The sequence below is a fragment of the Jeotgalibacillus campisalis genome, from assembly GCF_000829515.1.
Classification (GTDB): domain Bacteria; phylum Bacillota; class Bacilli; order Bacillales; family Jeotgalibacillaceae; genus Jeotgalibacillus; species Jeotgalibacillus campisalis.
Window position 1 is genome coordinate 173,014 of record NZ_JXRR01000022.1, and the last position, 57,671, is coordinate 230,684.

The window sequence follows — 57,671 nt, forward strand, 5'->3', positions numbered from 1 at the left end:
CCTCCCATATACATGTTCACAAGGCATGAGGAGATCAATCTCGGCGGAGGACTGTGCGATCCTCTTAACATAGTCCACATTGCATGGCCTTTCATCAATCGGCATATAAGCAATTTTCATGTAAAAGCTCCTTATTAACTTTTATTTTACTGAACTGAAAGTTGTAAGAGATTCTTTTCCACTTTGAATCTCTCTAGCTATAATATCCAGCAAATAATATACAGAGACTTCATTAATTGAATGGCTATTTTCATCTAAATCATCAATTCCAGGAATCAGCAAATGAATGTCAGCCGCGTGTGATAACGGAGAATCCTGCTGACTTGAAATTCCGACTGTAAATGCCCCTGCCTGTTTTGCCTGAGCCATATGTTTAACCGTTTCTGATGCATAACCAGAAGTATTAAGCCCAATTACAACGGTTTTGTGATTAACTATCGAAGAAGAGGCATTCATTTGAAAAGAAGTGGTACAAGCGTCTGCTACCTTCCCCATCTTCATCCATTTGTATTTTAACTGTTGAGCGACGATCGACATTTCGTCTTCGCCATAGAAAAATAGTTGGCGGGCTTCAATCAAATTTGTTTTCAGCTCGATAATTTCAGGTGTCTGATCAAATGAGTCAAACTTTTTTAGCATGGCAGCATATGTCTGTTTTACTTCGGTTAAGCTGGTTGTCTCTCCCTGATCATATCTTCTAGTACTGACTGTTGCCTCTTTTGCAAGCAGACGCAATTTGTTATATGAACCGAACTCAAGCTTTTGACAGAACCGGGTAATTGTCGCCTCTGAAACGTTAATTTGACGTGACATTTCAGAAATGGTTTTGTTTGGCACACTTTCAAGATTCAGCGTAATGTATCTTGCTATCATTTGCTCCCGTTTCGTTAATTTGTGCTGATTTGACTCGATCATCGCCGTAATGCTCTTTAGCGGCTTCATGGATTCCTGAAGCAAAAAGTGTCTTACAGCCCCAATCATTCCAGCATTATTTAAATTATGAGCAATTTCGATTTTGGTCTTATCTAAAATGGATGGAATCATCTCTTTTTTTAGTTCTTTCATGATTAAAGGGTACAGATAGTCTTTTTGAGCCGTAATCCCTCCGCCGATGATAATCATTTCAGGGTTCATCATATAAGCGATCGTAGCGATCCCTTTGCATAAATGAACAATGAGCTGCTCAATTTCTTTAATCGCAATTCCATCGCCGTTTTTAGCCAATTCAAAAATGGCTTTTCCATTGAGATCTGTTTCCTTTAATCCTTTTTGCAGGGCGACATTACGAACCAGGATTCTTGTAGATGCGAGATCTTCGAACCGTCCGCCTTCAATGGGAATATAACCAATTTCTCCACCGCTGAAATTATGACCGGTATGAAGTTTATTGTCTAAAATATAGCTTCCGCCGATCCCAGTCCCGATAGTCAGACAAAAAACGCTCTTCGCATTTTTCCCCGTTCCAATCCAGGATTCAGCAAGACCTGCACAATTTACATCATTTTCCACTTCGACAGGGAGGTTAAAAAATGACTCGAATTCTTCTTTTAACCGTGTGCCCGTATAGTCTGGTATATGGTCTGAAGCAAACAGAATCTCTCCCTTATCTGAATGAACTTGACCGGCTGTTGATATACAAATACCATCTACCTTATATTGATCGACTAACGGCTTTCCGTGCTGCTTAATTTTCTCAAGGATGACTGGCCCCCCAAGATATGCTTCTGTTTCAATTTCAAATTTCTCAATGATGGTGCCGTCTTCCGTTAAAACACCAAATTTTATGAGTGTTCCACCTATATCAAATGCTAAAAATTTTCTCATTTGCATCACCTTCATTTCTTAGGCACTTATTCACCATACTCGAATCGTTTTAATTTGTTTGGGAGTAAAGGAGATGGACAACCTCTTTGCCGCCTCAAGCTCAACTGCAACATTTCCGTTAAAGTTCACTTCTACTATATTAGATGGTTGAAAGCCAAAACAAATTTCTGTTGTCCGGCTGTCCTCACCAGGGTTAAATAACCGAATATCAAACGAGGCGGACTCTTTTTTCATAAAAGAACTGAACACAATACCCGGGTCAGTAAGGCTAAATAGAAGATCCCCGCTCTTTTGTACATACGATTGCTGACTTAATACCTTATGGCGAAGCTTTTTAGGATGGTTAACTGAGTGGTGCTTCTTCCCAAGAATCAAGCCGTACTCAAATTCGTACGAACCAATACATTGCGCCCCAGGCGTTTCAAAGCCAGGGCCTGCTCCGTTGCCCCTCGTACGTAAATCGCGTCTCGACAGCCAGCCGACACTTCTGATCAATGTCAGAAACGCCGTAACATTCCCCTCATACTCATCCACTTCATACTCCTGCAAGCCACGGTGTGCGAGCTGATGTTCACCTGTGATCACAGTGGAGGTGGTAGGGTATTGATTCATGATTGATTCCTCATTGTGTTTAGCATCATGCTCTATTTCCTTTAACCTTTTGCGTTTAATTAAATCAAATGGAGTATCCCCAAAGCTGATTTCTCCCGGTTCAACTTCAAATCCTATTCGAAGCTTCTGATCCTTTGCCTTGTTATGCACGGTCGTTTTAAAATAAATGAACCGTACATCAGAATAAAGTGTCACTTTTGTTTTTAGAATCGTTGTAACCATATCTTCACTGGCCCCTGTTCGATTTTGATTTAAAGAAGCAGGGCTCGTTAATTCATAGTGAAGAATCGCTGACTCAAAAGTGTTTGCTTTAGTAAGATTTGTTACCTCCACCAGTTTGCTCTCAGAATAACAGTCATGAACGGGCGGAGAATAATTGTACGTATCTCCTGCGTCTAATGTGGAAAGAAACAAATGCTGCCTGTTATATGTTTTACCCGTTTCTTTGTCTAAAATATTCAGTCCGTCTTTTTCCCATTCAATTTTATAAAACTCATTTTCTATAAAGGATGAAGTTGTTTTATTTATTTCCGGAACTTCGTTTTTCAAGCGAACGATGTTTAAAGCCTTCGTTTCCACTCCGTTAAATGGAACCAGCATGATAACATCGTATACAGCGTATTCTCCGTAATGGGGTTCTGCAAGAATATGCCGCATAAATTCTTCTCGCTGATCTCTTTTAAGGATATCGAACCTAATCTTTTCTTTTTGATGGAAAAGTTTAATTGTCCCAAGGTCCTGCTCCACCGGTATATAAATTCTTGCCTCAACCGGGTAGGTACCCGCAAATGGTGTATTATTGATAAGATATAAAAAATCATTCTCAACTGAACTATTTAAATAGTCAAAAGGATAATCATCCTGCAATATATCCTTAGAGAACTGATCAATCGCACTCAGAACTTTTTGGCTCCGAGTCTCCATTTCTTCATGTACCTCATCCACACTGCATCCGCAAATACTGTCATGAGGATGATTCTTCAGGATCATTTTCCATATATATTCCATAAACTCTTCAGAGTGGCTTTTTCCCTTAGACCAAACATTCAGTGCTTCCATTTTATAAAGCGCCTGATCTTCACATAGCTGATTTTGATTTTTTAAATAAGAACGTGTCGAGTACACGCCAGGTAAAATAAATATTTTGGAAGGGTCACGCTGTTCACCTTGGAGTTCAGTTTCCGGAATTTTTCTGTGAAAAGCTGACGTAAAATCAGCCATTTTCACTTGCTCAAAAGAAATTCCTTCCACGTTGTCATTCAATTGCTGCACACGGTTTTGCATATCGGGTGCCGGGAAGGTATGGTCCGCTCCATTTAAAATAAGTGCCTGATCAAACAATAAATAAGGCTTCGTTTGCGTTAAGTAATCTTTTGTTTTTTCGATAAAGTCGTCGCTTTTTAAGTACGTCTGATAATAGCCTTCCATGAGCGGGAGAACAAACGCATAAACTTCACTGCCATCTGCTCCCTTCCACTTATTTTCGAAGCGGTCTGAAACAGCCCCCCTCCAAAGCAGGGCCCATTCAATTCCATGTCCCCTAAGCAGTTGGGGCATTTGACTGTTATGACCAAATGTGTCAGGAAGATAGCCTATATTGGACTCAGAACCTAATGCATGGGATTGCTTACGTCCAATTTCAAGATTCTTAATGATCGATTCTCCTGAAACTAAAAATTCATCTGCCAATAAATACCACGGACCCACTTCTATTTTTCCTTTTTTTACAAAAGATGCAAGAATTGAAAACTCTTCGCTCGTGACGATTTCTTTATAATCCTCCAGCACAATTGTCTGCCCGTCCATGAAAAATGAATCCATCTGTCCTTCTTCCAGAAGCCTTTGAACATATCTCAGTCCATTTCTTAGCTTAAATCGAAACACTTCGAACGTTTCATACCACTCCCTGTCCCAGTGGGTATGATTGATGATATACGCTTTTTTTACTCCATCCATGTCTGGCCCTCCCTGATCCATAACTGCTTTCTCAGCACCGCTCCATCGATGTAATTCAAATCAATGGAATGCTTGACTGAATAAGCACAGGCAATTCCGGCAACTTGCGCCATATCACGGACGGTTGGCTGGATTCGAAGGGAGGCCTGCATGAGAAATGTACTTGAAATATGTCTTCCTACTACGATTAAATTTGCCGCTTCATGAGTGATAAGTGAACGGTAGGGGATTTCATAGTATTCTCCTTTTGTCAGAGGTTCCGGTTTGATCGTTTGTCCTTTAACACTGTGAACATCAATATACCAGTCACCACGCGCTATGCCGTCTTTAAATCGGGCACGATTAAGATAATCCTGCTCCGTTAATATGTATTTCCCTACGATTCGATAGGATTCTCTAATCCCCAGCTGAGCTGCTTCTTTGATTAGAAAAGCATGCTGAAAGCCAGGTATTGCACTTGGCAGGAACTTGACCAGCCGTTGAATCATCTCGCGTCCTTTCGTCACCGCCTTAGATCTAAGCATTGGATCAGTCGTATGAAATATTGCTGGGATATGCGGGCAATTAAATGACATGACATCTCTTTTGCCGGGCTGAGTAAAAGCTTGAAAATATTTAAGATCCTCTTCCTTCAAAAGCCCATCCGTAAGTCCTTTTTGAAAATAAGGCTCCAGGACATGACCTTTCCCTGGCACCATGGCTATTTCAAAGAAATCCTGGTTTTCAATTTTACAGAACACATCACCCTGTGCCTTCATAAAGCTTCTCAGTTTAGGGATATTTATGCCCCCCATTTCAAAGCGGAAACTGATTTGCTGGTTTTGGCCTTCCTCATTTCCGCTTTCAACCGGCACACCGGCTGTTCTTGACAGGAGCGCATCTGCTGTTGCGTCCACAAAGGTTTTTGCTTTAATAGCATAAAGGCCGTTGCTTGTATTCACCACAATATGGCTGATCTTCCCGTTTTCTTTAAAACAGTCCACATAGTTTGCGTCATACAAAATATGACCTCCGCGCTCCACGATCAATTCTTCAAGCACGTAACTCAATGTTTCCGTATTAAACCAGCTACAGGAGGTCGTGCCGTCGTTTGTTTGCACATTTTCTTTATGAAGTCGATCAATAATCAGGTCATTTATGCGTTGACCCTTTACATGCGTCGGCATCATGGGAGAAACGAGAGCATTCGTTTGAGTGCCGCCAAGAGAAATCGTTTTCTCTATAATGACCGTGTTAATTTTTTCTTCCAGCGCGGACAAAGCTGCAACAGCACCAGCCGTTCCGCCTCCCACTACTGCACAATCCACTTCATAAAGAACCGGAATCTCCCGATTAAAAAACAAGATTGTTTCCACTCACATCACCTCCTCATACATTTATCCTTTTACCGCTCCATCTGTCGCACCGGAAATAAAATACTTTTGCAGCCAGATAAAAATCAGTAACGTTGGAATAGTGGTTAAAATAGAAGCCGCACTAATCAGCTTTAAGTTTGCTCCGTCAAAATTCTGTGAAAGCTGTGCAAGTCCTATTGATAGTGTGTACATGCTGCTTTCCGTTGAATTAAGCAGCGGCCATAAATAATCACCCCATGTTCCCATAAAAGTAAAGATGGCTAACGTAACGAGCGTTGGCTTTACAAGGGGAATCGCGACTAAATACCAGACCTTAAATTTGCTCGCACCATCAAGATAAGCGGATTCTTCGAGCTCTTTTGGAATTCTCAAAAACGCCTGGCGCATTAAATAGATTCCAAATGCCGTTGAGACCTGCATAACAACAAGTCCTATATGGGAATTGCGCAGACCTAATTCACCTGCCAGCTGAAACAGCGGTGCCATATAGAGCTGAAAGGGGACCATCATGGTCGAAATAATTAACGCCAGGACCACGCTTCTACCTCTAAAGTCCATTCGTGCAAGAGGATAAGCAGCCAAACTGCAAAATATAAGATTAAGAGGAATAGCAATTCCCGTTACGATCACTGTGTTCAAGAAATATAAACCGAAATCAGCTTTTGCAAATGAATCAATAAAGTTTGCCAGAGTAGGATCCGTAGGAAACAATACAGTATAGATGCCTTCATTTGCTGATTTCAGCGAGATTAGTAATGTAATGAAAAATGGTCCGACTGTGATGACCGTTATAAAAAGCAAAAGCGCGTATAACCAGATAAGTTGACTTCTTTTTTTTGACTTCATTTAATTCGATCCTTTCTGCCTAGGCTCTAAGATCATTTTCCCTTTTGCTTGTCAGCTTCATTTGAAGCAGTGAAGCTCCTATGGCCATAATAAGCAGAACTAGTCCGGCTGCCGAGGCGGTGCTGACATCTAAGCTCATAAAGTTGTCAAAAATGTACATAACAAGTGTAGTCGTAGCTCCAGCTGGTCCTCCGCCAGTAGTAAGTGCGATCTCTTCAAATACTTTCATTCCCGCAATAATTGTCATAACCGAAACCAGTGTGACTGAAGGCATTAACATAGGGAAGGTAATGCGTGTAAACATTTGAAAGACAGAAGCGCCGTCAATACTTGCAGATTCATAGACATCTTTTGGAATCGACTGCAGACCTGCCAGATAGATAATCATATAATAGCCCAGACCTTTCCACACCGTGATCATAGAAACAGCCACGAGTGCAGTAGAAGACTGTACAAGTAAATTGGTAGGAGAATCAAAAATTCCAAGCCACACCAAAACCTGAGATATCATGCTATTTTGAGAGTAAAGCATTTTCCACATTAACGCGCCGACAACCATAGGCGTCACAACTGGCAGATAATACAGTACACGAAAAGTGGAAACACCTCTTATTTTCTGATTAACCAAAACGGCCAGAATCATTGGCAGCAAGACATTTAACGGAAGAACGATCAGTAAAAACAGCAGCGTATTCACAAACGCTTTCCAAAAGGTTGAATCAGTAAAGATTTCTCTAAAATTCGCCAAACCAACGTATTCCCCAGTATCCGCAATGATCTTATAATCCAGGACACTCCAGTGGAAGGCTTCGATAATCGGGTAAGCGAGAAACGTCCCTAAAATGACGATGGATGGGAGCAAAAATAGCCAAGGTGTAAAAAAGGAAGCTCTCCATTTTTTTCTTTTTGGTACAGGCTTTGACCGTGCGATAGGCTCTGTTACAATGGGCTGTCTAGCCATCTTGCTCCCCCTTTCAAAAAATAGAGACTAGCTTTTTAGAAAAGAGGCTAGTCTCAGTTATAAATCAATGTACGTTAAAAGGTTACTTCTTCACCTGAGTCTTCAAACGCACGATTCCACTCTTCTGCGAGTTGCTTGACCGCTTCTTCTGGGGTTAACGAACCTTGAAGGTTTTGAACAAAAATATTTTTCGTTGATTCTCTAAGATCTGAGCTATTTTCAGTTGGCGGAATCAGTACTTCTGCACGTGAAAGTGATTCAGAGGCCTGAAGCATGCCCAACGCTTTTGGAGAGTCGCCTGGATTTTGAAAATAATCATCCTCAAGTGATTCAGTTGTAGCCGGCAATACCGTTCCCGCTGTTTTCGCAAATTCCAGCTGATTTTCAGCATTTGTCAAGAATTCAGCCAAAGCAACCGCTGCATCTTCATTTTGTGTTTTAGCAGGGATAGCAAAATTCATTACGGCTACATTCACAGGCGCTTCATTACTTTCAAGAGGCTGCCCTGCTTTAGAGGCTTCATATACATCAGGTGAACCTGACTCGATCGGTCCAAGGAAAGTCACGCCGCCTTCAAGAAAGGAAGTATTCCCCGCCATGTATAGCTCCTGGCCAGTTGCAAGAGAGCCTTCTGCTGTTTCTTGTGGAATAAGTCCTTCTTCATACATTTTTTGTGTCAGTTCAAAGAATTCCACTATAGCTTCATTGTCTTCGAATACCGCTTTTCCATTTTCAACAATTGGCTCACCATCTGCCAAAGAGACCATCTTCTCCATAACGGTGTTGCCGTCATTGATAACAGGATAATAAGATGGCTTCCCTGTCGCTTCCGTCACTGCTTTTGCTGTATCATAAATTCCCTGAGTGTCAGTTGGAAGTTCAGAAACGCCTGCTTCATCAAAGTGCTCACTGTTATACCAGGAAACGGTTGTAGTTAAATACCATGGCAAAGCGTACAACTCATCCTCATACATGCCGGAATTAAAAGGCCCTTCTACATAGGAAGATTTTGTTTCATCACTGACCAAGTCATTAAGACCTAGCAGTCCCCCTTGCGCTGCAATGTTGGACATATAATGAGGATTCAGGTTTACAACATCCGGCACATCATCACCTGTAAGTGAAGTAAGCACCTTTTGTTCCATTTCATTTTGCGGAATATCCTCAATCTTTACATCAAGGTCCGGATGCATTTCTTCAAACTCTGCTTCAAGATCAGCGAAATATGTATCAAATGGTTCTCCCGCCAGCGAAGCAGTCCATAATGTTACTTCTCCTGAAAGCTCTCCCGAATCACCGCCGCCAGATTCTTCACTGTTGTCATCTCCACACCCCGCAAGACTTACAGATAATGCAGCAAAACATACTCCCGTGATCCATTTGCTTGAACGTTTTCCCATTTTCTTTTCCCCCTTTGAGATCTATGAAAGCGATTACTTTGACCTTATAATACAGTGTGTTTGAATGTATTTCAATGACTTTTTAAAATTATTTTTACTTTTCTATATTTTATGAAAATTAATTTCATTTTAGTGCAAGCAACTTTTCACACACCGTTTCAGTGAAAAATCCTCCGCATCCATTCTGATTTCCCTTCCACCTCTATATGATGAATAGAATGAAAACACGGGGGCTAAAGTGGAGGGAATGACATGAAATGGATAAAGGAAGGCAGCTGGATGAACTGGACGCTTGGGCTCTTTGCAGTTTTAATTTTGGCGGGGACTGTCGGGCTGGTCATGGTGTACTTTTCAATTTACTCAGCCACTAAGGACATGCATGTACCTCTCGAGCGGGAGGGATCAACGAAGCGTGAAGAGGTCGTCCAAACAGAGGAAAAGGATCCGTTTTCTGTTTTAATTCTCGGAATTGATGAGCGAAAAGAAGATGCCGGCCGTTCCGATACGATGATTGTACTGACTGTCAATCCAAGCACGGAGAGCACAAAGCTTTTAAGCATTCCAAGAGACACCTATGTGGAAATAGCGGGCTATGGCAAGAAGGATAAAATTAATCATGCCTATGCGTACGGCGGAGTGGAATTGGCGATGGAAAGCGTGGAAGAGCTGCTTGATATTCCACTTGATTACTATATTAAAGTAAATATGGAGGGCTTTGAGGATGTCATAGACGTCCTTGGCGGCGTGGTTGTCTCCAATCCATTTTCATTTGAAGCTGGCGGCTTTCGTTTTCCTGAAGGCGAGCTGATTTTAAATGGAAAGCAGGCGCTCTCCTTTAGCCGGATGCGCCAGGATGATCCAGATGGAGATTTCGGAAGACAGGAACGGCAGCGGAATATTATTGAAGCGGTAATCAGTGAAGGCACAACCGTTTCAACGTTTTTAAACTACGGCGATCTTTTAGAATCGCTTGGCGAAAACATTAAAACCAATCTGACCTTTGATCAGCTGATGGATATTCAAAACGACTACCGCCAAGCAGCAGATAATGTTGATCATCTTCAGTTTGATGAAGGAACGAATGAATACATAGGAGGCGTGTATTATTATGTCATTCCTGACGATGACATTGCCGCCGTACAAAAAATCCTTCAAAGCGAACTGGAGCTCTAAACAGGCATTGGGAAAATCCTCTGCCTGTTTCTTTAATGAGTAAAGCGGTCACAAATCATGCTTAGTTTCCTCCCTCATCCGGCTTTTTTCATCTCCACTTCAAACACTTTCTTATTTTCCGGATGAAGCATCATCCTAATAAGCCCGAGTACTGCAATTAAACAGACGAAGGCTAATCCGATGATGGTCAGACGCAAGGAAAAGAGATCAGCAGCCACCCCTGCGCCTAACACAAAAAGAATCTGAAATAGACTTACGGCAACTCCGTATAAACTGGTGACCCTGCCCATAATGGAAATGGGCACCATATGCTGATACCAGGTTGTGTAGCCGGTGTTTGCAAAAGCATGAAAGAATCCGAGCAAAATAAAGCCCGCAGCAATCATTGCAAAGGAATGGCTGAATGCATAGATCAGATAACCGGCAGAAACCAGCAGAAATCCGCCTCCAAGTAGCTGCTTTACAGATAGTTTTTCAGATAAAGATGAAACAGCAACAGCCCCTAAAACTGCGCCAATACCGGTAATACTGATGAGCAAACTGTAATCCACTTCACTTAAACCGACCACTTGCCGGGCAAATACTACTTCCTGTGCATCCATTGCGAAAGTTGAAATCAAAATAAACAAATTGAAGATGAGCACATAAAGAAAGAGACGCTGTTTCCTGCCAAACTTCATCACCACAGTAAAATCCTCCGCAATTGCTTTCATTGATAATGGATTTAGGCCTGCTGTTTTTTCTTCATCCACATTCGGAAGCCAGCGTAAAATGAGTGCTGAAAGTCCGAATGTAGCGGCATTGAACCAGATTACCATTTCAATCGAGCTCACTAAAAATAACAACCCTGCAATTGCCGGCCCTATAACGAAGGCTCCTGATGAGGTTAATGAATAAAACGAATTAAATCGTTTTCTTTTTTCTTCCGGGACAAGCATGGTAATATAGGTTAATGAAGCAGGAGAAAAAAAGGATTTTGCCATGCTGATGAGCCAGAGTAATCCATAAATGGCCCAAACAGAAGGCATGAATGGAATCAGTGCAACCAGTACGCCTCGTATCACATCTGTCCAAATCATTAACCTTCTCTTATTCGCCCGATCAATTAAACTGCCTGCCCATAACCTTGTAAAAATAGCTGCCGCTGGACCTGCTATCCACAATCCTGCCACTGCTGCAGCAGAATTGGTCATTTCAAACACGAGTAAATTAATGGCAACCAAATAAACAAAATCCCCAACCGTCGACAAACCCGTTGCTGCTAAAAGCATGGCTGGAAACCGCCAGCCGCTCCAATTTCTTTTTCTCATACTAAATCGCCCCTCTGCCCAATCTGCAGCCATCATTCTTCAACTTCAAGCTTCTTGTTATATAAATCCTATAATTTTTTTCCAAATAAAAGCAATAGTTTTTAGAATAATCTCGCGATTTCGATCAAAATGGTTTTAAAATAGTTCACATTTAGAAAAACTAAGAACATGAGTTTTTGATCATATTACCTAAAGTCTTATTTGATATCCCTTTTTCGGTTTATTAGATCTTCAGCTTTAAACAATAAAATTCAAAGTACATTTTCTTTTTACTCCTTTTCTATTTATACTGTAAGTACTACTGCTAAAGGTGTTGTGAGAATGAATAAAAAGGAAAAAGAAATTCTGCGGCTAATCACAGAAAATCCGTATATTTCTCAAAATGATTTAGCTGATAAACTTGGTCTTTCCCGGTCAGCTGTTGCCGTTTATATTTCAAATATGATGAAAAAAGGCATTATTCTTGGAAAAGCCTACATCATAAAAGATTCACAACGAATTGTTTGTGTAGGCGGAGCCACTGTAGATCGCAAGGCTGTGCCAAAGCATAAAATAAAATTCGGCACCTCAAACCCTGTTTATTATCACCGATTTCCTGGTGGTGTGGCGCGTAATGTGGCAGAAAACCTGGGCAGACTGAATTGTAATACTTCTCTTATCACTTGTGTAGGGGACGATGAACAGGGCAGCTGGCTGCTTGACCATACAAAAACAGCGGGGGTTGATGTTAGTCAAAGTCTGAGACTAAACAACTACAATACAGGGTCTTATACGATCATTTCAGATAAAAATGGCATGCTGCTTCTTGGACTGGATGATTTAAATTTATATGAATATTTAACAGTTGATTTGCTTGAAAAAAGATGGAATTATATGTCTTCTGCTGATATGATTTTTCTTGATTTTAACTTTCCAATTGAAATCAGTGAGCAGATTATTCATAAAGCAAGAATGGAAGGAATACGATTGTGTGCAACAGTAGTATCCTCTACTCGTACAGAATTGGTGCCTTCTTCCCTTAATGGAGTTTACTTGCTTTGCACTAATGACATCGAAGCCTCCTCTCTTTTGGGCTATGATGTTAACGAGAAAGACATGATTCAGGACGCGTGTCGTAAGCTTCAGCAAAGAGGTGCTGAGAACATTGCCATGAATCTGCGTGACAAAGGAAGTTATCTTTTCACAGAGGATCAGCAATTTCATTGGATCCCTCAGCCTGTCGAAAAAACAGCAGATTGGACGGGAAACCGAGATGCGTTTATGGCAGGAGTTATATACGGGTTAACTCAGCAGCTTGAATTGCGTGTGGCGTGTGAGTATGGTTCGATCATGTCGATGATTACGATACGTGATTTTGCTACGGTAAATACAAACTTTAATGTGAAGGAACTAGAAGCGCTTCATAAAAATTACTTCACAAAAAAAAGGCCGGTCAATTGACCAGGCCTTCTTTCATTTACTGATATTGCATTAAAGCTGCTTCAGCGTCTTGCTGCATTTTTTGAATCGCTTCTTCTACTGTAATCGAGTCATTAAATGCATTAGCGATAGCTTCTGTTACTGTATCGTTAACTGGTCTGCTGGCTGCTGAAGGCGTTGTGATGCGTGCATGTGGAAAAACCTGTTCAAATGCATCCATTTTTTGAGGGTTTGCCTCATAATCTTCTTTCAGCAAATCTGTTTCCAATGATGATTGCACGGCAGGAAAATAACCGGTCTTTTCTGCATAAATTGCTTGTGCTTGTGCACCTGCAAAGTATTTCATGAATACCCATGAGGCTAATTCCTGTTCCGGTTCTGCTTTAAACATGATGTGATTTCCGCCCCATAAACCTGTAGATTTGTTGTCTAAATCACCTTGTGGAATCAAGGATATACCCCACTCAAATTGATCTTCAATTAATTCAATTTTCGTAGTGGAACGAGCAGTTGTTCCGATTTCCATTGCGACTCGACCGTTCGTAAATTCCTGTTCCGTTTCTTCTGCATAGTAAACGGCGCCTTGATCAACTAAATTTTTTAACATCGTCAGCAATTCAACTGCGTGTTCATTTGCATAGTCGACTGTGGAAGCATCTTCCGATAACGGCTCCACCCCAAACGTCCGAAGCCAAATGCTGAAATCTCCCCCTATTGCATTAGGGTTTACCGCAAAAGCTGGAGTACCGGTTTTCTCATAGATCTCAAGTGACTGCTGTTCAAACTCTTCCCAGGTTTCAGCAGGAGCATCAAATCCAGCTTCACTTAAGATATCTTTATTGTAATACGTTCCCATTGAACTGTTGCCATGAATCCAGCTCATGGTTTTACCTTCGTATTGTGGCAGCTGCTGTCGAGCTAATACACCTTCATTAATGTCGCTCAACTCTTCTTCGGTATATCCATATTTTTCACTGGCAAGAAAGTCATCCAATTCTCTTACTTCATCAGTCTTCATATACTCCAGCGTATCACTTTCATAAGCCATTGTGACGTTCGGAAGTCCGCCTCCTGATAATGAAGCGCCTACTTTTTTATTCAATTCATCATATGTGCCTTGGAAAACTTCATTTACTACAATTTTCCCTTCGTATTCTTTATTAAATTCATCGACAATCTCACTCACTGCTTCTCCATAGATCGTTGCTTGAATATGCCAGAAATCAATTTCTATTGGACCGTCTTCCCCAAGGTCCATTTCTTCCCACGGTCCCTCTTCTGATTCACTACTTGCCTGATTTGAGCCATTTGTAGCCGTATCTCCATCCTCTTCTTCGGATGTAGAATTCCCTGTTGCACACGCCGCCAAAATCAAGGTCATTAACGCCATCAATAAACCTGTCATCCATTTTTTAGACATTTTAAATCCTCCTGTTTTTGTTTTTATCTGGTTTTATAGTGAATAGCACAATCTCTTACACTAGTGTTTCTGACTGTTTACCTAGCAGTGCCTGAATGGATATTTTCTCTCCATAGGAAGGGCAATATTTTACCGCATTTTTGGTGTTCACAAGAGATGGATTGAGACTATGGAGCGGGATGGCAACTTTAGGTGATACAGTTTCAATCAGCTGGGAGATATCTTCAGGAGAAGCATGTCCTCCTGTTCCGTAATAATGATAGTGAATGTTATATAACTTGAGCCAGCGGTGCAAAATTGGATCCTCCTTGTTAAGCGGATTTCCATCTGCATGAAAATAAAGAGAGGTACCAGATGAATCTCCGAGTGTTTCAAATTCAGAAAGCAGCGGCGTTTGTTCTTCTGTCAGGAAAACAATGTACTGATTTTTATGGAGCCAAATGTCTTCCATTGTTACGGTGTTATATACTAGATCAGTAGATTTCACTTGCAAGTCCAGCAAACAGATGACGTCTTTTTCGTTCATTCGCGCAGGATGATCTGACGGTAAAGTAGAGATCCCTTCTTCAGTCGCCGTTTTCCAAAGGAGTGCTGTGCGTTCATCCATGACAAGCTTTCGTCCTAGCTCCTTTGCTTTAACAATAAAATCGGCTACCCGTTCAACATTGCGAGCTAATATATTCACATAAAGAAGGTCAAATCCTTCTGACATCTTCCCAAATTCCTTTACCACGTTTTTCTCCTGACGCATGACTGGTTCAGTAAAGTACGTTTCTTTTCGAAGAGAGGTGCCCTCTGTTAATAAAATGTCTGTATTGGTTTCGCTGCACAGTTGAGCAAATCGTTCCATACGCTCAGGATGTCTGCCATGCAATCGCCAATCTCCGGTAAAAGCAATGTTATACTCTCCAAGTGTAATTAACAGACCGGATGCTCCCGGGGTATCATGGTCAACGTCCACAAGTTGGAAAGAAAAATCGTCATCAAGCTGAACCGAGTCCAAATGATCAAGCGGCAAAATTTCCGCTTCTGTATAGGCATACTCACCAGATTCAGCTACTGCTTTGTAAACCGAATGAGCATCGCGGTGCATGTAAACCTTTGTTTCTTTATTTACATATGGCAGCAGTGCCATATGGTCCTGGTGAATGTGACTGACAAAGACGGTGATGGATTCAAGCTCCGGCAGTTCGTCAACCTTCCATAGATTCTCAAGCACTTTCGCTGGAATATGCTGTACCAAGTCCTTTTTAAAAACAGAAGGCAGAGGCGGTGCCAGTCTCGTTAATAAATAGTGCTGAAGCGCGCGTTCAGCGTCCGGTACAATCCTGCCTCCAAATAACCCCCAGGCCCATGTCACGCCCAGATCAAATAGAAATCCTTTTTTTCCGTTCGATAATAAAACATGGACACCGCCAATTGTATTCACTCCACCGTATACTGTAAGGGTATAGGTCATTGTAAAACCTCTCTTTCTTTCTGCTTAGATTTTGTTAGTTCCATGAGTACTACCGCTAATTCATCAGAAGAAGTCACCACACCATCCCATTGAGATGGATCAGCCAGTTGAAATGGCGTTACTAAGAGCGTTTTACACCCCAGCTTTTTAGCAGGCAGCAAGTCATTCCACGGATGGTCGCCGATTGATAAAATTTCATGCGGCTGAACCTTTTCTCGAATAAGCAGACTCTTGATTACTTCCTGCATGCCATCCGGCTTTTTGGCATCAAGATAAATCTCATCAAACAAAGAAGTAATGTTTAAGTACTCAATAAATTCATGCCCAGATTGAGCGTGGGTGTTAGTCATCAGTACCTTGCGCTTGATATATTCGAGATTTTTTATTGCAGCTGTTAAAGTTTGAGATGATATAATGCTCTCCTCTCCCCCTAGCATTTGTTTGCGAACGCGGATAAAAGCAGAACGCCGCTTATTTTCATCGATACCCAATCGGGCTGTTAAGATATTTAACAGGCTCCAAGCGTCACCCCCATAGATAAAGGATTCTTCATCACTCAGAGTCTCGCTTCCTGTAAAGTCCAGAACTTCTTCGACTGTTTCATATTCTTGATCAACATTTGTATAGTAATGACCCATTTTAAATAAAGCTTGATTAGAGAAAATCTCCTCCATGCCCAAAAGCAGCCTGTCATACTCTTTCTCCCACATTGAACCTTCGAGTGCATAGGCCAGATACAATCGATGAAAAGTTTCCTGCTGATACATGGTTCCATCTAAATCAAAAATAATCACTTTAACTTCTTCTGCGTTTTTCACTTACGCCACCTCTTTCGCTGCTATTTAACCTTTAAGTCCTGATCCAACGCCCTCATTAAACCAACGCTGTGTAATGAAATATAAAATGATAATCGGAAGTACCGTAAAGGTGGCTGCTGCCATAAGAAGATGGTAATAATGCCCTTCTTCACTAACAAAGTTGAGCAGCCCCACCTGCAGGGGACGCAGATGCTCACTAGAGGTAATCAAAAGCGGCCACAGCACGCCATTCCATTTTCCGATAAACCCGAGTAATGCCGCAGTAATAATACTTGGCCATGCAAGAGGAACCAGCACCTTCCATAAATAACCGAAATGACCCATTCCATCCACTTGGGCAGCATCCCAGTAATCCCGGCTTACGGTTAAAAAAGCCTGCCGAATTAAAAAGATAGAAAATGCATCTGCCAAAAACGGAAGCACCATACCCGTATAGGAGTCATAAAAGCCCTGCCCTCCCTGTCCGAATAAATCATTCCCCCCAACAAGCGGGAAAGACCGAATGGTGATAAAATTTGGCACCAGCGTCACATCATAAGGAATCATCATGGTCGAAAGGACAAGCAAAAACAATAAGTTCCTTCCTCTAAAGCGAAATTGACTGATCGCATAGGCAATGGGAATACAAATAAGTAATTGTATAATCGTACCGAACCCAGCAATAATGATGGTATTGATAAAGTAGCGTCCAAAAGTGGAGTCAGGCTTCATCCAGGCTGCCACATAGTTTTCAACGATCTGCCAATCATTCGGAATAAACGTTGGAGGCATAAGGTTTATCTCCTGCTGGGTCTTAAAAGAAGTAACAATCATCCAGTAAAAAGGAAACAGGCAGATCAGCGCAAGAACCAGCAGTATAAGAAAAATGACTGTCTTTGAACTGTTTTGTTTTAACTTAGGCACCTTTATCATGTTCCTCCTCTCAGCGTTCATAATGAACACGTTTTTCCAGCACTTTTCGTTGAATCCATGTTAAAAGAAACAAAATTACAAACAAAAGGATTGATAGAGCTGAAGCATATCCAACCTGCTTATACACATAAAAATTACGGAAAATATAAAGCGGCAGTGACATGGTCGTGCCAAGCGGACCACCTTCTCCACCAGAGAAAACATAAAACGCATTAAATGATTCAAATGAACCGACCACTGAAACGATTAAAAGTAAAAATAGAGTAGGAGATAATAAAGGAAGCGTAATATATCTCATTAAATGGAATACATTAGCCCCGTCCATTTTGGCAGCTTCATAAAGTTCTTTCGGAATATTGCTCATTCCTGCAAGCATGATCAGGACATTAAAACCTATCGAACTCCAAACAGCAAAAATCATAATAATACATAATGCAAGACTCGGTCCTCCAAGCTCGATTGGAAGATTGTCAGGCCAGGATAATCCAATGCCAGTTAAAAATTTGCTTACGATCGGCTCAGGGTCAGTAACCCAGGCCTGGGGTTCCATCCCGATTTTCACCAGCGCTGCATTAGCAATTCCTACATTTGGATGAAAGATCCATTTGAATACCAGGATTGCAGCGACCTGAGAGGTTATATAAGGTAGAAAAAAGATGGTTCTAAACATCCCTTGAGCTGTTTTCTTAAAATAGTTAAATAGATAGTATGCGATAAGAAAGGATAGAACGAGCGCAATCGGGATTGTCCCCACCGCATAATAAATTGTCACAAGCAGACTTTGAGCAAGCATCCCAATTTGCCAGCCAAAGAGTGGGTCAAAATAAACTAAATCACTCGTAAACATTCGAACGTAATTATCGAGTCCTAAAAATTCCTCCTTTACAAAACTCCATTTCCAAAAGCTTATGTATACGCCAAATAAAAGCGGCCAAAACCGAAACAATAACAATAGAAGGAGAGCAGGCATGGCATAACACATGGCAATCTTCCATTCTCTGCTTCGAAGCGTCTTTACTTTTTTCTTTTTTCCCGAAGAAAGCCTCTTGCTTCTTTCTTCTACGATTACGTCCCTCATAGCAACACCTCCACTTAATAAACTTTTGTTTATTTTTATAACATATGTTTATTATAAAAGATGTTTATTAAAGCGAAGTATTTTAGATGTAAATAATTTGTAAAATAAAAAGATCCGTTTGAGTAATAAAAAAGGTGCAGCTCGATTTAATTCAGTTCAGTTTTTTATAAATTATAGAAACAGTCTTCCAAAAATTACCTAAATTCTACTGGATGCATTTCATTCATTTATTTCGTTTACTAGAAGGAAGTTACACTTGTACGCGCCAAGTCCACCATTTCTCCATTGCAGCCAAGAACACTAACGTCAATTTTCTCTCACTAAAACTAGTTTTATCCAATTGCTATTTCGTGTATAGTAAACAAGCGAAAATTAAATCAAGTACGGGGGTTAACCAGTCAATGATCGATCTTGTCCAAAAAACAGCCGATTTGCTGAAGAGTACCAACAGAAAAATGATGATCGGGATATCTGGACATGGTGCTGCCGGAAAATCAACGTTTACCCATCAGCTCATGAACCATTTACCACAAGACGAAGTCAATTACGTGAATACCGATCCTTACATTATTGGATCGAGTCTCCGTCAATACACCACACTCAACTATCTCCATCAAAACATTGAGCATCAATCCAAGGTGACGGCCTGTCATCCCGCTGCTCATAATGTATTCGCCTTAGAACGGGATATTAAGATGCTTCGTGACGGATTAGACCTTTACACAATCGGGACCGATTATATGGAAAGCGTTCTTCTTTCATTAAGAAAAATTACGATTATTGAAGGCATGACCACAGCATTTGTTGATCCTGAATTATTTGATTTAACACTCTTTTTCTATACAGATGGGGAAACAGAATTAGTGCGGAGAGGAATTCGTGATGTAACAGAAAGAGGAGCAGATCTTTCGTATCTACAGCAATCGCACGAGCAGCGCAGAATGCAATATGATTTATTTATGCATCCTTACCGTGCCAACTTCGATATCGTCATCAAAAATTCAAACGACCATTATTCTTTGGAAAAAGGCATTGAGAAGCTGAACACACAAAAACCTTGAAGAGCTCAAAGCCCTTCAAGGTTTATTCATGGTCTAAACTTATTTTTTATCCACACAAACTGGTAGGCTTTTAATCATGCTGCTCATTGACTTATTATTTACAAGCTCAAAAATAACAACAGGCCGGGTCATCCGCGCAATGAAGCGAAGATGACTCGGCCTGTGTTGTAATAATGCATTTTCATCTAACAATATGGTACGATTTTTATATACACGGAGGTGGCCCTTAATGAATGCAGGAATGCTTGAAGAATTGACAGCTCAGGTAATCTCCATACTTGAATCGAACGATCACCCTAAATTAGGCACTTATACGAATTCTATGCGTCCTTATGATCGCGGGATGGTTTTTGAAGAATTATCGGATTTAAAACAGAAACGTGCTTTTGTTGAGTCACTTGAGATCAGCAGCCTGGCAGAACTGCTTCGTTACCTGTCACCAGAAGAACAGGCCATTGCGATTTCATTTATTGATCAGGCCATTCTCGGCAAGGTTTTAGACGAGATGCCGAATGATGACTTAGCTGAGATGCTCGATGTTCTGCAGCAAGATCAAGCGGCAGCTCTTGTCAATGTAATGTCTAAAGAAGAAGCCCAGATCGTGCAGGATATTATGACCTATCCCGCAGAGTCAGCCGGCCGGCTCATGACAAACCGCCACGTCTGGATCTACCCTGACATGACGGTGCATGAATCAATTGAAAAACTCAGGGAGTACGCAAAAGTATTTGATACCATTCATTATTTGTATGTAGTCAATGAAGAGCATAAAATTTTGGGTGCTGCATCGTTTCGTGACCTGCTGCTGGCTGATGCAGCTGACTCGATCGAGAAAATTATGAGCAAGAATCCCATTACTGTCCAATCATTCGTGGATCAGGAGGAAGTTGCGAGACTAATCGAACAATATGATTTGATCGCAATGCCCGTTGTCAATGAGGCGAACAAATTACTTGGAATTATTACCGTGGATGACGTTATTGATGTCCTGATACAAGAAGCAACCGAAGATATCGAACGCCTCTCAGGTTCAGGTAAAGAAATAACCTTTAAAACCAAACCCGTCGTGGCTTTTGCCAAACGGTTACCGTGGCTGGTGTTACTGCTTTTAATTGGATTGGTCTCAGGAACGATTATCAGCAGATTTGAGGAAACGCTCGCAACAGTGGTTGCCCTCGCTTTCTTCATGCCGATGATTGCCGGAATGACCGGAAACACCGGCACTCAATCACTTGCTGTCGTCGTTCGCGGATTAACCACTAATCGAATTGACAAAAAAACCGTATCCAAATTAATCATACGGGAGTCATTAGTTGGGGTGATGATCGGCGTTTCCTGCGGGATCCTGATCGCTTTCATCGCCTTTTTCTGGCAGGGCAGTATTACATTGGGCTTCATCGTCGGTCTGTCATTGCTGATCACATTAGTCTTTGGGACATTAGCCGGAACCATCATTCCTTTGATCCTTCACAAGTTTAATGTGGATCCCGCAATCGCATCCGGTCCATTAATTACGACCCTAAATGATATTTTGTCTCTGCTCATTTACTTTGGAATTGCGACCTCCCTGATTGCACGATTTCCGCTTTAATTGAGGCATGTGTGTGGATCTACTTTTGTAGAATTTCATTTAGCTAAAAAATGACTTTGGGGGAATGGTGATGAGCAAACTTTCATTCAAAAAATACGAGAATGAAGTAGAGGATCTTGTCTCCTTGTTGACGAAAAACAAGTGGGAATTCCACTCCAATCCAGCGCCGGTACGGAAAGAAATTCTCAAAAAATATCGTGATGACTGGCATGAAAAAGACAAGGAAATCTTCTGGATAGAAAGCGTGGATAAGAAAATCGGATTGATTATGCTTCATGATTTAACTGATTCAATTCCTTTATTCGATCTTCGGTTAGAGAACAATAGCAGAGGGAAAGGGTTCGGATCACAAGCCGTTTGCTGGATAACCGATTACATATTCAAGCTCCCTGATAATAAAATTAGAATAGAAGCTTACACCAGAAGCGATCATATTGCTATGAGGAAGACACTTAGCAAATGTGGATTCGTTAAAGAAGGCTACTTAAGACAATCTTGTGAAAATGCAGACGGCAGTGTATCAGATTCTGTATGTTACGCAATAATCAGAAGTGATTGGGAAAACAAGATAACAACTCCTATCAAATTAAATGACTTGCCTTTTTAATTTCTGGTTTGGTTAAAAAGGCAAGTATGAGTTGACTTATCGTCTCATTTTACATTTTATGTCCTTTTGCTATTCAAATAGATCAGTAGTTGCTGGGAAACAAAGAAAATGCCAATTCCGATAAACAGATACTCAAATAAATCACGAATAAATGATTTGCTTTGGTATGCTTCAAGGGTTGTATGCAGCAAAAGGATGACTGCCCAAGAGATAAATCCAATCGTATAGACAGTATTCATTTGATCCTCAAAACGACTTTTTAATAGCATGGAATCCCCCTTTAAAAAGTTAATTAAGTACACGCTCAAAATCAGCTGCATTCGTTACATCAATAACTTCACCTAAAGCTAGATCCACCGCATACCGTCCGTTCGTCGAAGAATGACCGGATACACTGGAAGAATACCGCACAATGACGTATTGATTGATCGTACCATCATATTGTACAAAATTGTTTTCATCTTCTATTAATGCATCTCGATCTCGCAAATAATCTTGGGTTAAGGAAACTGCTTTTTGCTGATCTTCCTCAGTTGCTGAATCCTCAATGGAATCTCCTGCCGTTTCCTCAGACTCACTGCTTGTACCCTCTCCAGGATCCTCAGATAAATTTTCAGCCTCACTCTCAGAACCAGATGATGCTGAATCTAATGAATCATCCTCTTCCCGTTCGATTATTTCAACTACTTCTACAGAATCAGCCGCAGAGTCCTCTTCTATTACAATTGTGCTTGCTGGTCCATTTGAACAGCCAGCTAGTACCATCATAAGAATCAAAAGAGCAAAATGAGGATAGACATTCTTCAATCGGCGCTTCATATTTCCATTCCTCTCTAATTCACATTCACTCCAGCGAACACCCATCTTTTTGTACAATATGGATAAAAGTGCTAAACCTACCACTAGGATAGCATATATAAATATCGAGTTGTAAATATCAAGGAAATATTTTCCCGGAATTTTAGTCAGCCAGATGATGATAGTCTTTTCGACTACTGAAAAATTTGGAAAGTGCAATCATTAACTAGAGGATTGACAATGGATCCACCTTAAATTATTATTATCATTATTGATAATAATACTAGTAAGGGCTGAATAGATGAAAAATGAGAAAATAGATTTGATTCTGCATCCTGTGCGCATGCAAGTGATCCAACACCTCTCAAAAGGACCTGCAACAGTCAATCAATTAAAGGAATGGATTTCAGATGTCCCGCAGGCCACTCTTTACAGACATTTAAATATCCTCAAAAAAGACAATCTCATTTATATCGTAGAGGAAAAGAAAATACGCGGTGCCGTTGAGCGCACGTTTGCTCTTGAAAAGGAAAACCCGATTTTGTCGATGGAAGAATTATCAAAAATGTCCGGAGAAGAGCATTTAAAGATTTTCATGACGTTCTTATCCAATGTGACAGGACAAGCTAAAAACTATCTTCTCAGCAATCCGGATGTTGAAAATGACCCATTTGGTTACAATCAGCTCGATCTGCACCTGACAAGTTTAGAGCTAGAAGAAATAAATCAAGGAATGAATGACCTGCTCAGCAAATTCATTTCAAACAAGCGAACAGACGAAAATCAGAAAGTAACGCTTATTCAGATGCTTTTGCCAGACCCCAAAGATCCCAAAGGAAGTGACCCAAAATGAATTTAACCCGTTTCTACAGAAGTGTATTTGAATTAAATGGACATCCGATCGTGGCAAAGTCATTAAGAGCGTTTGCAAAATCAAAGGCCAGCAAACCTTTTATCCGCTCATTTGCCAGTCTCTATAACTTGAATCTGCAGGAAGCCCATAAAGAAATTCACGAATACCAATCACTTCATGATCTTTTCACACGAGAACTGAAAGCGGATGTTCGTCCAATTGCAGCATCCCCAGGTTCTTTTATCAGTCCTTGCGATGGCGTGTTATCTGTTGTGGATGACTTAACAGAAGACAGCACGTTTACTGTGAAAGGACAGGAATATACGGTCGCTGAATTATTGGGCACTGAAAAGGCATCCGAGAAATATGCAGGGGGTAAAGTGTTAATCTTTTATCTAAGTCCTGTAGATTACCATCGTGTTCACGTTCCGCTAGATGCTGAAGTTGAAAATGTATACACATTGGGCAAAAAAGCGGCGCCTGTCAACAGCATTGGACTGCGATACGGAGTTCGCCCCTTAACACGAAACTATCGCTTAATTACAAATTTTGAAGCAACAGGCATCCCTTTTTCACATGTGATGGTCGGTGCACTGAATGTAAATTCGATTGTGAGAACGAATCCAAATTCTCATGTGCAGCGTGGAGATTCATACGGATATTTCTCATTTGGATCAACCGTTGTGATCTGCGTTCCAAAAGGCGCCCTGACCTTTACTGGAAAGACGGGACCTGTAAAAATGGGCGAAGAAATTGGGAGATGGCAGGCGTAGGGTTACGATTTTACTGCATTCTTTTGCATGAAAGAGCCTGAACGACACGGAGTCTCTGACTTATTTTCAAGGCTTTGTTAAAGGTTAATGTTGTTTTTTATATGATAAAAGGACTTCCCTTTTTTTGGGTAGTCCTTTTCGTTGTTTTTAATGGCTTCTTAATCTAACACACCCATTAGTTGTATAAGAAAATGTTTTAATTAATAACCATTTCCGAACAACATCAATTGAATTTTTAGTAATATTCGAACCATTATTGATTATATCGGCGTACCATTTCGAAGGTTCAACAAACTTATTATGACGATGCCCAACTATATCGAGATATTCTGAAGAAATTTCGTCAAAGCCCTAAATAAAAATAAACCGATTTATTATGTTAATGCTTTTAGTTTCTAGTTTTACAATAACTATTAGCGTATTATATTAATAAGAAGCTGCATGAGACGCTACATATAGTTAGGTAATATAATTACAAATATAAACCTTCGAAAACTTCCTTTTCTAGTGCAGAATAGGTGGTAGGTTTTGAAGGTTATTTGTATTTTTTATGCTTACGTGTAGTTCATTCAAATCGTTAACAGCAGCATAAAAGACTTCCTTTACATCGATAATATTTTTTCTTTCTAACTCCTCATAAAGCCACGATTCATTTAAATTCCTTGAATATAGGACTTTTTCAAAAATCTCACCATCGATAACAACTGGTACATCAATTCCCTTATTAAAAACGTCCGGTTGTCGTGAAATATGTTCGACGCGTGCAACTTCCTTTTCAGGATACAATTTAACAGATAGATTTCCATTTGCTTCAACTATAGCTAAGTCAACATCTTTTACATTAAAAACTTTTTGTTCTCTTAACATCTGTAAAATGGTATCAATCGAATATTTTATTTTTTTCATTTGGTTCACTGAAAATTGCCCTTGATAAATGACTATTGTAGGTTCAAATGTTAACAAACGGCCTATTTTACGATTTTTAATTTTCAAAGTTGCAACTAATTTCTGTAGTAAAGCTATTGCAATAATGGCGACCGCTGTATATATATGATTAATCTTTGGGTCTGCAATATCCGCACCAACTACAGCACCCAAAGTTAAAATGACTAAAAAATCAAAAACCGGCAATTCACCTACGGAACGTTTCCCCATATAAAGTGTTGCAAATAGTGCTAGTGGCAAAATGGTGACAATTCGACCCAAAACTTTTAATATTTGTAATGCATATTCCATAATATCCATAATATCACCTCATATAGGGAACTTTATAATTTAATATGCCACAGATATTTTAAATTATTTATAAATAAATATGTTTATTTGGGATAATGAACTCATTTTAAGTCTGATATTTAGTTTAAGTTAAATTACGCACGAATGGTCTCATTCTATTAATGGGCAATATTTATTTATAATCTCCATAAGTCGATCTGAATTCTCCGATGAGACACTTTCAGATAATCTTGCTACAGCAATTATTGGAGCCCACTGAAATACTTCATCTCTTAGCAATCCACTCTTATCACAGTAAATTCGCAAATACATCTCAGCAAATTCAAATGAATATTGTGAATACAAAAGATAAGTACGATATATATCAGCACGAATATCTCCTGAACTCGAATCAACCCAATCTATAACTACCACTTGGTTATTTGCCTTAATCAAATTAAATAATTGAAGGAATGCCCCCATTAATTTAATAAGAGTTGAAGATTTATCCTTCTATCTTCTTATTTTTTGCTAAGATTAAGTATATACTTGGAATGACTACAATAATTAAAAGGATATAGGTTATCGCAGATAGATCATCTGACCACGATAATGTAAGACCTCCTGATTTTGTATGAACGGCTGCTTCTGTAATACTAACGGATACTTGATTTAATGCCCTTAGAATTAGATAAGTCAGTACAGTTTGAATAATGAGGAATATACCTACTACACGCTTCACCTATTTACCCCCTTTATTGTAATAATTCACTATTTATATTCTATGTCTATATCTCTAATTCCTTCTTAGATTAAACTGCTTCGTTAATGAATAAGGTATATGATTATTATTTCGTGAACTAAGACAATCTATTTTTCGACAATCGGAATTAAATTATCTTTATTATCATCGTGTTCTTGTGATTTAAGTATCAACAACAACCTTTAACATAGCCTTTTTGAAAAAGAGACCGGTTCATTTCCGCTTCAATAAACCAAGGAATTCTCTAAAAATAAAGACTGGCTGCATGAGTGTAACTGACATGCAGCCAGTCTTTATTTTTGTATTTAACGAGTCGAACTTCCTTATGTTTTTGATCGACTATTACATATTCTCACACGATTGAAACCCTGAAAATACGGTCATAATAGAGAAAAAGAGTTCCCGCTGAAACACAGGAGACGGATTGAGATGACATTACAATTGCTTGAGGTCTATGCACCGAGTGATTTTTTGAATATGGAGGAGATCGAAGGGAAATTTCCTGTGGTCTCTTTTTGGACTGCAGCGAAAGAAACTGAGAAGAAATTAACGCGTATTCTTGTCCAGACAAATGATGTGGAACCCATTCTTGATTATTTAGAGAATTTGCCAGGCGGACGGGACACGTACCAAGTTATTCTGCTCCCGGTGCGGACGTATCTTCCACGCAAGGAGGAACAAGAACAAGAGCAAGAAGAAGAAAAAGCGAAGGAACTTCAGCGGGCGAGCCGGCATGAATTATTCACAGCAGTTGAAGAGTCCAGCAACACCAGTATCAGCTATATGCTGTTTATTGTGTTTTCTTCATTAGTTGCAACGGTTGGCATCATTAAGAACAGCCCGGCCATCGTCATTGGCGCAATGGTGATTGCGCCGCTAATTGGTCCGGTTACCGCCGTTTCATTTGCTTCTGTTCTCGGCGATTTCAAGCTCATTCGAAAAGCCTCTCTTACTTCATTATTCGGTCTCGTGATCCCCATTGCCATTGCTGCTTTGTTTAGTTTCTTCTTTTCCGCTCCCATTTATAGCGATGAGTTTCTTTCAAGAACTGATATCCAGATTATTGATGTTATTGTGGCGCTCGCATCAGGAGCAGCCGGCGCCCTGTCCTTTGTGAAACGAAATGAAGGCGCACTTGTCGGCGTAATGGTGTCAGTTGCATTACTTCCACCTGCAGTGGTATTTGGGATGACACTAGGAACCGGAAGCTTTGGAGAGGCAATTGTTCCGTTTATTCTCCTGCTTGTGAACATCAATTCCATCCTTCTTTCGGCCGTTATTGTATTCTGGCTGTGCGGTATTAAACCTGTCAGATGGCAAGAACAGCAAAATGCCCATACATCACGCAAGCTTTCTTTACTGTTTGTATCACTGATTACTATTGTGCTTATTGTTGCTATTGTTTTTATAAATGTTGTTTAACTTTTCGATACGAATTAACGCCTTCAGCTTCCTTTTGTAGTTCCATTCCATAACCAACTTATTAACAGTGTGAAACTGATGATGATAAATCCACCCACGAGATTATTCCACCAGTCTACGGGTTCATTTTTTATGTAATTTTGTATAACAAAAAATAAGAATATGCCCAACACACCTGAAAAAAATAAGATGAATTTGCGGATATTTATGTTCATTTTACCGCCTCGACAATCATAAAAAATTACAACCAGGAAAACTCTTGTATTCAAATTTCCAACTTGGACTAAACCGTATTTTCTTCAACATGCGACTGTGTGGGGCTCGATTAAAATTTAAATGTTGAAGATTCGTCTAAACTTAAAATAAATTCTTTAACTATATCCTTCGTAGCCACCACATCACCAAGGTCCACGATTTCAATGCTTGAGTGGGTGTAGCGGGAAGGAATTGAAAGAACACCGGTTGGGATCCCTTTATTGGCATAATTAACTGCTCCACCGTCAGTTCCGATTCCTGTGAATACTTCTAATTGATAAGGGATTTCTTTCTGTTTGGCGAGCGTCACTAAAGCCTGCTTCATCGTTTTATGGACAATTAAGCTGCCATCCATAACTTTTATTCCTGCACCATTTCCAAGTGACAGTGTTTGGTCCATTGTAGTTTCCAGCGTATCACTCGTTGGGGTTGTATCAATGGCAATACCAGCGTCTGCTTTGATATGCTCAGCTGCCGTTTTCGCACCTCTTAGCCCGACTTCCTCCTGGACAGCAAAGAGTAACACAAGTTCACCTGCGAAAGATTCATTTTCCAGTTCCTCTAAAACCTGCAGCAGTACGGCGCACCCTGCACGGTCATCTAAAGACTTTGCCCGCACTCGAGGGCTATGTTCCGGACCGAACACTAAAAATTCAGAGCCCCACGCGACCGCGGTACCAATATCAATTCCCATTTTCTCGGCCTCTTCTTTTGACTGTGCTCCCACATCAATATAAAGCTGGTTGTGCTTTCGTACCATCGAGGGATCGTCAAATTTAGAAAAATGAGCCGACAACGTCCCGATCACTCCATTAATATGACTATGTTCTCCTAGCAGCTTAACCGGCTGTGCAATTAAATTCCGATCATCATTGCCTCCAACCTTTTCAAATCGTATCAATCCGTTTGACTCTATTTTTTTGACGATAAAACCGACTTCATCTATATGAGCTGTTAATAAAACGACGGGCCCTGGATCTGTGCCCTTTTTTCTGGCGATAACATTTCCAATGGGGTCGATTTCAACATGGTCTGTTCTGCTTTTTAAGTACTCTTCCAAGTAATAACTGACCTCATGTTCAAAGCCGCTGGGGCCAAGCAGGCCAGTTAATGTTTTTAATTTTTCAATCATGGCAATATCTCCTTTATTAAATAGATTCAAACATTTATTCTAGTTTCAAATTGGATGATCGTATTGATTCAATAATGCCTTCGATTTTGTTTTTATCATCACAAAAGTAGTTAAGTTTGGACAACTCACCAATTATTGCTTAAACGCAAACGTACTGATTGGTCGTTCCAGATCATTTCAAACTTAATCCGTTTCACTAACGCCACTCCTTACGTTGGATTCTCCGTTAAAAAATACCAAATCGCTACTAAAAACAGTATAACGTATCTTCCAATAGATTTCCAAGTTGCATTAAAGGTGGGTTCAGCAAATTAACACCCATTCCCTCCCTGGGACATAGCCTATAGAACCAGAGCCCATTGAAGGCTTAATCTAAAAAGACAGGGTGATCCGATTGAGTGACTCCTTTGATTATACTTCACCGTCCGCACAGTTTTTCTTCGATGTGAATACGTCTCCGCTTTTTATAAAAGATGAGCAGAATTATATAAATGTACTGGGAAAAAAGCAGCTTAATACGCTGAATGGCAGTTCCTTGCTGGACATTTTTCTAAGCCAAGACAATGCCGTAGAGCCTCATTATCATCAGAATGCAGCTGAATTGGTGTATTGTATTTCGGGCGCTGCCACTGTCTCCATTTTAAATCTTTTCACAAAGCAGTTTCAGCATTATTTAATTACGCCAGGACAGGTGGCCAATGTACCTCAGGGCTGGTGGCATTATGAAATTGCGACAACAGACAATACCCATCTGTTAGCCATATTCGACGCACCGAATCCGGAAGTGGTTTTAGGTTCTGATATCCTTGCCCTTACTCCTGCAAACGTTATGGCTCACACCTACTGCATGGATGAAGCGCAGTGGAAACAAGTAACAGCCCCTGTTGAACCATCCACCTATATCGGGCCGCCAAGCAACTGCAATAGAAATCAGCCAGCACAGACTTACTATGACACCCAATCCTATTCCTACCCTCAACAAAGGTATTCACCTCAGCAGCAATATTGGCGGTAGAAAAAAGACCCTGTGCGTGTCACAGGGTCTTTCTCAATACACAATAAAATGAATTAAAAGGGATAAATGCCATGAAGCGTACTTTTCTTAATTATTCTGCTGGTTTAAGTCGGTCTTTACTATGTAACCTAAGTAGAGAACTGCAAAACGAAAGACGCGTGCGCTACTTTACCTTGTATTTTCGTGAATAAATATATTCTGTGATCGGCACGGTAACAAAGGTCAGGCATACGACAAGCAACAATGGATAATTATCGATTTCATTAAAATTGCCTGTTCCCTCTGAAATAAAGAGAATGAGCCCGGCTAAAGCCATTAATACATAATAGCCAATTTTTGTGCTTTGCGTTTCGATATGGCGAGCCAGTTCATCTTTTTCGCCGCCTCCCTCATGTTGTCCCCATGCCAGACAGTTAAAAAAATAAGTGAGGGCAATGAAGCTAAAAAAGATTCCCCCTGCATCAATCGTTCCTGAACTCAGCCAATTGTAAAACGAAAAGCCTGCAAGTGTTAGGAAAAGAAGAAAGGCCATAGCAGCCATCCATTTTTTTGTTTTATCCATTTCTTTTTCCTCCCTTTTGTGACATAAAAAGTTCTTCCATAGAAACATCCAAGCTTCTCGCTATATCAAATGCAAGCTGAAGACTCGGATCATACTTATTATTTTCAATGGCATTGATCGTCTGCCTGCTGACCTGGCAGATGTCAGCCAATTTTCCTTGAGAAAAACTCTTCTTTTCGCGAAATTCTTTTATTCTATTTTCCATCCGGCAACCACCCTTAGTGTAAAAGGTTTTTTACACCCTGATTATAATGCTATCTAAATATAGTGTCAAACATCTTTTACACCTTGCTGTTTTCCTACCTCTTAAGTTACTTTCTATAGCCCAAAAGATAAATATATACAAATAGCAGTATACGTATTAGTCTTTTATACTATATAATAATATTAAATTATAACTTATTACCTATAAATTAGTGAATGAGTATAAAAATATTACTATGTTGGAGGAACAAATGAAGAATTTTTTAAAGAGTGAAAAGTTTATTATCGTTTTCTTAGTAGTTGTTTCATTTGCTTTATTACTAAACTCTTTTTCTACAGGCGAAGCCGTTTCAAAAGGTGAAAGTTCAATTGCCACTCTTGAGCGGGAACTAGAAAAAAAGGAAACTGAGATTAATGAACAAAATAAAGAAATCAAGACACTAAAAGATAAGGTCGAACAAGCTGAACCGTGGTTTGATCTATCAGAAAAAGAGCAAAAAAGAAAAATTGAAGAACAGAAAGCAGAAGAAGAAGCACTGAAAAAGAAAAAAGAACAAGAAGAAGCAGCTAAAAAAGCAAAAGAAGAAGCTGAAGCTGAAAAAGCAGCTGAAGAAAAAGCAGCAGCTGAGGCTGAAGCTGAAAGAAAAGCGGAAGAAGAAGAAAGAATTGGTTATGATACTGGAATAACGTATGAGCAACTAGCAAGAACGCCAGATGAATACATGGATTCAAAAGTAAAATTTTATGGTAAAGTCGTCCAGGTTATGGAAGGCGATGGATATACGCAAATTAGATTAGCTGTGAATGAAGACTATGATAATATCATTTTAGGAGAATTCGCCTCATCAATCACAGACTCAAGAATTTTAGAAAATGATCTCATTACAATCAGAGGGCTGTCCGATGGCTTAGTTTCTTATGAATCCACAATGGGTGGTACGATTACCATTCCAAGTGTCATCATCCTTGATGTTGAATAATAGTAATCTTCTGCCCGCATGATTCGTAATCATGCGGGTTTTTTTATATAAACTCGATCGTTTAAATCACCTCTGTACTTGTCGTGTTACCACTGAAGTTATCCGATAGCAGCTAACTCCATTTGGTACTACTTCTGGGCTTGCTTGAAGAGATCGAGCTCGTATTGGTTTATAAAAGATTATACTTTCCTTGCTTGGGGCTGACAGTATCGTGGTACTTGTTACCTTCTTCACTTTAAAAAATAATTAGACTTACACTGAGGTGGAGACAAAACTCCAAAAAGATTAATAAATAGTAAGAGGTGAACGGAGCGGAAGGTGGCGACTCCTGCAGGATATGACGGCAAGCTGAGACTTTACAGGGCAAGGCCCTGAAAAGGCTCAGCGCCGTCCCTGCGGAAAGCGTCCACCTGAAGCGCAGGGAACAGGTCAAAGAGGGTGAGACACACATTTGTCCCAGCCTCTTTCTCTGTTTTAGGAAAAAGTAAAAAGGATCCTCCTTCAATCAAACCATCTCATCTTCACCCATCTCCCCTCCACACCCATCCGTTTTCTCCACAGCACCTATTCGTTTACCTTAAACCAGCCCCAAATCAAGTTCATTTGCCTAAAACGGTCGTTCGTATGGATCGAGGAATGCCGATACACTGGTGTTACTCGAGAATAACCGGCAGGCGCGCCTTCTATTTGGAGCAAGGAAATGAATACGTTTGATGAGGTTTTTGCACAGTTTGAACCGATGATTTTTCATATGATCAAAAAACTGAATATTCGGCAGGATCATGAGGTTTTTATTCAGGAAGGAATGCTTTCTCTCTGGCATGCATGGGAGAAATTTGATCCGGCACAGGGGGAGTTCGCGCCTTATGCGTATCAATGCATTAGAGGCGGCATGCTGACATATATGCGCAGCGATAACCGGCGGAAGGAGCGTGAAAGTGTTCATTCAGAGGAGTTTTGGGACATGCGTGAAGACGCGGCACCTGATCCCGCTTTTCCTTATGAAACCCTGCAAATCTGTGCAAGGCTCCTCACACCCACGCAGCAAAAGTGGTTCTGGCTTACCTTTGAAAAAGATCTCAGCGTGGCTCAAATTGCCGAGCAGGAAGGCGTTAGTGTGTCAGCCGTCAAGAAGTGGAAAAAAGGAGCAGTGACAAAGCTTAAAGCCTTTCTTCCCAACCATTTGGAGTAAAAACAGAAAATCCATTGATAACCTCCTCAACTTTTCGTTTTTCAGAGGAGTAATTCAATGGATTTTTAACAAATTAGTAACTTAAAATTTACAATTTAATTATATTATGCCAAAATAATTTATCGTATAATAGGTAAAAAGAAGGAGGATTGTACATGACTTATTCATTAGAGCACGATTACTACATAAGCTCGACCACTCTGGCGTTACTGCCTGCTTTTGACATACGCTACCAGACCGTAATTCACGACCTCAGAGGGATCTTTTATTCTGAAAAATCAATGAAGACATTATTAGAGGAAGCTTGTCTGCGCTGCGGAAGCAGAATGGGCGGACGTTTGGATGCAGCAAAAATTATGTTGAGCATACGGAATAAAATCCCTCTCATCATCGACCCGTTCAACGGAATTTATGCATTCCCTACTCATTCGAGCAAAAGCCGCCATAATGCCTGGTTTTTTCTCGCGCATATTGATCAACTTAAACCCCACCCAGATAATCCCAAGCAAACGCTTATTTATTTACACAACGGCCAGTATATGATCGCCGACTGCTCCTACAGCACGGCAAAGGAACAATCCATCAGAACCACATTGCTGTACTATCGATACTCTATTAACCCGTTGCGCAATAACGGACCAAAAGATCTTTATTTCAAGTAAGAAATCTATATCCCACGAATCCTCAACAATAAAAAAAGCCTTATATTTTCCAGGCTTTTTTCTGCATTTATTTCCCCAAAAACCCTATGCACCGGATGTTCATTTAACTACTTTATAATGCAGTTCAACAAATTGATTAAACGTCCTCGTACCCAATAAAGAAAGGTCCAATTGATAATCGCCTGACTTAAATAACGGGATTCCTTCCCCTATAATCCTTGGCGCAACGGTTAACGTTAGTTCATCCACAAGACTCTCTTTAAAAAATGTTTGAAGCACATCTCCTCCCCCAACGATCCAAATGTTTTTCCCTTCCTCATCTTTAAGATGACTTAAGAAGCGACCAATGTCTTCAGTGATGAATGTAACGTGCTCTGTATCTTCATGCTGTGACCTTGAAAAGACATAACACTTCTTATCAGGGTAGGGAAATTTCCCATCTTCCTCCTTCATAAGCCAATCATACGTCCTCTTCCCCATTAAAATGGTGTCGACGGTGCTTATAAATTCACCATAACCATTATCGCCTTCTCCTTCAACACTAAATAACCAGTCCAAAGAGTCTTCTTTTGTCGCAATATAACCATCTATGCTTTGAGCAATAAACACGACTGCTTTCCTCATTTCACACACCCTTAATCTGCTAAATTTATCTTCCTCTTATTCATTTGCGAGACATTGAATTTACTAATCCTATCCTATTTTTTACTTAAAACAAAATAAGTAGAATGAAATGACAGGAGTAATTTCAGATGATTATCATTTTAACTGAAAAAATTTTCAGCAGCATCAATGCCCATATGAAAAAGACCACTATCTCCATCCATAGCGGTCTATACGTATTTTATAAAGACATGCATTTCTGTAAGGACCAGCTTAGTTCACACGGAATATTTTATCGATATTAAAGTCCTGCCATATCCACGGCATAAGAAGCATCCGCATTACTGAAACCTTCAAATTCCAATTGCTCGATCAAACCGGTTCTTGAAAAAGGAGTGTACTCGAGATAATTCTGAGCCATTAGTACTGCCTGCTCACTCCAATCTACAGTGATATTTTCTACAGCGTACGTGGCATCCGCTTGATCAAAACCTTCAAATTCTAATTGATTAATTAACCCACTTTTTGAAAAAGCAGTATACGATAAATAACTCTCAGCCATACTGACCGCTTGCTGCTGTGACATGGTTACCGTATTTTCTGCTGCCTGCTGCTCAGCTTCTTCTGCCGCTATTTTCTCAGCTTCATCCGCCGCTATTTTCTCAGCTTCATCCGCCGCTATTTTCTCAGCTTCCTCCGCCGCTGCTTTCTCAGCATCTTCTGCCGCTTGTTTCTCGGCTTCCTCCGCCGCTGCTTTCTCTGCTTCTTCTGCCGCTTGTTTCTCAGCTTCCTCCGCCGCTGCTTTCTCTGCTTCTTCTGCCGCTTGTTTCTCGGCTTCCTCCGCCGCTGCTTTCTCTGCTTCCTCCGCCGCTGCTTTCTCTGCTTCTTCTGCTGCTAGCTTTTCAGCTTCTTCTGCTTCTTGCTTTTCTGCTTCTTCTTTCTCTATACGCTCAGCATCCTCCGCAGCTTTCTTCTTTTCCTCTTCTGCTTCCTGTTTCTCAGCTTCGTCCTCCGCTTGCGCCAGACCCTCCTCGACTTTTACGCTTTGATCAACACCCGCAACATCCTCTTCCAGCGGATCTGCGGTGATCCCAAATAAAAGAAAGAATGCGACGATGGCAGAACCAAAATACAGTGCTGCTCTTTTTCTACTTCTCTTGCTTTCCGGCATCCACCTTAATACAAATTGAGGTTTGATTAACCCTGCAACAAACGCAACAATAGACAACAGAAACAGCACTAAAAACAGATCTTCCATTGTTTTGTCCCCCTTTAGTGTTTACAAATGGACCGTATTCCATTAGACAGTGAAAAAAGGGCAGAGTGTGACTCTCTTAAAAATGCTTAAATCATTTTCATTTCACAAATAAACAACTAAAAAATGCGCCTTACTAAATCAGTTAAATGAGGACACATAGTTCTACTACACTAATGTGCAGCTATAAGTTTCTCAGACCTCCCCATACTAGTTTATGAGGCGAAGCGGTAGATTATTACTTAAATCATTTTAACGGTGCTAGATCCTCCTTTGCTGCAGGAAAAAAGGAACAGTTCCGCCGCTTACAGAGGAATAACGATAAAAAATGCCATTCGCTTTTCGCAAATGGCACCAACCTTTTCTATGCAAAATATTCATTCAATCATTCAGAGACCTTATCCTCTTCTATTTCCTAGTACCTTCCACTGATCGAATAGTTTCCCCTTATGCTTTTGGATAAATTCATAGCTTAGATACGAAACAACTAATATCGCAGGTGTAAAGACTATGTTCCAAAGGACGGTTTGCTTTATCGATTCCATATTTAGTGCGCTGATGACGAGTAAGCTTGCACTAATAAAGAGAGGATGCATGACGTAGATTCCGACTGCTCGATTCCCGACTCTTGCAAGAAGGCTATTCTCAGAAACCTTGTTTGAGGTCATTGCAAGCGCAAACAACGAAATACATAAGGGAACGGTTGAAAGATAATAGTTATCTACTTTTGAATCCAGCAAATGAATGACAGCCAGGCCTTCAGCAATCTGTGCGATAGAAAAGATCACAACCAACCATGCCCATCGTTCAGGTTTTTGCTTAAAGATCAGCTTTTGGCCGGCAAAAAAACAGCCCAGCGCTGTGTAAAATAAACCGAAAAATAATGTGTCTCTTGTAAAGAAGGGAAATTCCACTAGAGGGTGATAGGACTGTCCAAGAAGTCCAACCATATTCAAACCGAAGCTGACAATGACTAAAAGAAGCAGCTTGTTTAATCTAACAAAAAAATAAACGATCAATGACGACCACACTAATGCGATTAAAAACCAAAGGTGAAAAGAATTCGCTTCAGGCCCGTAATAAACGAGTCCGATCGTAAAAAACAGGTCAAAATATTCCATGATCGCAGCCTGTATTCTTTCCCCAGTCATACTCGCTGTGAGAATCGTGAGAACTAAATCATAAAAGAAAAAGAATAAGACCCATGATCCATATAATTTCAGGTTTTTTAAAAGACTTTTTCCTATATACTGGCTGGGATCCTTTTTTGTCTGCACACTTTTCCCTAAAAAGTAACCAGACGTCATGAAAAAGAAAGGCACAGCAAATCTGGCAAATATATTGATGATTTCATAGACCGTATCCTCATACTTGAACGGTGCCGTATGAATGGTAACCACAAAATAAATCGCAAAAAACTTGATAAAATCGATTGTGTAATTTCTCCCCACGAATTAACCCCCAAAGTAGATAAACCCTTTACATATTATCAAACATTTCAATAAATTGGTAGATATTTTGCCGCTTTATTCTCTATGATTGTTCCAAAAAAACCTTCTTTCATTCCGGATCTAAGCGTCTACTCGCACCCCCAGCCTCATGTCTTTTTACCTTCTCCTTCAACCAGAATCATAACCCGCCGCCGTTATAATCTATAAATCTTGGCTATACTACTCTTATTAATTTGACACCATTTAGGAGGAGTTAAGATGAAGAGCATACTAGCGGCATTGACCATCATTCTTGTATTCTTTTTTGGGAGTTTAGTGTCTGAAGCAGAAGATAATAGCGGGATCTATAAGGTAAAGTCTGGGGATACGCTTTGGAGCATCGCAGCTCAATACAGTACGACAGTCCGGGCTATTCAGTCGCTAAATGAGTTGACGTCTGATTTGATTGTCACTCATCAGATGCTCAAGGTTCCCCAAACATACGCTGTTCCTGCCGAGCAGGCTAAAGTGTCGCAGACCTATACGGTAACCGGGGGAGATACATTATTTTCGATCGCAAATCTTTACGGCATGACGGTAGATCAGCTGAAGGAAATCAATCAGCTTTCCGGAAATAAACTGCTGCCAGGGCAGGAGCTAAAGGTTACTGGAAAAAGCAGTTCACCTGTCTTACCAGCTTCCACGGTCAGCGACTCATGGCTGACGGATGTTCTGGATATTGCCGGCAGACAAATTGGCGTCCCTTATGTATGGGGTGGTGCCTCACCGGATGGGTTTGATTGCAGCGGATTTATCTATTATGTATTTAAGGAAGCCGGCATGGAAATTGCGCGGACGACAGCAGAGGACCAGCATGCTCGTGCCATTCCCGTAGATTCACCGCAGGCAGGAGATCTTGTTTTCTTTGAAAATACCTATAAAGCAGGAATTTCACATGTAGGCATCTACCTGGGGAATGATCAATTCATTCATGCCAATGACGGAGACGGTGTGCAAATCAGCCCCTTGTCAAACCCCTACTGGCAGGACAAGCTGGAAGGATTCAGACGTTTAACGGGGGAGTGAAAATAAAAAGGGCCATTTGCATATCGCAAATGGCCCCTTCATCTTTTACAGGGACTTTAAGCTGTAATTCACTAGATCAAGATTAAAGTTTTTATAGCCCTGGCTTTCGCTCCAACTTTTTAAATGGTTGTGATCCGGATGAGCCGGGTCTGCCATGACATCAAGAAACATTTCATAGCCGCCTTCTCCACCGATGTTTTCAGGCGGAGTGTTTCCTTCTCCCTCCAGGCACACAGGATGATTATAGGTATAGTCGTCTACCATTTTTTCAATCGTGATCCGGTGCTGCCAGTCATCTCCAAAATCATAAATATACCTTATTTCAGCCGGCAGATAGTCAGCGATTTTTTCTCCTTTATCCAGTTTCATCGGGATCCCGGAGTCGTAACCAAAGGCTTCTTCGTGACTGACCAGGTTTAAAATCGGTTTGCGATTTTCCATTTCCTTCGCGCGATCCGGGTCAAATGGTTTACTCGGGAACAGGAGGAATTCATGAAGATGTGCCTCCTGCCAGTTGAAGGCAATTTGTAAGGTTTTGTGCAGCTCTGGAAACGTTAATCCTTTCGGAATAGCAATCCTGCGCCAGACGGGGTGGGTGTTAATATCCAACGCAACGTGAAGAATGAACGCTTCTGAATGAAAAATTGTTTGCCCCGCTAGTTCTTCCAGATTTCGATATAATTCTTCATTTGGAACAATATAGTCTCGTTTCCCATGGCCCATCAATACACGGCTGACCTTTTTCGTTAAAGCACGCTGATGAATCGAATCCCCTGTAAAATCTCCTAAAAAGTGCGAAACATACTCGCATGCTTTATTAAGCCTTGCTACAGTTGTTCGATCTTTCGTCTTGCTGAACGTGACTTCTTTGGAATGAGCAAGATACGTCTCAATCACTTCTTCCTTAATACCTTCTTCACGGTACGCATGGGCAATGGCCTCAGGGATTAACTCATCCAGCTTTTTAAAGTCCTTTGCTTTCAATCCATGAAGAACGATCGCATAACGATTGCGATCATTCACAAGCACAAGCGTCTTCCTGCGGTTCACATTTAATAAATTGGCATGCCAGCTGAATAACGGGTCCTCTTCAGCTTTCTGACCAGGCTGAATCTTTAATTCTGTTAGAAGTTTCTTTGTACATTGTATGAACATCCTGGACGCTCCTCTTCGCATTTTACCTACCCATTTGGCTATGTGCAGGCCTGAAGATTTCTTTTCTTCATTGTATCATTCTTACACTCATCCATCGAAGGTTCCTTGCTTCCCGAAAGAAAAAGCCCGTTCTCTCTTTGAATGAAAGAGAAAACTGACTTTTACTTTACCACCATTTATTAGTCTTTCCTGAAGCACTTGAATGCCGATTATTTCTTTGCAAGCGCCTGTTCCAGACCACGGTCGCTAATATAGAAAGCAATGCAATCGCGAGTGTGCTTTTAAAAAATGGAGGATAATACACAAACTCAACGGTATTTTCTCCTTCATCAATTTCTGTCCCCAAAAACGCAAAATTGGTTTCGAGTACGTCCCGCGTTTCTCCGTTGACCTTCACTCTCCAGCCCAGCTCATAAGGAATCGGGAGCGTCAGATGGCTGTCATTTTCCCAATTGTTGAATTGCAGCGAGATGCGGTTGCCGGAAAGATCCGTTTGATGGGTTTCAGGACTTTCTTTTTGCGCTGCTTCTTCCAACGTCTCATAGCTTTCCCCGTACAGTTCAAGCTCTTCTAACGTATAGCTGCCTTCCCTGATGCGAAAAGAAACGGTATCCGCACCAGACACTCTGATTGTGAGATTGTTCTCAGCCGTCCGGTACAGTGATCGGTGTGATTTGCGAATCGTTTCAAACTCATTCACCTTCACTTTCATCATGGGAGCTACGCGGTCATTGTTTTCAAGGAAAAAGGACAAGTAAAGATCCTCCCATTCCTCCCCTGCTTCATCAAGAATAAAATCAAGTCCGCCTCCATCTTTTCCAACGGTAAGCTGACCGTTTTCATAGGTAGCGTTCACAGGTTCAATACTCGCTCGTTCCAAAAGATTTTCTCCCGGCTCAAGAACCTCTGTTTCCTGATCAATGTCTTTCACGACAATCCCTGACAGCATCGCCTGTTCACGGGATGGAATATCCGCTTTCCTAACCTGGTCTTCATCATAAATCTCACTCGACGTCTTAATGAAAGGAAGTACATTGGTATTTTCATAAATAATATAGTTATCACTCTGGAGGACCTCTTCAAAGCCGTATGGAATGATTTCTTCTTCATTTGCTTTAGCATGCATCAGGTATTTCCCCCGCAGCAAACTGTATAAATTAGCCCGGTCGCCAAATCCTGAATACCGGCTGACACTTTCATGCTCGATATCGATTTCCATGTCCTCATAATAGAACAATAGAATATGTTTATTATGAATACTTGAATAGGCGCTTGTTCCATAAAAGCCCTGAATCAACGGGATGTTATTTCGCAGGTCCTCCCCGCGCCAATCGAGTCTTGGCATGACAGTCTGATCCTGTGCCTGAAGCTCTTTGATTAACGCTTCTTGTTCAGCGTGCTTATAATCTTCACTTAAAAGATAATCCCGGTTAGCCCGCTCTAGTCCGCCATTTTCATATAACACAATACGCTGATGATTGTTCATCACAACCAGATTGCCAATGATCAGAACGGCAATAAGTGCGTAGCCATAAATAGGCTTTTTCGTCCAGCCGTATAAAAGAAAGGCGAGCAGAAGGATGGCTGCATGAACCAAGATGACCAATGCTTTATTCGTATCCTCCATGAACCGTCCATCGACGGACGTATAGAAATGATAATAGACAGCGACGCCAAGAACAGCAGCGATCACCAGCTGATTTTTTTTAGCGCTGCCAAGCAATTGAAGTCCAACGGCTGTCATGCCGCCGATTGTAAAGAAAGCCAAGTACTCAAACCGGTTTCTCGGCGCTGAAAACCCATTGAACAAGCTGCCGGCCAGTGGACTAAAATGCAGAACGATCAGGACAAAACTAATAGAGGCAAAAAGCAAAAACAGTCTGTTGCGATAAAACGACCACATCCAGATCAACAACACAAAAATCGCCGGGAGAAGCAGAGACAGACTTGAAAATAATACATTTTCGATCGTTTCATAAAATAACGGAATGTCGTTTTCAAATGGCGGACGCTGATTATTCAAATAACCATAAACCGCCGGAACAAATCCGACAGACCCGACGCCAAAGCCTAAAAGCCCGCCAAGGATTAGCTGTTTCAGCTGGGACCTTATCGGCGCTTCCTTTTTCTCTAACCGAATAAACCAGCGAAAAACGATATAGATGGCAATAAAAATTAAATTTATATAAGCGAAATAAAAGTTCGTAAAAACGGTCAACGAGACAGCCGCAATAAACCAGACGGGCTTTTTTTCCCGAATGATTTTCTCGACACCTAACACAAGAAGCGGGATCCAGAAGAAGGTATCTGCAAAAAACTCCCAGTACGCAACATGCCTGAAATAAATAACATTCACCGCGTAAATAGTGGCACCTGCAAAAGCTGGAATCAAGTTGATCTTCATATAACGGAAAACAAGTGAGGTAACCACAATAATCCCAGTTACACGAATCACGCTCAGCCACACACTGGCCTGTGCCCAAAATAAAACATCCGGCGAATCAATGATCCGGGTCAATTCCAACACATACACCACAGCAACAGTCAGGATGTAAAATAAATTCGTTGAATAATAATAGCCCAGCTGACTGTAAATACCAGCCCCCATTCCAAAGGAAAAAGAATAGAAAAAACTGCCGCTCGTCCATTCGTTATAAAACAGCTCTTTAAAAGGAGCAATCTGATTTAAGCCATCATTGGGCCCAATCATATAGCTGTCGTGCCACCACTCTTTTAAGAAAAAAAAGTGAGAAAAAAAAGCAGCGCCGAAAGCTGCCAGTATAAGAAATAGAAGTTGTTTTTTTGTAATCATAAAGACTCACCATTTGATTTCAGAATTTTCCCCGTGACGACAAATGTGACAGGAATTGTAAATACAACAGCCATTAGAGGAGCGAGACTGCTGTTTATATGCAGCCACTCCACAAAAACAAACACAAATGAAGACGATACAGCCACATTAACAAGCTGAGTAATCGGAAACTGTAAAAACTTTTTAAGCGTCGGCTTCACCCGGTATGTGAAATAGGAATTTAAAAAGAACGATACGACAAGACTGATGACAAAGCCCAAAAGATGAGAAACCATATAATGCAGCGATAATAAGTGATGAAAAAATAAAAAAACCGCGTAGTAGTTGAGCGTATTAATGCCTCCTACTACGACAAAACGGGTGAATTCTGTATTAAACCGCTTCATTCTGACACTCTCTTCGTTACGCTCGTTTCCTGCACAAGGTATAGAGGTCTTTGTTTCGCTTCATAATAAATCCGTCCAATGTATTCCCCAATCACGCCAAGGCTGAATAAATGAAGCCCGCCTATAAACAACACAGCTGAAATCGTCGTCACATATCCCGGTACCGTCACACCTTCACGGAATACCTGAACAACCATGACCATGATATAAATAAGGGAAATGAATAAAATAAACAATCCCATGTACAAGCAAATCCGAAGAGCTTTAAGTTAAATGAAATCATTCCATCAATGCCGTAGTTAACAAGATTGGCAAATGACCACTTGGAATCTCCATTTTCCCGCTGAACATTTTCATAGTGAATAATCTTTTGTTCATAGCCAATCCACGAAAATAATCCTTTTGAAAAACGATTTCCTTCCTGCAGCTTGAGCATCGCTTTAACCGCGCGCTTACTGAGTAAACGGAAATCGCCTACACCATTTTTCATATATACGTCAGTCAATTTATTAATAATTAAATAATACAGATTGGAGCACAGGGTCCGAGCCTTCGAATCCCCATTGCGATTCCGCTTGGCAATGACCTGATCATACCCTTCTTCATACCCTTTTATCATCTCAGGGATGAGAGACACCGGATGCTGCAGATCCGCGTCCATAATAATCACAGCATCTCCTTTTACATGCTCCAATCCTGCGATAAGCGCAGACTCTTTTCCAAAATTGCGCGTAAACGATACATAATGAACCGAACTGCACTCCCTGGACAAATGTTGAAGAACCGTCAACGTATCATCACTGCTGCCATCATCAATAAACACAATTTCATAGTGATAAGACAGCGGCTCAAACGCTTCTTTCACCGCTTTATGAAGTAAGGATACATTTTCTGCTTCATTATAGGCAGGTATAATAAAGGAAATGGTTGGTTGATTATTGGCCATCTCGGATCCTCCAGTTATCTGATTAACAAAATAACATCTGGTAATCTATTCGTTTAACTTTCTCCTATTATTCCCTTTTCAGACTCCTTCAAACTAGCGCTTCGCTGGGGTTAACCGAAAATTAAAAGCATGAAGCCCGTTAAACCAAACCCTCTAACCCTTCACCTCTAGAAACGCCTCATCCTTCTCCCGGTCAAATAAAAAAACCTTGAACGGCTTTACCCACTCAAGGTTCAAGATCAGATAGTTTAAATGAGAATGATCAGTTCACTGCTTTTTTCTTTTGTGAAGGGAAGAAATAGTACAGCTATAGTGAGATAAAATTTTTAACAACCACTTTTAAATTGCAATATCTTGATAACCTACTTTAGTTACTTTTTCATTTAATAATCGAATCCCTAGCCCATTTTCTGTATCCCATGAACAATTAAATGTAATTCCAATATCCCGACCATCATAAATATCTGCATAAGGAACAACAATTCCATCAATACTTATCATTTTTAATATTTCATTAGTTGTTTCAACTAATGGGTAATTATTATTCACTTCAATATCAAAACCTAATTCATTTCTCTTTTGTTGGTAATAAGTTAGGACCGATTTTAATATTTGTTGTTGTACATCGTTCCAATTGTTCAGTAAGGATTGGTATGCTCTATACTGACCTTCGTCAAACTGACCATCCTCCTCACCATCAATTATTAGATCTACTTCTGTTGCATGTTCAAAAAAGTTTACAATAATAACTCTTGACCAACCAGTTTTAAACTCAATTTCACCGAAAATCGCATTTTTTGTAGTCATTCTTTATTGTCCTCTCCTTGCTTACTTGTGGTGCTGCATTGTTACAGGCTGCGGCTAATATGTAAGCAAGAACAAAAGCTGCAAGCGCCAAGCCCTTTCCTTTTCCTAAGCACTTTTCCAGGTTGGTCACACCCCATAAATAATTTGGGGTGGCAGAGCAGTGCTGTTATACATTTCTTAAGTAAAATAATGTTTCGAATCTATAACTTCTTTTGAACTTCTATAACTTCAATCTCATTTTCATTAACTATTTTTTCATAGTAGTATTTATCCGTTCGTTCGAATCCATACTGATTTGCAAGTTCAGCATGCATCGTTCCTAGTCTGAACTCTGAGCCAGCTTTATTAAAACTTAAATTAAACTTTTCTCCTCTAAACTTTGCTTTGTAGTCCACTTCATATATTTCTTCAATCTCTACTTTCTTGACCTCCTTGATATATAGCGTAGGTAAGTTATTTCTGTCTTTATAGTTACTGGGATAAATCAATTCTTTAAAGCCCTCACTTATATTTGATTCTTCACTTACTAACCTTACAGTTTCCCCATCAATAGTACTGACTCTGAAGGTTTTATTCTTATATCTAGCAAAAATTCCCTTTTCCATGAAAATCGCTCCCTAATTCTTTATTGGGATAAACACTTTCAAATCACTATCAAACTTGGCTACTAATTTTTCAATACCGTCTGTGACCTCATATAATTCTGCTCCATTATTAGGAAAATATCTGTTATCAAATTGCCATTCGGGCACTATTTCACCGTTTCTTGATCCTGTAAATCCATTTAAGGTACAAGGGAAGCCATCAGTATTTCTTCCTCCGAAGCATGCACCGTAAGGTATCTCGACATTATCTACATGATTAGTTGTGAATTTGATTTTCCCATAGGCATTTCCATCTTCCGGGAATGGCCTACTACCATTCCATGATGTATAGTCTAGGCGAAAAGATTCAACTACCTCACTATAGTCAATTATATGATCAACATCTTCTAATTTAGCAATATATCCGCCTATTTCTGCATACTCGCCTAATAAATACTTTTCTATATCATTAATAGGGATTATTTTCTGTAACATCGTGTTGTTTGTTATAGGCGGTACAGACTCTCTTATTTCTTTGATAATACGAACTTCGTCATTAGTTAATTCTGCTACGTTTTTTAATTTCAATTCTTGAAATTCACTTAAGGTTAGATTTTGTCCTTCTAATATTTTTTCTATTCGCTTTTGTATAGTATCTGGAGACTCTGTACTAACTACGTTATCTCTATTCGAAATTCTATCGCTATTGTTATTTCTATCCCCATCCACCCGAAAAGCCGAATAAGCCAATCCACTCTCCGTCGTTTTCGGACCAGGCACATCCATTCCATATCCTCCTGCCGGCTGCACGTCAAACCTGTGACTCATGGTCATCAGATTCCACTGATCCATCATAGTAAGATAGGGCATTTCAGGCCGCGGCGAGACGAGTGTCAACGGTGCTTTGGGTGATGAGACAGGCACGTTTGTAGTGTCTGCGTCGGGCAGGCTTGGCCGTATTTTCGTCCCGGCAAATAAAGTAATAAGGCCCAGGGTATCCGTTACGTGCTGTTCTGAATAGACCTCCTGAGGGTTAAAGACGTTTTTCACGAGCTCCGGCAGTCCTAGTAATCTAGCGTTCCAATAGTCGTAGGTGGAATCGTATTGTTTCTCGGTCAATTCATCCACATGATCGTTGAATCCTTTGACTGAATCAAAGGCGCCGAAAAGCCAGTAGTTACCGAAATCATACCATGAATCCTTGCGTTTTTCCGCCAGTTGACCATGTCCGTCAATGATGGACTGCGTCACGTTTTGAACGCTTTGTCCCACTTTGTTGTAGGCTTCGATCGGATTGTAATCACTCCAGCCTTTTACATTTCGGGCTTCCGCCTGTTCCTGTTTTGTTTGTATGTACTGCATGCTGCGCTCCTGGACTCCATCCTTCACTTGGAACGGGGCGCTTGCTTCGAACGCGGCTGAGTTAAAGGACATCGGAGTGATTTCACCGTTTTGACTCGTGGCATCCATCATGGCTTCGAACAAACCGGTGACGAGCATCTGGCCTTCTTCCGACTGTGCGTACTCCTTTACCAGTTCCGCGTCGTACTCTTCCACTTTCTCTACGGTGTCCCAGCGCATTTGCTTTGCGTTTTCAAGCGACTGCTCAATCCTTTCAGATGAATAAGGCTGGATGGAGATCAAATCCTGAATGCGTGACAAGACATCTGCTACATACTTCTGCTGAGCGATGACCATTTCGCTCAACCGGGTATGAGTCGTCTGCAGTTCTTCATCTAACCCCGGCACATCAATCACTGTGCTGCCACCGAGCTCCCGATCCTCTGCCATGGCACCCACATCGTTCATAAACGCAATCTGCTGATCAACAAATTGGATCCAGGCCTCTGCGACATCACTCTGTGCACGAAAAAAATCCTTAATCCGTTCAGCCGCCAGCCCTTCGAACGCTTCATCTAAATTAGTGACAGCCAGCATACTTCTCTTCAGTACAAATAATGTTCCCCTAAAAGTCTCATACTGACTCACCCGCTCCTCCATCGTTTCTTTAAGAGCTGCAGCGTCATAACGTACCGTTTGAGACATCGCTTCACTTCCTTTAAAACTTCTATTATTTTCCTCTAGTGTAAAGTTGGAAGCTTTAGTCAGGCAACTCGTAATATGAAAATTATGTAAAATAAGAATATATACCTATATTAAAGACTATAATACTTGCATTGACTTATGTTTACCTTTATCAAATCCCCAGTTTTTTTCGTGTAGTCCAAATGGTTTTTGAGGCCATTAAAGCAACAGGCGGGAAACCCAGACTGTAAAGAAACGATGCGATTTGCATTCCCTTGGTATAACCATAAATTTCTACTAAATAATGCTCCTCATCAGGACCGGGAGGATAGACCACTCCCCCATAACCAGTTCCGCCTGCAGCGAAGACCAACACGATAAGAAAAAATAACAATGCAGATATAACCAGCCAGAGAGGAAATTTTCCTGAAGGAAGAAACTGCTCTCCAAAAAACACGACAAAAAATACGACACTCCACATGAGTCCCAGTATGATAAGGAGCGCTGGATGACCTTCATGCGTTTTTACTCCCGGGACGAGGAAGATAATTGATGAAACAAACATACTGGAAGATAAGTACAAATTATAGATCAAGCGATTTTCGTTCATTTTCAGCCACGCCAGTATAGCAAATACCATTAAAGCGGTTAAAAGTATAACGGTGAACACCGTATATGGCAGTGACGGAACCGGAGTAAAAATACTAACGACTCCAAAAAACAGCGGCAAACAGAAGAACGTAAGTGGATGCGGCCTGCTGCCATCCACTACAGCTTCAACTTTATTTTGCTTTGCCATCGTTATAACCTCCTTCCATTATCCAATCCTAGTATGTATACGACACCGTCTAATAGAAGGTTTCGTCAAGATGGCATTTTAAATAGCTGCTTGTATTATGCTGTTAGATCACATAGTTAAATAGTACCTCACAAATCCCGGAATTGTTTTACAATAAGGGTAGTCCAGACGAACAAAAAAGGAGAGAGTAGTCATGAGCATCATTTCAGCAAAAGCAGGATCCATTTTTGTCCCAGTCAAAAATAGTACCGACGCACGGGACTAGTACTGTTCCATCCTTCAGATGAGGCCGGATTACGAAATTATAGCAGGACATTTATGCTGTATACCGTTTGACAACAGTGGGTTGAGCCTTGTTCTCGACAGCAAGATTTATAAGGAAGACGCTGTGTATAAAAATCCTGCTTTTCACTTCAATACGGATGACATCCACAAAGCGTATCATTTTTTAAAAGAACAGAATGTTGAACTGGTGACTGAGATACAGCACGGACATTGGTTTAACTTTAAGGATCATGATGGGAATAGGATGATGGTTTGTCGGTGTTAGGATCTCTCTTTACCCTTTAATTTGGTATTCCGCTAACACAAAAAAGATCCTGGGATAATGATGTCTCAGGATCTTTTACTGCCTCGCTGCACTTCAAATGACTGCCCCTCTTTTCTTCATTAAATCCCTCAAAGGAGCGATTGTGCATGTTTTATGCTCTCTTTTAAATAAATGGGGGATAAAGGATGACTAAGAACTTCTTCCGTGGACAGCCATATGACCTTTTCAACCTCATCCGGACATTTTGGAAAAGCGTCGCCAGAATCATATTCACATAGAAAAACAAGATTCACCACGTTGGCACCCGTATCGGTTACGAAAGAGGTGCTGTGAAGGTAGTTTAATTGGTCTTTAACTTTTACACCAACCTCTTCTAAAATCTCACGCTTCAACGTTCTTTCTACTATATTGAAGGAATTGCCTTCTATCTCCACCTTGCCCCCAACAAGTGAAAACAGCCCGCCTGCATGATCTTCCATGTTGCTTCTCTCAATGATTAACCACTTGTCATGCTTTCTGATTGCACCTTCTACATTGACAATAAACATATCTTTCCCCCTTGTAGGTTCATCGTGTTAGCTTCTACAAAGTTCGCTGATACTCCTTCAAATAGTTTTCTTTAGGACTTAATAATATGTGCAATGAGTGTGAAATGGAATTGTGACAGTCCCAATTTATGTAGATTAACATTAGGAGACATGCTTAGACCTTAATGTCAAATATTGTAATTTTTTTATACGCGTGCTGCATATTTTGGTTAGTAAGGGCTGTTTAGAAAAGCAATCAATGCAACTAGTTCGTAAAATCTCATCTACCATTCACAGTCTTGTTTAATCGAATTAAATGAAATCCAGCCGCTTTCTTCTAAGTTCGTGCCGCCTTCTCCATAAGAATAACTACTGTGGGATGAAATTGTTACATCTACTAACTCACTTTTACGACCATTCTTATTTTGAAATTGCATAAATATCTGGTGTATTCCTATATGCCCGAAGTCAGATGATGAAGAGGTCTTGAACTCTCCATCCATGGGAATATTGTAAATTACCGCTCCATCATCATCTAGCACCAACGGATCTGCATGTCTCACGTCGTAATCTATACTTACACATTTGTCAAAACCTTCTGGCAGCACATAAATGACAGCGCCTGTTTCATCAGGTTTATAAAGGAGGTATAAAGCAAAAACTAAAAAGCTAGTTACTATTAAAATCGCCATCTTATTGAGTATTCTTTTCAATTCGTTCACTTCCTTGGATAATGGGGATTTTCAAATCGCCTATCACTTTTAATTTAAAGATTGTGTAAAACTATTATCTATTAAAAGCAGTACCAGTTTTAACTGAGTATATTGTTTACAATAATAAGCTTAAATCATTCAAAAAGGATTAACCATATATTTAATTTCATTAATGTAAGATTTTTCATTGACTTAAATGGGAATTATTTATAAAGTTAAATAGATTAGTAGGTCTTAATACTTATTTTTGCTAATCTTTCTAATTCGATATGAGGAGAGTGTTTGTATGAAGTGTGAGAAATGTGGCAATGAGCAGGATGGCGGAAAGTTTTGTGGGAAGTGCGGCAACAGTTTGACAGCTAACCACGTGACTGCAAATCCGGCACAGGAAACGGTGATAAATGCTGCACCAGAAGGACCTGCAACAAGCGGGCATGTTGAGACAAGTGAGTACATAGAAAAAGCGAAAAAGACCGGAAAAGGATACTGGGCTTATCTGAAAACTTACATAAAATCTCCTTCTGCAATTTTTTCTAAAGGGGAAAATGAATTTGTAAACGGACTAATTTCTCTACTGTTATTCAGCTTTATGGTAGCACTGGTATCCTATGTATTTATTCATAACATTTCCCGTTCGATGTTTGGAGGTTATGGCGACACATTTATGAATGAGTATGCAGGACCGACCTTTATGTCTGTGTTTGGCGGATCGATGGTTTATACTGCGTTGAGCTTATTGCTAGCAACTGTTTCTTTATTTATTGTGACGAAGCTATTTGGAGGAGGTCATTCGTTTAAGTCCATTATTTCGTATTATGGCAGTCATATGTTACCGGTCCTTTTCTTACTGGCAGCTGCATTTATTTTTATTTTAATTCAGGCCTATGCATTTGGCTCGATCATTTTTGCGATCGCAATTTCCTTTACCGTCTTTATCCTTCCTTTATATTTGATTAGTTCTCTTTTAACGAAGCAGTCCAAATCAGCAGATCCTCTATATGGATTCGTCAGCTACGTCATTTTATTCACGATCGCTTTTAGCCTCTTCAGCTTCCTATTGGCTGATTCAGCAGTTGGCAGCTTTATCGATGAAATTGGATATTATCTTTAATGGAAGGGAGCGTTTAAGATGACACGGTTTTGCAAGGAATGCGGGGCTCCCGTCTCTGAAAATCACAGTGTATGCACCGAATGCGGACACCGTCTTCCACAAGTTGAAAAGATGGAGATGACAGAACCCAAGCCGAAGCCTCCAAAAACCAAAAAACAAAAAGCGATTGTGGCCGCTGGGATGACCGCTGCAATTGTGCTTATAGGAGGAAGCTTTTTTGCGAGCAAGCAGGTTTCTGCAGAAAATACGATGAAGAAATTTGCCGAAGCCATCAATCAACAGAATGCAGACGCGCTGACTTCACTTGTGGTACATGAAGACGGCTCGACAATCAAGAAATTTGAAGCGGAAGCCATGCTGAATTTTTCTGAAGAAGAGCTTCAAGCGATCAAGGAATCCGTTGCCACTACAGGTGAAACCCCCTATTTTGCCGACACGCTTTATTCGATCGAGCAAAACGGCAAATGGCTCGGCCTTTTCAACCGCTATTCAGTGAAAGCGGCCGATCAATACTCAGAGCTGTTTATCCCTGAGGAAGAAGGAGAAATTGAACTCCAGTTAAATGGTACACCGGTTTCAAGTGATGCAGTAGATACTGGTCCATATGCACCTGGCATTTATACCCTGTCCTCGGCCTTTGAAAATGAGTACGGCACCGTGACCTCCCAACAGGACCTGACGTTTGCAGGTACGAGCGGCAGCCTTCATTCAAATACCGTAGAGTTAGACTTTGACTATGTAAGTTTTTATCTGGATCAAAATACAGATTACGAGACTTCCGTGATACTAAATGATACAAAAATTCCGTTTGATTCCTGGGGAGTTACAGAAAACATCGGCCCTCTTCCAACAGACGGATCGATCACCGTTTCCATCGAAGCCGAATACCCATGGGAAACTGTGAAAGTGGATAAGATCGCTGTGGAAAGCTCAAACCAGGAAGTCACGCTCCCGTTATTTACGAAGGAAACAGAAGAGAAATTCACCAAAGTGATTGCAGCCTATGGGGAAGAATGGGTCAAAGCAAGAGCGAAAGGCGACGCATCACTTTTCACCACTGCGACAGAAGAGTGGATGGAAGAAACGCACTATATGATTGATGATGTTCTGTCGATGGAGATTGTTTACTCCGGACAGCTTGATGAAGTACAGCTTCAGCCCTCACAAGCAGCCATTACCAGATGGGAAAACGCCGATCACCTGACCGTGCCGGTAAGCTTTACGACAACCGATTCCTATCATCTTGAATCAGAAAAAGCCACGCTCGCTCAGCAAAGTGTGGTTTGTAATATGGTTCTTGTTTATTCAGAAAAAGAGGATCAGTTTAAAGTGGATGAATGTCATACGATGAATCACACCGATTCCTTCTCGGGTGAAGTGACCAAAGAGGGCTCTGCAGAATTACATAAGGGGACAGGTGTGAAACAAAACGCGAATGACAACATGGATGGGGAGTACGAATTTTCAGAGGATGATTCCGAATCAAAAGAACGTCTGGAAACCTTTATGATCGAGTACAATGACGCCAGTATTTCTGCAATTAATAATGTGGATTTCTCCTACGTCTCGTCTATGCTCGTCGACGGCAGCCCCCGCGTTCAGGAACAAAGTGATTTTATAGACCACCTTGGATCCATTGGCGTGACAGAGGAACATGTCAGCACGACTCTTGATAAAATGGAAGTGATTTCTTCAACTGAAGCGCTGGCTCACACAACCGAAACATTTGTGATTTATAACGATCTCGGCAAGCACACAAAGTCTTACAGCACGATTACTGAAGTGCATGTAGTAGATGGGGAAATAAAGATTTATGAATTGATTTCAACTGATGAAATTGACTAAAGCTAGACAAGTAGAGCCTGAGACATAATATGTCTCAGGCTCTTTGACCATTTCATGACAATGATCCTATACAGGGTATCGCCCTGCACAGGCAGCTTTTCGTCATTTCCTCAAGCAGCCACCTTTCTTTAGGCTACTTTGTGGAAAAATGTCAAATCATCGCGTATAGGCTGGCGTATGATAATAGCTAAAGGAATTAGCTCTTAGTCTTTCAAATGACTTGCCAACAGAAGTATAACCTACTACATACATCCCGCTTTTCGGATGCCAGTGATTATAAGACTCAATCCCGGCTGCTAAGAATGGTGTAAATTGAGGGTTGAACTTATCAGCGATTACACCTTTTGTCTTTACAGAACCAAATTGACTTGAAGTTAGATAGAAACGTGCGTCTTGTACAATTCCTTTGTCATGCAGGTATTTAAGCGCGATCCCTGTGTTCTTATGATCGCTATGCTTATCGTACCAGCTCATTCCTTTGAATTTAGCATCGGGGTATTTTTCAATCATTTCCAAAATGACGTTTTCAACATTTTCAACCGTCAAATTTCCGTCTTCATAGTTATAGGTGTAAAAAAAGGACACTTGCTGCAATAAATAATCTTTTCATTTTCCAGATCCCCTTCGTTTAGTAAAAATAAAATGGTGTAAATACACAAAAAATTAAGCAGGAACTAAAGCTGCTTAAAGACCCTATTCAATGATTAGGGTAGTGACTAGCGTTAGTATAAGCGAGCAATATTACCTATTATACGGTTAAATATAGCTTAAAAAAATCATTTATCTACATATTAAAATATTTTAATAAGTATTTTTATCTACTTTATTAATCATATGATCTTCCCATTTTTAAGCTGGTAGTGTTCTACAATTCTTTTTACCAAAACTGTAAAATGAATGATAGTTTAGAAAATTATTATAATACGAACCTAACACTGGTATGATGAATAAAAGAAAAACCAGTTTAATGTGGACTTGAACGTAAAGGTGGGACATATATGCTCGATTTGAACAATCACGCTGCTTTTCAAACGATAAAACCGATTCATAAAGGATGGTCGAGTGATAAGAAATACTATGTGGAAACGCGAACAAATGAGAAATTGCTGCTTCGCTTAGCGGATCGGAAAGAATACGACCAGAAGCTAATTGAATTCAACACGATGAAGGAATTAAGCACGAGCGGTCTACCTATTTCGCAGCCAGTTGATTTTGGTCTTTGCGACGAGGGCAGGAGTGTGTATTCGCTTTTTACGTGGTGTGAGGGTGAAGATGCTGAGACTGAATTGCCTAAGCTGACTCAAGCAAAACAATATGAACTTGGCGTAACGTGCGGGAAGATCCTGAAAAAAATCCACTCCATTCCCGCACCCAGCGGCCAGGAAAATTGGAGCACCTATTTTAACCGGAAGATCGATAAAAAAATGAAAAGCTATCTTGAATGCGGGATAAGATTTAAAGAGGACGATAAGGTGATCGCTTTTATTGAGGACCATCGTCATCTCCTCCAAGGAAGGCCGCAATCGTTTCAGCATGGTGATTATCATGTAGGAAATATGATTATTTCACCTATGGGAAACTTGAGCATAATTGATTTTAACCGTTGCGACTACGGAGATCCTTGGGAAGAGTTTAACCGTATTGTGTTTAGCGCAGCAGTCAGTCCGGCTTTTGCCGCAGGGCAGGTGAACGGCTATTTTAACGGCAAACCGCCTAGGCAATTTTTCTCCCTGTTGGTTTTCTACATATGCAGTAATATGCTTTCCTCCATTCCCTGGGCGATACCTTTTGGCGAGCAGCAGATCGCTTTTATGAAAAACCAGGCGAATGAGGTCCTGGGCTGGTTTGAAAATTTGGTTCACCCTGTGCCGTTGTGGTATCAGGAAATGAATTCACCTTTTAATTAAGTAAAAACAGAACTCCTAATCCAAGGACATTCTGTTTTTATTTGTTTGATCAATATGAAGTAACAAAATACCAATCTTCAGCCATCCTTTCTACCTCTTTAAAATCACCGCCAAAAGCATTGGTTTCCGGTTTTTTATTACTGTAAACAAAGCCTGAAAAACCGTCCAATATTCCTCGAAAGGTAAAGAACAAAACAGAATAGTCGTCTTCGTGTTTCTCGACCACGATCTCTCCTCCGCCATTGGACAATGAGCTATACTCTTCGGGCAGACGGATCAGTGAAGAATTATGCATGACATTCGGCTGAAGAGAACCGTCTTGAACTTGTGCGACCACCTCAAGCCGCTCTGATTTATTCATATTAAAATCCATTTCCAGGACAATCTGATTAAATGGAACGGTGAATAACAAAACAATAGCAGCCGCCTGAATCCCAATTGCCTTCCAATTCCTTCTCCTTATCAAATCAATCAATGTCATAATCAAGACTGCAAGGAAAAACCCGTAAACTGCCAGATAAACGACTGGCATGACGAATGGAGTAAGGATCTCAACTAGTTTCCATTGAACAAGCTGCACAAGGAGTACGAGCAGGCTACTTGAAATGGATAACCATAATAGAACTGTATACTTAATATTTGACACACCTTTATCCTGAAATTTGGTAAACGCTTATATCTTCATTACTATACAGACCGATTGAGAGTAGCTATCTGTTAATCAGAAGGAACTATATTTACAAGGATAGCCAGATGTGCAATAAAATTCGACGAATTTAAGAAAATTAGAAGTTTTTCTGGACCACCTTTAACATTAGAAATGAGTAGGCAGATTGGACGTGCCAAAAATAATAAAAGCATTAAATAACCTATAATACAAGAGTTGTTATTGATTAGCGAAGTGGCTTGATATTCACTTTAACTTTCATTGATATTTCACAATGAAATATTAAAATCTTCCCAGTGACGATAACCGCTGAAAATTCAGATTGTTCATCTTAAAAATTCTATACTAATTCTATCGACTTTAATTTCAACTTGGTTATTGATCAATTCGGAATACTCAGAGAAATATTCATCCTCATCACTAAAAACGATTCCTGCATCAACTGTTTCCTCATTTAAGAAACCTCTAATATAATACTCATAGCCCAAACCTATCCGTTCTATTTCTTTCTTTTCTTCCTGGATTTTACGGATTTTAAACTCATCTAAGATCGTAAAGCCTAGTGATACAGGATAACATTCACCTACTTCAATTTTATATGGACATATAAAAGCAAACCCTGTAAATTCAATTCCGTTAATTTCAATGGTCACTTCTTCCTCAATTAGTGGATCAAGCCTTTTAATAAGAGCACTATACTCCATATCTAAAACCCTCTCTTCTACTCTACCGGATTAATTACTGGAACATTTTCACCATTAATAGTCTTCCAAATCTTTTTCCCACTCTGGGTATGGTAGGTGGTAAGACTCCCGGTGTTATTAGTGCCTACAAATTCAAATTTTGCTTTTCCATTCTTATTATTACCCATAAATTTTACGTACCCTATCCTTAGCTCACCTTTATATTCATATTCAACTTTTATTCCGTTTTTAATAACCTTATTTGCACCCTCTAAATATTCATCAACATTTTTGTAGAGTCCGTTGAACTCTTTTCCATGTTTATCAAAATGCCCTTCTAACTTGTCACGACTTGAAAAATCTGAAGGAACTTTACCATCACTCTTACCCTCAACATCCTCAACCTTCTTCCCCCCACCAGCCAAATCAAGCCCTTTATCAGCTGCCTTCATCGGTTTGAAAAGGGTAAACAGGGAAGCCATAGCGATATCCTTCGAGGTGGATTCCGGGTTCAGCAGGATGGCGACGTCTTCGAACATGAATCTCATACCGCTGACAAAGTAGTGTCCGCCTTCCTCTACTCCCACATCTGAATTTGGGTTTCCGAGCACTTTTCTCATGTCAGCTAAGGTGGGATCCGGATACTCCCAGTCAGCTGAATTGCCCAGAGTTGACGAGGCAGATGATTGCGCTGATTGGTCTTGAAGATACTTTCTTAGCGCTTCCGTCTCTTCTTCCGTTATGGGTTCTGGTTGAATTCCCTTTTCAGCCTGCAGTTGTTCCAGCTGTTTTTCTACATCGTTTTTCGGGGTGCTGGAGGTGATAGGTTGGTAGGCACTGTTGAACAGTTGGTCGAGATGGCTGGTGCTCATCATGTTTAAGAGAGGACCGTTTCGCCAGGATAGGAAGGATTGCGTGAAGGTGTTAGCCGCCGCAGGATCTGCTGTCATGCCCGCTGCACCCACGTCTTGTTCAGCAGATGACCGATGTGCTTCCCGTACCCTCTGTTCTTCCAGTTTTCTATCTATGTATTCAAGACTTTTTTCTCGTGTTCCTTCTATACTGGTGTATGCTTTACTCTTTTCAAAAGCATGGACATTGAAGGCAACGGGTGTGATGGTGCCGTTTTGGGTCGTTGATTTGACCAGGGAATCGAGTAACCCGTGGACCAGCTCCTGTGATTCTAGCGACAGGTCGTACTCAGTAACTAACGTATGATCATATTCCTCTACTTTTTCTATTGTATCACTTCGTTTGATTTTCGCGTCCTCTAAGGATACCTCCATACCAGCAGTGGAATACTCCTCAATCGTAACCAGGTCGCGGACTCCAGCCAGAATGCCAACCAAATCCTTGTGCTGTTTTTGAATCATCTCAGCCGTCCTGACATGAGCGGTCTCAAGCTCTTCTTCTAAAAAAGGCACATCCACAAACGAAGATCCGCCTAGCTGACGGTCCTCAGCCATTGCCCCTATGTCACTCATAAAAACAATCTGCTGATCGACGAACCCAATCCACATCTCCGTAATGGTACTTTGAGCATTGAAGAAAGATTTGATCGCATCAGCCGCGTTTCCTTCAAACGCTTCTCCAAGATTAGTAACCGCAATCATTTTCTCTTTAAGTACAACTAATTGCTCTCTAAAGGCCTCATACTGACCCACCCGCTCCTCCATCGTCTCTCTAAGAGCGGCCGCATCATAACGCATAGTCTGAGACATCGCTTCACTTCCTTTTAGCATTTCTAGTATTTTCCTCTAGTGTAAAGATGGAAAGGAAAGTCTGCCAACCCAAAACATGTAAATGATGTAAAATCAGTAAAAGACCTACCAAAAAAGAATTAAGCCAACTGGTTTTAATACCATAAAAAATATAATTTAAAATATGACTCTCATTACCGCACTCTTTTCCTTCTCATCCATTGCGTCGCAACCCACTTTTCCCCTCTTACAACAGGTGCCCCACCATGAAGCGTTTTTTTGTTCAGTTCTTCATCGTTGTAAAAGTATTCGAAATAGACGGCTGAACCTTTTTTGGGGGTGACAGTGATATCTATTTCAGGAAAATAGGTTTCTCCCCCCTCTTCCACGTCATTCAAATAAACGACCATTGTGCTAATGCGATTATTTGAAGCTGCTTTACTGGTTGGCAA

General features: G+C 40.6%; 54 protein-coding genes and 2 pseudogenes (2 of these 56 only partly in view). 17 read left to right on the forward strand and 39 right to left on the reverse strand.

Annotated elements, in window-relative coordinates; all coding sequences use genetic code 11:
- From KR50_RS16665 to KR50_RS16695, 7 genes are all read right to left on the reverse strand, one after another.
- A protein-coding gene (locus KR50_RS16665) for a DUF4127 family protein (RefSeq protein WP_041061313.1) crosses the window boundary here: on the reverse strand, positions 1-120 show its 5' portion. It extends 1,428 nt beyond the left edge of the window; the window shows 120 of its 1,548 coding nt (coding positions 1-120); its start codon is at positions 118-120; its stop codon lies beyond the left edge, outside the window.
- Positions 121-141: 21 nt separating this feature from the next.
- Positions 142-1,824, reverse strand: a complete 1,683-nt coding sequence (locus tag KR50_RS18355; RefSeq protein ID WP_084215650.1) for an ROK family protein — start codon at positions 1,822-1,824, stop codon at positions 142-144.
- A 30-nt stretch (positions 1,825-1,854) separates the two neighbouring features.
- On the reverse strand, positions 1,855-4,392 hold the full coding sequence (locus KR50_RS16675) for a glycoside hydrolase family 38 N-terminal domain-containing protein (protein WP_041061316.1): 2,538 nt from the start codon (positions 4,390-4,392) through the stop codon (positions 1,855-1,857).
- Positions 4,380-5,747, reverse strand: coding sequence for an FAD-dependent oxidoreductase (locus KR50_RS16680; protein WP_156969553.1), 1,368 nt, complete (start codon positions 5,745-5,747; stop codon positions 4,380-4,382). The genes KR50_RS16675 and KR50_RS16680 overlap by 13 nt, the downstream gene beginning before the upstream one ends.
- Before the next feature lie 21 nt (positions 5,748-5,768).
- Positions 5,769-6,593 (reverse strand): carbohydrate ABC transporter permease, encoded by an 825-nt coding sequence (locus KR50_RS16685; protein WP_041061319.1) that lies wholly within the window; start codon positions 6,591-6,593, stop codon positions 5,769-5,771.
- Positions 6,594-6,612: 19 nt separating this feature from the next.
- Positions 6,613-7,554: a carbohydrate ABC transporter permease gene (locus KR50_RS16690; RefSeq protein ID WP_041061321.1), complete on the reverse strand. Its 942-nt coding sequence runs from the start codon at positions 7,552-7,554 to the stop codon at positions 6,613-6,615.
- 74 nt (positions 7,555-7,628) lie between these two features.
- Positions 7,629-8,954, reverse strand: a complete 1,326-nt coding sequence (locus KR50_RS16695; protein ID WP_041061324.1) for an ABC transporter substrate-binding protein — start codon at positions 8,952-8,954, stop codon at positions 7,629-7,631.
- Positions 8,955-9,206: 252 nt separating this feature from the next.
- On the opposite strand from KR50_RS16695, the gene KR50_RS16700 reads away from it, so the two are divergent.
- On the forward strand, positions 9,207-10,127 hold the full coding sequence (locus KR50_RS16700; protein ID WP_041061328.1) for an LCP family glycopolymer transferase: 921 nt from the start codon (positions 9,207-9,209) through the stop codon (positions 10,125-10,127).
- Positions 10,128-10,201: 74 nt separating this feature from the next.
- Here the strand turns inward: KR50_RS16700 and KR50_RS16705 are convergent, their stop codons facing one another.
- Positions 10,202-11,437, reverse strand: a complete 1,236-nt coding sequence (locus tag KR50_RS16705; RefSeq protein WP_041061331.1) for an MFS transporter — start codon at positions 11,435-11,437, stop codon at positions 10,202-10,204.
- A gap of 321 nt (positions 11,438-11,758) precedes the next feature.
- On the opposite strand from KR50_RS16705, the gene KR50_RS16710 reads away from it, so the two are divergent.
- Entirely contained in the window at positions 11,759-12,877 is a 1,119-nt protein-coding gene (locus KR50_RS16710; protein WP_041061334.1) for a PfkB family carbohydrate kinase, read from the forward strand.
- A 16-nt stretch (positions 12,878-12,893) separates the two neighbouring features.
- On the opposite strand, the gene KR50_RS16715 is transcribed toward KR50_RS16710, so the two are convergent.
- From KR50_RS16715 to KR50_RS16735, 5 genes are read right to left on the reverse strand one after another with little or no spacing between them, the layout of a single operon-like run.
- Positions 12,894-14,276, reverse strand: coding sequence for an ABC transporter substrate-binding protein (locus KR50_RS16715; RefSeq protein WP_041061336.1), 1,383 nt, complete (start codon positions 14,274-14,276; stop codon positions 12,894-12,896).
- 55 nt (positions 14,277-14,331) lie between these two features.
- Positions 14,332-15,735: an MBL fold metallo-hydrolase gene (locus tag KR50_RS16720; protein WP_041061338.1), complete on the reverse strand. Its 1,404-nt coding sequence runs from the start codon at positions 15,733-15,735 to the stop codon at positions 14,332-14,334.
- Complete coding sequence (locus KR50_RS16725; protein ID WP_052477185.1) at positions 15,732-16,553, reverse strand: HAD family hydrolase; 822 nt, start codon at positions 16,551-16,553, stop codon at positions 15,732-15,734. The genes KR50_RS16720 and KR50_RS16725 overlap by 4 nt, the downstream gene beginning before the upstream one ends.
- Before the next feature lie 24 nt (positions 16,554-16,577).
- Positions 16,578-17,456, reverse strand: a complete 879-nt coding sequence (locus tag KR50_RS16730; RefSeq protein ID WP_198134272.1) for a carbohydrate ABC transporter permease — start codon at positions 17,454-17,456, stop codon at positions 16,578-16,580.
- 19 nt (positions 17,457-17,475) lie between these two features.
- Positions 17,476-18,543: a carbohydrate ABC transporter permease gene (locus tag KR50_RS16735; protein WP_041061347.1), complete on the reverse strand. Its 1,068-nt coding sequence runs from the start codon at positions 18,541-18,543 to the stop codon at positions 17,476-17,478.
- 401 nt (positions 18,544-18,944) lie between these two features.
- Between KR50_RS16735 and KR50_RS16740 the strand changes: the two genes are divergently transcribed.
- The 3 genes from KR50_RS16740 to KR50_RS16750 all read left to right on the forward strand — a co-directional run bounded on the left by KR50_RS16740 (position 18,945) and on the right by KR50_RS16750 (position 21,802).
- Positions 18,945-19,604, forward strand: coding sequence for a uridine kinase family protein (locus KR50_RS16740; RefSeq protein ID WP_041061349.1), 660 nt, complete (start codon positions 18,945-18,947; stop codon positions 19,602-19,604).
- Positions 19,605-19,833: 229 nt separating this feature from the next.
- Complete coding sequence (gene mgtE, locus KR50_RS16745; protein ID WP_041061350.1) at positions 19,834-21,195, forward strand: magnesium transporter; 1,362 nt, start codon at positions 19,834-19,836, stop codon at positions 21,193-21,195.
- A gap of 70 nt (positions 21,196-21,265) precedes the next feature.
- Entirely contained in the window at positions 21,266-21,802 is a 537-nt protein-coding gene (locus KR50_RS16750; RefSeq protein ID WP_041061352.1) for a GNAT family N-acetyltransferase, read from the forward strand.
- Positions 21,803-21,858: 56 nt separating this feature from the next.
- Here the strand turns inward: KR50_RS16750 and KR50_RS16755 are convergent, their stop codons facing one another.
- Both KR50_RS16755 and KR50_RS16760 read right to left on the reverse strand, forming a co-directional pair.
- The gene (locus KR50_RS16755) at positions 21,859-22,071 is read right to left on the reverse strand and encodes a hypothetical protein (RefSeq protein ID WP_041061354.1); all 213 of its coding nucleotides are present in this window, start codon (positions 22,069-22,071) and stop codon (positions 21,859-21,861) included.
- A gap of 19 nt (positions 22,072-22,090) precedes the next feature.
- Positions 22,091-22,621, reverse strand: a complete 531-nt coding sequence (locus tag KR50_RS16760; protein ID WP_041061356.1) for a hypothetical protein — start codon at positions 22,619-22,621, stop codon at positions 22,091-22,093.
- A gap of 280 nt (positions 22,622-22,901) precedes the next feature.
- Between KR50_RS16760 and KR50_RS16765 the strand changes: the two genes are divergently transcribed.
- Together KR50_RS16765 and KR50_RS16770 are read left to right on the forward strand one after the other, a co-directional pair.
- The gene (locus KR50_RS16765; protein WP_041061359.1) at positions 22,902-23,453 is read left to right on the forward strand and encodes a helix-turn-helix domain-containing protein; all 552 of its coding nucleotides are present in this window, start codon (positions 22,902-22,904) and stop codon (positions 23,451-23,453) included.
- Positions 23,450-24,226 carry a phosphatidylserine decarboxylase gene (locus KR50_RS16770; RefSeq protein WP_041061361.1) on the forward strand — a complete coding sequence of 259 codons (777 nt, stop codon included), beginning with the start codon at positions 23,450-23,452 and terminating at the stop codon, positions 24,224-24,226. Before KR50_RS16765 ends, KR50_RS16770 begins: the two co-directional genes overlap by 4 nt.
- Positions 24,227-24,730: 504 nt before the next feature.
- Here KR50_RS16770 and KR50_RS16775 read toward each other — a convergent pair.
- The 3 genes and pseudogenes from KR50_RS16775 to KR50_RS16785 form a co-directional block, all read right to left on the reverse strand.
- Positions 24,731-25,462: a DUF421 domain-containing protein gene (locus KR50_RS16775; protein WP_041061822.1), complete on the reverse strand. Its 732-nt coding sequence runs from the start codon at positions 25,460-25,462 to the stop codon at positions 24,731-24,733.
- 150 nt (positions 25,463-25,612) lie between these two features.
- Positions 25,613-25,906 (reverse strand): annotated as a pseudogene (locus KR50_RS18785) (aminoglycoside phosphotransferase family protein); the annotation flags it as partial.
- Between the two features lie 40 nt (positions 25,907-25,946).
- Positions 25,947-26,183 carry a hypothetical protein gene (locus tag KR50_RS16785; RefSeq protein WP_041061363.1) on the reverse strand — a complete coding sequence of 79 codons (237 nt, stop codon included), beginning with the start codon at positions 26,181-26,183 and terminating at the stop codon, positions 25,947-25,949.
- Between the two features lie 450 nt (positions 26,184-26,633).
- Between KR50_RS16785 and KR50_RS16790 the strand changes: the two genes are divergently transcribed.
- Complete coding sequence (locus KR50_RS16790; protein WP_041061365.1) at positions 26,634-27,626, forward strand: TIGR00341 family protein; 993 nt, start codon at positions 26,634-26,636, stop codon at positions 27,624-27,626.
- 325 nt (positions 27,627-27,951) lie between these two features.
- On the opposite strand, the gene KR50_RS16800 is transcribed toward KR50_RS16790, so the two are convergent.
- Positions 27,952-29,013, reverse strand: a complete 1,062-nt coding sequence (locus tag KR50_RS16800) for a M42 family metallopeptidase (RefSeq protein WP_041061369.1) — start codon at positions 29,011-29,013, stop codon at positions 27,952-27,954.
- A 394-nt stretch (positions 29,014-29,407) separates the two neighbouring features.
- Between KR50_RS16800 and KR50_RS16805 the strand changes: the two genes are divergently transcribed.
- Entirely contained in the window at positions 29,408-30,028 is a 621-nt protein-coding gene (locus tag KR50_RS16805; RefSeq protein ID WP_041061371.1) for a cupin domain-containing protein, read from the forward strand.
- Between the two features lie 163 nt (positions 30,029-30,191).
- Here KR50_RS16805 and KR50_RS16810 read toward each other — a convergent pair whose 3' ends face one another.
- Positions 30,192-30,590 (reverse strand): hypothetical protein, encoded by a 399-nt coding sequence (locus tag KR50_RS16810; protein ID WP_041061372.1) that lies wholly within the window; start codon positions 30,588-30,590, stop codon positions 30,192-30,194.
- Complete coding sequence (locus KR50_RS16815; RefSeq protein WP_041061376.1) at positions 30,583-30,795, reverse strand: helix-turn-helix transcriptional regulator; 213 nt, start codon at positions 30,793-30,795, stop codon at positions 30,583-30,585. The genes KR50_RS16810 and KR50_RS16815 overlap by 8 nt, the downstream gene beginning before the upstream one ends.
- A gap of 250 nt (positions 30,796-31,045) precedes the next feature.
- Here KR50_RS16815 and KR50_RS16820 point away from each other — a divergent pair, with 250 nt between their 5' ends.
- The 3 genes from KR50_RS16820 to KR50_RS18095 all read left to right on the forward strand — a co-directional run bounded on the left by KR50_RS16820 (position 31,046) and on the right by KR50_RS18095 (position 33,628).
- The gene (locus tag KR50_RS16820; RefSeq protein WP_041061378.1) at positions 31,046-31,774 is read left to right on the forward strand and encodes a hypothetical protein; all 729 of its coding nucleotides are present in this window, start codon (positions 31,046-31,048) and stop codon (positions 31,772-31,774) included.
- 700 nt (positions 31,775-32,474) lie between these two features.
- Positions 32,475-32,966, forward strand: a complete 492-nt coding sequence (locus KR50_RS16825; protein ID WP_041061380.1) for a sigma-70 family RNA polymerase sigma factor — start codon at positions 32,475-32,477, stop codon at positions 32,964-32,966.
- A 155-nt stretch (positions 32,967-33,121) separates the two neighbouring features.
- The gene (locus KR50_RS18095; RefSeq protein WP_052477186.1) at positions 33,122-33,628 is read left to right on the forward strand and encodes a competence protein ComK; all 507 of its coding nucleotides are present in this window, start codon (positions 33,122-33,124) and stop codon (positions 33,626-33,628) included.
- Between the two features lie 99 nt (positions 33,629-33,727).
- Here KR50_RS18095 and KR50_RS16835 read toward each other — a convergent pair whose 3' ends face one another.
- The 3 genes from KR50_RS16835 to KR50_RS16845 form a co-directional block, all read right to left on the reverse strand.
- Positions 33,728-34,252 (reverse strand): dihydrofolate reductase family protein, encoded by a 525-nt coding sequence (locus tag KR50_RS16835; protein ID WP_041061383.1) that lies wholly within the window; start codon positions 34,250-34,252, stop codon positions 33,728-33,730.
- Between the two features lie 280 nt (positions 34,253-34,532).
- Positions 34,533-35,489: an Ltp family lipoprotein gene (locus tag KR50_RS16840; protein WP_041061386.1), complete on the reverse strand. Its 957-nt coding sequence runs from the start codon at positions 35,487-35,489 to the stop codon at positions 34,533-34,535.
- 395 nt (positions 35,490-35,884) lie between these two features.
- The gene (locus KR50_RS16845) at positions 35,885-36,937 is read right to left on the reverse strand and encodes an acyltransferase (protein ID WP_041061388.1); all 1,053 of its coding nucleotides are present in this window, start codon (positions 36,935-36,937) and stop codon (positions 35,885-35,887) included.
- A 258-nt stretch (positions 36,938-37,195) separates the two neighbouring features.
- Here KR50_RS16845 and KR50_RS16850 point away from each other — a divergent pair, with 258 nt between their 5' ends.
- The gene (locus KR50_RS16850) at positions 37,196-38,002 is read left to right on the forward strand and encodes a C40 family peptidase (RefSeq protein ID WP_052477187.1); all 807 of its coding nucleotides are present in this window, start codon (positions 37,196-37,198) and stop codon (positions 38,000-38,002) included.
- Between the two features lie 45 nt (positions 38,003-38,047).
- Here KR50_RS16850 and KR50_RS16855 read toward each other — a convergent pair whose 3' ends face one another.
- From KR50_RS16855 to KR50_RS16890, 8 genes and pseudogenes are all read right to left on the reverse strand, one after another.
- On the reverse strand, positions 38,048-39,157 hold the full coding sequence (locus KR50_RS16855) for a plasmid pRiA4b ORF-3 family protein (RefSeq protein ID WP_041061391.1): 1,110 nt from the start codon (positions 39,155-39,157) through the stop codon (positions 38,048-38,050).
- Positions 39,158-39,323: 166 nt separating this feature from the next.
- Positions 39,324-41,969 carry a YfhO family protein gene (locus KR50_RS16860; protein ID WP_052477188.1) on the reverse strand — a complete coding sequence of 882 codons (2,646 nt, stop codon included), beginning with the start codon at positions 41,967-41,969 and terminating at the stop codon, positions 39,324-39,326.
- The gene (locus KR50_RS16865) at positions 41,966-42,355 is read right to left on the reverse strand and encodes a GtrA family protein (protein WP_041061394.1); all 390 of its coding nucleotides are present in this window, start codon (positions 42,353-42,355) and stop codon (positions 41,966-41,968) included. The genes KR50_RS16860 and KR50_RS16865 overlap by 4 nt, the downstream gene beginning before the upstream one ends.
- Positions 42,352-43,301: pseudogene (locus tag KR50_RS16870) on the reverse strand (glycosyltransferase family 2 protein). Before KR50_RS16870 ends, KR50_RS16865 begins: the two are co-directional and overlap by 4 nt.
- A gap of 339 nt (positions 43,302-43,640) precedes the next feature.
- Positions 43,641-44,108, reverse strand: coding sequence for a DUF6985 domain-containing protein (locus KR50_RS16875; RefSeq protein WP_041061396.1), 468 nt, complete (start codon positions 44,106-44,108; stop codon positions 43,641-43,643).
- A 200-nt stretch (positions 44,109-44,308) separates the two neighbouring features.
- Positions 44,309-44,713: a hypothetical protein gene (locus KR50_RS16880; RefSeq protein ID WP_041061399.1), complete on the reverse strand. Its 405-nt coding sequence runs from the start codon at positions 44,711-44,713 to the stop codon at positions 44,309-44,311.
- 12 nt (positions 44,714-44,725) lie between these two features.
- Positions 44,726-46,738 (reverse strand): T7SS effector LXG polymorphic toxin, encoded by a 2,013-nt coding sequence (locus KR50_RS18100; RefSeq protein WP_052477189.1) that lies wholly within the window; start codon positions 46,736-46,738, stop codon positions 44,726-44,728.
- A 151-nt stretch (positions 46,739-46,889) separates the two neighbouring features.
- The gene (locus tag KR50_RS16890; protein WP_041061401.1) at positions 46,890-47,516 is read right to left on the reverse strand and encodes a hypothetical protein; all 627 of its coding nucleotides are present in this window, start codon (positions 47,514-47,516) and stop codon (positions 46,890-46,892) included.
- Positions 47,517-47,799: 283 nt separating this feature from the next.
- On the opposite strand from KR50_RS16890, the gene KR50_RS18790 reads away from it, so the two are divergent.
- Positions 47,800-48,066 (forward strand): VOC family protein, encoded by a 267-nt coding sequence (locus KR50_RS18790; RefSeq protein WP_332307483.1) that lies wholly within the window; start codon positions 47,800-47,802, stop codon positions 48,064-48,066.
- Between the two features lie 128 nt (positions 48,067-48,194).
- Here KR50_RS18790 and KR50_RS16900 read toward each other — a convergent pair whose 3' ends face one another.
- Both KR50_RS16900 and KR50_RS16905 read right to left on the reverse strand, forming a co-directional pair.
- Positions 48,195-48,614, reverse strand: coding sequence for an NUDIX hydrolase (locus KR50_RS16900; RefSeq protein WP_041061404.1), 420 nt, complete (start codon positions 48,612-48,614; stop codon positions 48,195-48,197).
- 263 nt (positions 48,615-48,877) lie between these two features.
- Positions 48,878-49,306, reverse strand: coding sequence for a DUF6843 domain-containing protein (locus KR50_RS16905; protein ID WP_041061406.1), 429 nt, complete (start codon positions 49,304-49,306; stop codon positions 48,878-48,880).
- A 286-nt stretch (positions 49,307-49,592) separates the two neighbouring features.
- Between KR50_RS16905 and KR50_RS16910 the strand changes: the two genes are divergently transcribed.
- Both KR50_RS16910 and KR50_RS16915 read left to right on the forward strand, forming a co-directional pair.
- On the forward strand, positions 49,593-50,417 hold the full coding sequence (locus KR50_RS16910; protein WP_041061409.1) for a zinc ribbon domain-containing protein: 825 nt from the start codon (positions 49,593-49,595) through the stop codon (positions 50,415-50,417).
- An 18-nt stretch (positions 50,418-50,435) separates the two neighbouring features.
- A complete protein-coding gene (locus tag KR50_RS16915) occupies positions 50,436-52,262 on the forward strand; it encodes a TcaA 3rd/4th domain-containing protein (protein ID WP_041061412.1) in 1,827 nt (608 codons plus the stop codon).
- A 156-nt stretch (positions 52,263-52,418) separates the two neighbouring features.
- Here KR50_RS16915 and KR50_RS16920 read toward each other — a convergent pair whose 3' ends face one another.
- Positions 52,419-52,856, reverse strand: a complete 438-nt coding sequence (locus KR50_RS16920) for a hypothetical protein (RefSeq protein WP_041061415.1) — start codon at positions 52,854-52,856, stop codon at positions 52,419-52,421.
- A 404-nt stretch (positions 52,857-53,260) separates the two neighbouring features.
- On the opposite strand from KR50_RS16920, the gene KR50_RS16925 reads away from it, so the two are divergent.
- On the forward strand, positions 53,261-54,169 hold the full coding sequence (locus tag KR50_RS16925) for an aminoglycoside phosphotransferase family protein (RefSeq protein WP_041061416.1): 909 nt from the start codon (positions 53,261-53,263) through the stop codon (positions 54,167-54,169).
- Between the two features lie 49 nt (positions 54,170-54,218).
- Here the strand turns inward: KR50_RS16925 and KR50_RS16930 are convergent, their stop codons facing one another.
- From KR50_RS16930 to KR50_RS16945, 4 genes are all read right to left on the reverse strand, one after another.
- Positions 54,219-54,815: a hypothetical protein gene (locus tag KR50_RS16930; protein ID WP_232304304.1), complete on the reverse strand. Its 597-nt coding sequence runs from the start codon at positions 54,813-54,815 to the stop codon at positions 54,219-54,221.
- Positions 54,816-55,162: 347 nt separating this feature from the next.
- Positions 55,163-55,540 (reverse strand): hypothetical protein, encoded by a 378-nt coding sequence (locus tag KR50_RS16935; protein ID WP_041061418.1) that lies wholly within the window; start codon positions 55,538-55,540, stop codon positions 55,163-55,165.
- A 17-nt stretch (positions 55,541-55,557) separates the two neighbouring features.
- Positions 55,558-57,240, reverse strand: coding sequence for a T7SS effector LXG polymorphic toxin (locus tag KR50_RS16940; protein ID WP_041061420.1), 1,683 nt, complete (start codon positions 57,238-57,240; stop codon positions 55,558-55,560).
- A gap of 173 nt (positions 57,241-57,413) precedes the next feature.
- Positions 57,414-57,671, reverse strand: the final stretch of a protein-coding gene (locus KR50_RS16945; RefSeq protein WP_041061837.1) for a 2OG-Fe(II) oxygenase. It continues 417 nt past the right edge of the window; 258 of the gene's 675 nt are visible here — the last part of the coding sequence; its start codon lies beyond the right edge, outside the window — the gene reads right to left on this strand; it ends in the stop codon at positions 57,414-57,416.

Coding starts and splice junctions, on each gene's coding strand:
- KR50_RS16700 (WP_041061328.1), top strand. CDS start 9,207: ATGAAATGGATAAAGGAAGGCAGCTGGATGAACTGGACGCTTGGGCTC.
- KR50_RS18790 (WP_332307483.1), top strand. CDS start 47,800: ATGAGGCCGGATTACGAAATTATAGCAGGACATTTATGCTGTATACCG.
- KR50_RS18095 (WP_052477186.1), top strand. CDS start 33,122: ATGACTTATTCATTAGAGCACGATTACTACATAAGCTCGACCACTCTG.
- KR50_RS16800 (WP_041061369.1), bottom strand. CDS start 29,013: ATGATTGAAAAATTAAAAACATTAACTGGCCTGCTTGGCCCCAGCGGC.
- KR50_RS16740 (WP_041061349.1), top strand. CDS start 18,945: ATGATCGATCTTGTCCAAAAAACAGCCGATTTGCTGAAGAGTACCAAC.
- KR50_RS16815 (WP_041061376.1), bottom strand. CDS start 30,795: ATGGAAAATAGAATAAAAGAATTTCGCGAAAAGAAGAGTTTTTCTCAA.
- KR50_RS16935 (WP_041061418.1), bottom strand. CDS start 55,540: ATGGAGTATAGTGCTCTTATTAAAAGGCTTGATCCACTAATTGAGGAA.
- KR50_RS16695 (WP_041061324.1), bottom strand. CDS start 8,954: ATGGGAAAACGTTCAAGCAAATGGATCACGGGAGTATGTTTTGCTGCA.
- KR50_RS16790 (WP_041061365.1), top strand. CDS start 26,634: ATGACATTACAATTGCTTGAGGTCTATGCACCGAGTGATTTTTTGAAT.
- KR50_RS16910 (WP_041061409.1), top strand. CDS start 49,593: ATGAAGTGTGAGAAATGTGGCAATGAGCAGGATGGCGGAAAGTTTTGT.
- KR50_RS16925 (WP_041061416.1), top strand. CDS start 53,261: ATGCTCGATTTGAACAATCACGCTGCTTTTCAAACGATAAAACCGATT.
- KR50_RS16810 (WP_041061372.1), bottom strand. CDS start 30,590: ATGGATAAAACAAAAAAATGGATGGCTGCTATGGCCTTTCTTCTTTTC.
- KR50_RS16900 (WP_041061404.1), bottom strand. CDS start 48,614: ATGTTTATTGTCAATGTAGAAGGTGCAATCAGAAAGCATGACAAGTGG.
- KR50_RS16685 (WP_041061319.1), bottom strand. CDS start 6,593: ATGAAGTCAAAAAAAAGAAGTCAACTTATCTGGTTATACGCGCTTTTG.
- KR50_RS18100 (WP_052477189.1), bottom strand. CDS start 46,738: ATGTCTCAAACGGTACGTTATGACGCTGCAGCTCTTAAAGAAACGATG.
- KR50_RS16825 (WP_041061380.1), top strand. CDS start 32,475: ATGAATACGTTTGATGAGGTTTTTGCACAGTTTGAACCGATGATTTTT.
- KR50_RS16835 (WP_041061383.1), bottom strand. CDS start 34,252: ATGAGGAAAGCAGTCGTGTTTATTGCTCAAAGCATAGATGGTTATATT.
- KR50_RS16715 (WP_041061336.1), bottom strand. CDS start 14,276: ATGTCTAAAAAATGGATGACAGGTTTATTGATGGCGTTAATGACCTTG.
- mgtE (WP_041061350.1), top strand. CDS start 19,834: ATGAATGCAGGAATGCTTGAAGAATTGACAGCTCAGGTAATCTCCATA.
- KR50_RS16735 (WP_041061347.1), bottom strand. CDS start 18,543: ATGAGGGACGTAATCGTAGAAGAAAGAAGCAAGAGGCTTTCTTCGGGA.
- KR50_RS16890 (WP_041061401.1), bottom strand. CDS start 47,516: ATGGCAAAGCAAAATAAAGTTGAAGCTGTAGTGGATGGCAGCAGGCCG.
- KR50_RS16675 (WP_041061316.1), bottom strand. CDS start 4,392: ATGGATGGAGTAAAAAAAGCGTATATCATCAATCATACCCACTGGGAC.
- KR50_RS16855 (WP_041061391.1), bottom strand. CDS start 39,157: ATGTTCATACAATGTACAAAGAAACTTCTAACAGAATTAAAGATTCAG.
- KR50_RS16750 (WP_041061352.1), top strand. CDS start 21,266: ATGAGCAAACTTTCATTCAAAAAATACGAGAATGAAGTAGAGGATCTT.
- KR50_RS16690 (WP_041061321.1), bottom strand. CDS start 7,554: ATGGCTAGACAGCCCATTGTAACAGAGCCTATCGCACGGTCAAAGCCT.
- KR50_RS16875 (WP_041061396.1), bottom strand. CDS start 44,108: ATGACTACAAAAAATGCGATTTTCGGTGAAATTGAGTTTAAAACTGGT.
- KR50_RS18355 (WP_084215650.1), bottom strand. CDS start 1,824: ATGAGAAAATTTTTAGCATTTGATATAGGTGGAACACTCATAAAATTT.
- KR50_RS16710 (WP_041061334.1), top strand. CDS start 11,759: ATGAATAAAAAGGAAAAAGAAATTCTGCGGCTAATCACAGAAAATCCG.
- KR50_RS16915 (WP_041061412.1), top strand. CDS start 50,436: ATGACACGGTTTTGCAAGGAATGCGGGGCTCCCGTCTCTGAAAATCAC.
- KR50_RS16770 (WP_041061361.1), top strand. CDS start 23,450: ATGAATTTAACCCGTTTCTACAGAAGTGTATTTGAATTAAATGGACAT.
- KR50_RS16840 (WP_041061386.1), bottom strand. CDS start 35,489: ATGGAAGATCTGTTTTTAGTGCTGTTTCTGTTGTCTATTGTTGCGTTT.
- KR50_RS16720 (WP_041061338.1), bottom strand. CDS start 15,735: ATGACCTATACCCTTACAGTATACGGTGGAGTGAATACAATTGGCGGT.
- KR50_RS16760 (WP_041061356.1), bottom strand. CDS start 22,621: ATGAAGCGCCGATTGAAGAATGTCTATCCTCATTTTGCTCTTTTGATT.
- KR50_RS16940 (WP_041061420.1), bottom strand. CDS start 57,240: ATGTCTCAGACTATGCGTTATGATGCGGCCGCTCTTAGAGAGACGATG.
- KR50_RS16775 (WP_041061822.1), bottom strand. CDS start 25,462: ATGGAATATGCATTACAAATATTAAAAGTTTTGGGTCGAATTGTCACC.
- KR50_RS16880 (WP_041061399.1), bottom strand. CDS start 44,713: ATGGAAAAGGGAATTTTTGCTAGATATAAGAATAAAACCTTCAGAGTC.
- KR50_RS16705 (WP_041061331.1), bottom strand. CDS start 11,437: ATGAGAAAAAGAAATTGGAGCGGCTGGCGGTTTCCAGCCATGCTTTTA.
- KR50_RS16765 (WP_041061359.1), top strand. CDS start 22,902: ATGAAAAATGAGAAAATAGATTTGATTCTGCATCCTGTGCGCATGCAA.
- KR50_RS16860 (WP_052477188.1), bottom strand. CDS start 41,969: ATGATTACAAAAAAACAACTTCTATTTCTTATACTGGCAGCTTTCGGC.
- KR50_RS16820 (WP_041061378.1), top strand. CDS start 31,046: ATGAAGAATTTTTTAAAGAGTGAAAAGTTTATTATCGTTTTCTTAGTA.
- KR50_RS16850 (WP_052477187.1), top strand. CDS start 37,196: ATGAAGAGCATACTAGCGGCATTGACCATCATTCTTGTATTCTTTTTT.
- KR50_RS16755 (WP_041061354.1), bottom strand. CDS start 22,071: ATGCTATTAAAAAGTCGTTTTGAGGATCAAATGAATACTGTCTATACG.
- KR50_RS16865 (WP_041061394.1), bottom strand. CDS start 42,355: ATGAAGCGGTTTAATACAGAATTCACCCGTTTTGTCGTAGTAGGAGGC.